Annotated in this window: 62 protein-coding genes (2 of these 62 cut by a window edge); 35 read left to right on the top strand and 27 right to left on the bottom strand. The window is 65.0% G+C overall.

What is annotated here, in order from left to right:
• The 15 genes from rplP to map form a co-directional block, all read left to right on the top strand.
• Positions 1–230 carry the 3' portion of a 50S ribosomal protein L16 gene (gene rplP / locus ABIC21_RS00815; protein ID WP_123257072.1) on the top strand. The gene continues 187 nt to the left of window position 1, outside the view, so 230 of the gene's 417 nt are visible here — the last part of the coding sequence; its start codon lies off the left edge, out of view; its stop codon occupies positions 228–230.
• Between the two features lie 2 nt (positions 231–232).
• Entirely contained in the window at positions 233–562 is a 330-nt protein-coding gene (gene rpmC, locus ABIC21_RS00810) for a 50S ribosomal protein L29 (RefSeq protein ID WP_307465567.1), read from the top strand.
• Positions 559–867, top strand: a complete 309-nt coding sequence (gene rpsQ, locus ABIC21_RS00805) for a 30S ribosomal protein S17 (RefSeq protein ID WP_035739337.1) — start codon at positions 559–561, stop codon at positions 865–867. The genes rpmC and rpsQ overlap by 4 nt, the downstream gene beginning before the upstream one ends.
• Before the next feature lie 413 nt (positions 868–1,280).
• Positions 1,281–1,649, top strand: coding sequence for a 50S ribosomal protein L14 (gene rplN, locus ABIC21_RS00800; protein WP_003803789.1), 369 nt, complete (start codon positions 1,281–1,283; stop codon positions 1,647–1,649).
• Positions 1,650–1,652: 3 nt separating this feature from the next.
• Positions 1,653–2,012, top strand: coding sequence for a 50S ribosomal protein L24 (gene rplX, locus ABIC21_RS00795; protein WP_056425237.1), 360 nt, complete (start codon positions 1,653–1,655; stop codon positions 2,010–2,012).
• On the top strand, positions 2,012–2,593 hold the full coding sequence (rplE, locus tag ABIC21_RS00790) for a 50S ribosomal protein L5 (RefSeq protein ID WP_056425240.1): 582 nt from the start codon (positions 2,012–2,014) through the stop codon (positions 2,591–2,593). The genes rplX and rplE overlap by 1 nt, the downstream gene beginning before the upstream one ends.
• Positions 2,594–2,683: 90 nt before the next feature.
• Positions 2,684–3,082 carry a 30S ribosomal protein S8 gene (rpsH, locus tag ABIC21_RS00785; protein ID WP_056425243.1) on the top strand — a complete coding sequence of 133 codons (399 nt, stop codon included), beginning with the start codon at positions 2,684–2,686 and terminating at the stop codon, positions 3,080–3,082.
• 18 nt (positions 3,083–3,100) lie between these two features.
• On the top strand, positions 3,101–3,637 hold the full coding sequence (gene rplF / locus ABIC21_RS00780) for a 50S ribosomal protein L6 (RefSeq protein ID WP_301226749.1): 537 nt from the start codon (positions 3,101–3,103) through the stop codon (positions 3,635–3,637).
• A gap of 2 nt (positions 3,638–3,639) precedes the next feature.
• The gene (gene rplR, locus ABIC21_RS00775; RefSeq protein ID WP_354348541.1) at positions 3,640–4,023 is read left to right on the top strand and encodes a 50S ribosomal protein L18; all 384 of its coding nucleotides are present in this window, start codon (positions 3,640–3,642) and stop codon (positions 4,021–4,023) included.
• 26 nt (positions 4,024–4,049) lie between these two features.
• Positions 4,050–4,730 (top strand): 30S ribosomal protein S5, encoded by a 681-nt coding sequence (gene rpsE / locus ABIC21_RS00770; RefSeq protein ID WP_307460639.1) that lies wholly within the window; start codon positions 4,050–4,052, stop codon positions 4,728–4,730.
• 1 nt (position 4,731) lies between these two features.
• Positions 4,732–4,938, top strand: coding sequence for a 50S ribosomal protein L30 (gene rpmD, locus ABIC21_RS00765; protein ID WP_224047265.1), 207 nt, complete (start codon positions 4,732–4,734; stop codon positions 4,936–4,938).
• Positions 4,939–5,433, top strand: a complete 495-nt coding sequence (gene rplO, locus ABIC21_RS00760; protein WP_011692793.1) for a 50S ribosomal protein L15 — start codon at positions 4,939–4,941, stop codon at positions 5,431–5,433.
• A gap of 186 nt (positions 5,434–5,619) precedes the next feature.
• Positions 5,620–6,930: a preprotein translocase subunit SecY gene (gene secY, locus ABIC21_RS00755; RefSeq protein WP_354348540.1), complete on the top strand. Its 1,311-nt coding sequence runs from the start codon at positions 5,620–5,622 to the stop codon at positions 6,928–6,930.
• A 5-nt stretch (positions 6,931–6,935) separates the two neighbouring features.
• Positions 6,936–7,505: an adenylate kinase gene (locus ABIC21_RS00750; RefSeq protein ID WP_354348746.1), complete on the top strand. Its 570-nt coding sequence runs from the start codon at positions 6,936–6,938 to the stop codon at positions 7,503–7,505.
• A gap of 105 nt (positions 7,506–7,610) precedes the next feature.
• A complete protein-coding gene (map, locus tag ABIC21_RS00745; RefSeq protein WP_354348539.1) occupies positions 7,611–8,438 on the top strand; it encodes a type I methionyl aminopeptidase in 828 nt (275 codons plus the stop codon).
• A gap of 164 nt (positions 8,439–8,602) precedes the next feature.
• On the opposite strand, the gene ABIC21_RS00740 is transcribed toward map, so the two are convergent.
• The 3 genes from ABIC21_RS00740 to ABIC21_RS00730 form a co-directional block, all read right to left on the bottom strand.
• Positions 8,603–9,949 (bottom strand): ABC transporter substrate-binding protein, encoded by a 1,347-nt coding sequence (locus ABIC21_RS00740; RefSeq protein ID WP_354348538.1) that lies wholly within the window; start codon positions 9,947–9,949, stop codon positions 8,603–8,605.
• A gap of 86 nt (positions 9,950–10,035) precedes the next feature.
• Complete coding sequence (locus tag ABIC21_RS00735; protein WP_502935937.1) at positions 10,036–10,968, bottom strand: carbohydrate ABC transporter permease; 933 nt, start codon at positions 10,966–10,968, stop codon at positions 10,036–10,038.
• Positions 10,965–11,915, bottom strand: a complete 951-nt coding sequence (locus tag ABIC21_RS00730; RefSeq protein WP_354348537.1) for a carbohydrate ABC transporter permease — start codon at positions 11,913–11,915, stop codon at positions 10,965–10,967. The genes ABIC21_RS00735 and ABIC21_RS00730 overlap by 4 nt, the downstream gene beginning before the upstream one ends.
• A 267-nt stretch (positions 11,916–12,182) precedes the next feature.
• On the opposite strand from ABIC21_RS00730, the gene ABIC21_RS00725 reads away from it, so the two are divergent.
• From ABIC21_RS00725 to ABIC21_RS00690, 8 genes are all read left to right on the top strand, one after another.
• The gene (locus ABIC21_RS00725) at positions 12,183–13,217 is read left to right on the top strand and encodes a P1 family peptidase (protein WP_354348536.1); all 1,035 of its coding nucleotides are present in this window, start codon (positions 12,183–12,185) and stop codon (positions 13,215–13,217) included.
• Positions 13,218–13,394: 177 nt separating this feature from the next.
• Complete coding sequence (gene infA / locus ABIC21_RS00720) at positions 13,395–13,616, top strand: translation initiation factor IF-1 (protein ID WP_009358723.1); 222 nt, start codon at positions 13,395–13,397, stop codon at positions 13,614–13,616.
• A gap of 68 nt (positions 13,617–13,684) precedes the next feature.
• Positions 13,685–13,798 (top strand): 50S ribosomal protein L36, encoded by a 114-nt coding sequence (rpmJ, locus tag ABIC21_RS00715; RefSeq protein WP_009358722.1) that lies wholly within the window; start codon positions 13,685–13,687, stop codon positions 13,796–13,798.
• A 175-nt stretch (positions 13,799–13,973) separates the two neighbouring features.
• Positions 13,974–14,348, top strand: coding sequence for a 30S ribosomal protein S13 (rpsM, locus tag ABIC21_RS00710; RefSeq protein ID WP_024366110.1), 375 nt, complete (start codon positions 13,974–13,976; stop codon positions 14,346–14,348).
• Positions 14,349–14,389: 41 nt separating this feature from the next.
• On the top strand, positions 14,390–14,791 hold the full coding sequence (gene rpsK / locus ABIC21_RS00705; RefSeq protein ID WP_018773682.1) for a 30S ribosomal protein S11: 402 nt from the start codon (positions 14,390–14,392) through the stop codon (positions 14,789–14,791).
• A 132-nt stretch (positions 14,792–14,923) separates the two neighbouring features.
• Positions 14,924–15,934, top strand: coding sequence for a DNA-directed RNA polymerase subunit alpha (locus tag ABIC21_RS00700; protein WP_024366109.1), 1,011 nt, complete (start codon positions 14,924–14,926; stop codon positions 15,932–15,934).
• A 77-nt stretch (positions 15,935–16,011) separates the two neighbouring features.
• Positions 16,012–16,587 carry a 50S ribosomal protein L17 gene (gene rplQ, locus ABIC21_RS00695; protein ID WP_354348535.1) on the top strand — a complete coding sequence of 192 codons (576 nt, stop codon included), beginning with the start codon at positions 16,012–16,014 and terminating at the stop codon, positions 16,585–16,587.
• Positions 16,588–16,618: 31 nt separating this feature from the next.
• Positions 16,619–17,509 (top strand): tRNA pseudouridine synthase A, encoded by an 891-nt coding sequence (locus ABIC21_RS00690; RefSeq protein ID WP_354348534.1) that lies wholly within the window; start codon positions 16,619–16,621, stop codon positions 17,507–17,509.
• 36 nt (positions 17,510–17,545) lie between these two features.
• Here the strand turns inward: ABIC21_RS00690 and ABIC21_RS00685 are convergent, their stop codons facing one another.
• Entirely contained in the window at positions 17,546–18,394 is an 849-nt protein-coding gene (locus ABIC21_RS00685; protein ID WP_354348533.1) for a sensor histidine kinase, read from the bottom strand.
• Positions 18,395–18,625: 231 nt separating this feature from the next.
• Here ABIC21_RS00685 and ABIC21_RS00680 point away from each other — a divergent pair, with 231 nt between their 5' ends.
• Positions 18,626–19,396: a response regulator transcription factor gene (locus ABIC21_RS00680; RefSeq protein ID WP_354348532.1), complete on the top strand. Its 771-nt coding sequence runs from the start codon at positions 18,626–18,628 to the stop codon at positions 19,394–19,396.
• Here the strand turns inward: ABIC21_RS00680 and ABIC21_RS00675 are convergent.
• The 18 genes from ABIC21_RS00675 to ABIC21_RS00590 all read right to left on the bottom strand — a co-directional run bounded on the left by ABIC21_RS00675 (position 19,393) and on the right by ABIC21_RS00590 (position 35,188).
• The gene (locus ABIC21_RS00675) at positions 19,393–19,854 is read right to left on the bottom strand and encodes an Hpt domain-containing protein (protein WP_354348531.1); all 462 of its coding nucleotides are present in this window, start codon (positions 19,852–19,854) and stop codon (positions 19,393–19,395) included. The two genes, ABIC21_RS00680 and ABIC21_RS00675, sit on opposite strands and share 4 nt — an antisense overlap.
• 128 nt (positions 19,855–19,982) lie before the next feature.
• Positions 19,983–20,870, bottom strand: a complete 888-nt coding sequence (locus tag ABIC21_RS00670) for a type II secretion system F family protein (RefSeq protein WP_354348530.1) — start codon at positions 20,868–20,870, stop codon at positions 19,983–19,985.
• Between the two features lie 7 nt (positions 20,871–20,877).
• Positions 20,878–21,810, bottom strand: coding sequence for a type II secretion system F family protein (locus ABIC21_RS00665; protein ID WP_354348529.1), 933 nt, complete (start codon positions 21,808–21,810; stop codon positions 20,878–20,880).
• A 5-nt stretch (positions 21,811–21,815) separates the two neighbouring features.
• Positions 21,816–23,339, bottom strand: a complete 1,524-nt coding sequence (locus ABIC21_RS00660; RefSeq protein WP_354348528.1) for an ATPase, T2SS/T4P/T4SS family — start codon at positions 23,337–23,339, stop codon at positions 21,816–21,818.
• Positions 23,340–24,533 (bottom strand): CpaE/TadZ family protein, encoded by a 1,194-nt coding sequence (locus tag ABIC21_RS00655; protein WP_354348527.1) that lies wholly within the window; start codon positions 24,531–24,533, stop codon positions 23,340–23,342.
• On the bottom strand, positions 24,530–25,303 hold the full coding sequence (gene cpaB, locus ABIC21_RS00650; RefSeq protein WP_354348526.1) for a Flp pilus assembly protein CpaB: 774 nt from the start codon (positions 25,301–25,303) through the stop codon (positions 24,530–24,532). The genes ABIC21_RS00655 and cpaB (ABIC21_RS00650) overlap by 4 nt, the downstream gene beginning before the upstream one ends.
• On the bottom strand, positions 25,300–26,268 hold the full coding sequence (locus ABIC21_RS00645; RefSeq protein WP_354348525.1) for a TadE/TadG family type IV pilus assembly protein: 969 nt from the start codon (positions 26,266–26,268) through the stop codon (positions 25,300–25,302). The genes cpaB (ABIC21_RS00650) and ABIC21_RS00645 overlap by 4 nt, the downstream gene beginning before the upstream one ends.
• Positions 26,256–26,648 carry a TadE/TadG family type IV pilus assembly protein gene (locus tag ABIC21_RS00640; protein WP_354348524.1) on the bottom strand — a complete coding sequence of 131 codons (393 nt, stop codon included), beginning with the start codon at positions 26,646–26,648 and terminating at the stop codon, positions 26,256–26,258. Before ABIC21_RS00640 ends, ABIC21_RS00645 begins: the two co-directional genes overlap by 13 nt.
• Before the next feature lie 95 nt (positions 26,649–26,743).
• Positions 26,744–26,959: a Flp family type IVb pilin gene (locus tag ABIC21_RS00635; RefSeq protein ID WP_354348523.1), complete on the bottom strand. Its 216-nt coding sequence runs from the start codon at positions 26,957–26,959 to the stop codon at positions 26,744–26,746.
• A 281-nt stretch (positions 26,960–27,240) separates the two neighbouring features.
• A complete protein-coding gene (locus ABIC21_RS00630; protein ID WP_354348522.1) occupies positions 27,241–28,119 on the bottom strand; it encodes a type II secretion system F family protein in 879 nt (292 codons plus the stop codon).
• Between the two features lie 10 nt (positions 28,120–28,129).
• Positions 28,130–29,083, bottom strand: coding sequence for a type II secretion system F family protein (locus ABIC21_RS00625; RefSeq protein ID WP_354348521.1), 954 nt, complete (start codon positions 29,081–29,083; stop codon positions 28,130–28,132).
• Positions 29,080–30,369 carry a TadA family conjugal transfer-associated ATPase gene (locus ABIC21_RS00620; RefSeq protein WP_354348744.1) on the bottom strand — a complete coding sequence of 430 codons (1,290 nt, stop codon included), beginning with the start codon at positions 30,367–30,369 and terminating at the stop codon, positions 29,080–29,082. The genes ABIC21_RS00625 and ABIC21_RS00620 overlap by 4 nt, the downstream gene beginning before the upstream one ends.
• A gap of 179 nt (positions 30,370–30,548) precedes the next feature.
• Entirely contained in the window at positions 30,549–31,754 is a 1,206-nt protein-coding gene (locus ABIC21_RS00615) for a CpaE/TadZ family protein (protein ID WP_354348520.1), read from the bottom strand.
• Complete coding sequence (gene cpaB, locus ABIC21_RS00610; protein WP_354348519.1) at positions 31,751–32,530, bottom strand: Flp pilus assembly protein CpaB; 780 nt, start codon at positions 32,528–32,530, stop codon at positions 31,751–31,753. Before cpaB (ABIC21_RS00610) ends, ABIC21_RS00615 begins: the two co-directional genes overlap by 4 nt.
• Before the next feature lie 18 nt (positions 32,531–32,548).
• Positions 32,549–33,568 (bottom strand): pilus assembly protein TadG-related protein, encoded by a 1,020-nt coding sequence (locus tag ABIC21_RS00605; RefSeq protein ID WP_354348518.1) that lies wholly within the window; start codon positions 33,566–33,568, stop codon positions 32,549–32,551.
• Positions 33,565–33,948, bottom strand: a complete 384-nt coding sequence (locus ABIC21_RS00600; RefSeq protein WP_354348517.1) for a TadE family protein — start codon at positions 33,946–33,948, stop codon at positions 33,565–33,567. The genes ABIC21_RS00605 and ABIC21_RS00600 overlap by 4 nt, the downstream gene beginning before the upstream one ends.
• 102 nt (positions 33,949–34,050) lie before the next feature.
• Positions 34,051–34,251 carry a Flp family type IVb pilin gene (locus ABIC21_RS00595; protein WP_354348516.1) on the bottom strand — a complete coding sequence of 67 codons (201 nt, stop codon included), beginning with the start codon at positions 34,249–34,251 and terminating at the stop codon, positions 34,051–34,053.
• Positions 34,252–34,522: 271 nt separating this feature from the next.
• On the bottom strand, positions 34,523–35,188 hold the full coding sequence (locus ABIC21_RS00590; RefSeq protein ID WP_354348515.1) for a prepilin peptidase: 666 nt from the start codon (positions 35,186–35,188) through the stop codon (positions 34,523–34,525).
• 292 nt (positions 35,189–35,480) lie between these two features.
• Between ABIC21_RS00590 and rplM the strand changes: the two genes are divergently transcribed.
• The 3 genes from rplM to glmM all read left to right on the top strand — a co-directional run bounded on the left by rplM (position 35,481) and on the right by glmM (position 38,002).
• Positions 35,481–35,924 carry a 50S ribosomal protein L13 gene (gene rplM / locus ABIC21_RS00585; protein WP_024367145.1) on the top strand — a complete coding sequence of 148 codons (444 nt, stop codon included), beginning with the start codon at positions 35,481–35,483 and terminating at the stop codon, positions 35,922–35,924.
• Positions 35,925–35,960: 36 nt separating this feature from the next.
• Entirely contained in the window at positions 35,961–36,470 is a 510-nt protein-coding gene (gene rpsI / locus ABIC21_RS00580) for a 30S ribosomal protein S9 (protein WP_354348514.1), read from the top strand.
• A 170-nt stretch (positions 36,471–36,640) separates the two neighbouring features.
• Positions 36,641–38,002, top strand: a complete 1,362-nt coding sequence (glmM, locus tag ABIC21_RS00575; RefSeq protein ID WP_354348513.1) for a phosphoglucosamine mutase — start codon at positions 36,641–36,643, stop codon at positions 38,000–38,002.
• Positions 38,003–38,089: 87 nt separating this feature from the next.
• On the opposite strand, the gene mscL is transcribed toward glmM, so the two are convergent.
• The 3 genes from mscL to coaA all read right to left on the bottom strand — a co-directional run bounded on the left by mscL (position 38,090) and on the right by coaA (position 40,467).
• Positions 38,090–38,497 carry a large conductance mechanosensitive channel protein MscL gene (gene mscL / locus ABIC21_RS00570; RefSeq protein WP_354348512.1) on the bottom strand — a complete coding sequence of 136 codons (408 nt, stop codon included), beginning with the start codon at positions 38,495–38,497 and terminating at the stop codon, positions 38,090–38,092.
• 66 nt (positions 38,498–38,563) lie between these two features.
• A complete protein-coding gene (locus ABIC21_RS00565) occupies positions 38,564–39,496 on the bottom strand; it encodes a M15 family metallopeptidase (protein WP_354348511.1) in 933 nt (310 codons plus the stop codon).
• 5 nt (positions 39,497–39,501) lie between these two features.
• Positions 39,502–40,467 carry a type I pantothenate kinase gene (gene coaA, locus ABIC21_RS00560; protein WP_354348510.1) on the bottom strand — a complete coding sequence of 322 codons (966 nt, stop codon included), beginning with the start codon at positions 40,465–40,467 and terminating at the stop codon, positions 39,502–39,504.
• A 145-nt stretch (positions 40,468–40,612) separates the two neighbouring features.
• Between coaA and glmS the strand changes: the two genes are divergently transcribed.
• From glmS to ABIC21_RS00520, 8 genes are all read left to right on the top strand, one after another.
• The gene (gene glmS, locus ABIC21_RS00555) at positions 40,613–42,502 is read left to right on the top strand and encodes a glutamine--fructose-6-phosphate transaminase (isomerizing) (protein ID WP_354348509.1); all 1,890 of its coding nucleotides are present in this window, start codon (positions 40,613–40,615) and stop codon (positions 42,500–42,502) included.
• A 4-nt stretch (positions 42,503–42,506) separates the two neighbouring features.
• Positions 42,507–42,854, top strand: coding sequence for a holo-ACP synthase (locus tag ABIC21_RS00550; protein ID WP_024366340.1), 348 nt, complete (start codon positions 42,507–42,509; stop codon positions 42,852–42,854).
• 63 nt (positions 42,855–42,917) lie between these two features.
• Positions 42,918–44,432 carry an NAD(P)H-hydrate epimerase gene (locus ABIC21_RS00545; RefSeq protein ID WP_354348508.1) on the top strand — a complete coding sequence of 505 codons (1,515 nt, stop codon included), beginning with the start codon at positions 42,918–42,920 and terminating at the stop codon, positions 44,430–44,432.
• Between the two features lie 91 nt (positions 44,433–44,523).
• Positions 44,524–46,863 (top strand): glycogen debranching protein GlgX, encoded by a 2,340-nt coding sequence (glgX, locus tag ABIC21_RS00540; RefSeq protein ID WP_354348507.1) that lies wholly within the window; start codon positions 44,524–44,526, stop codon positions 46,861–46,863.
• Entirely contained in the window at positions 46,860–49,202 is a 2,343-nt protein-coding gene (treY, locus tag ABIC21_RS00535; RefSeq protein WP_354348506.1) for a malto-oligosyltrehalose synthase, read from the top strand. Before glgX ends, treY begins: the two co-directional genes overlap by 4 nt.
• A gap of 28 nt (positions 49,203–49,230) precedes the next feature.
• Positions 49,231–51,015, top strand: a complete 1,785-nt coding sequence (gene treZ, locus ABIC21_RS00530; protein ID WP_354348743.1) for a malto-oligosyltrehalose trehalohydrolase — start codon at positions 49,231–49,233, stop codon at positions 51,013–51,015.
• Positions 51,016–51,030: 15 nt separating this feature from the next.
• A complete protein-coding gene (gene mgrA / locus ABIC21_RS00525) occupies positions 51,031–52,068 on the top strand; it encodes an L-glyceraldehyde 3-phosphate reductase (protein ID WP_354348505.1) in 1,038 nt (345 codons plus the stop codon).
• Positions 52,069–52,238: 170 nt separating this feature from the next.
• Positions 52,239–53,324 carry an inositol-3-phosphate synthase gene (locus ABIC21_RS00520; RefSeq protein WP_354348504.1) on the top strand — a complete coding sequence of 362 codons (1,086 nt, stop codon included), beginning with the start codon at positions 52,239–52,241 and terminating at the stop codon, positions 53,322–53,324.
• Between the two features lie 236 nt (positions 53,325–53,560).
• On the opposite strand, the gene ABIC21_RS00515 is transcribed toward ABIC21_RS00520, so the two are convergent.
• Together ABIC21_RS00515 and ABIC21_RS00510 are read right to left on the bottom strand one after the other, a co-directional pair.
• On the bottom strand, positions 53,561–54,277 hold the full coding sequence (locus ABIC21_RS00515; protein WP_354348503.1) for an endonuclease domain-containing protein: 717 nt from the start codon (positions 54,275–54,277) through the stop codon (positions 53,561–53,563).
• Positions 54,278–54,710: 433 nt separating this feature from the next.
• A protein-coding gene (locus tag ABIC21_RS00510) for a formate--tetrahydrofolate ligase (RefSeq protein ID WP_354348502.1) crosses the window boundary here: on the bottom strand, positions 54,711–55,995 show its 3' portion. Its footprint extends 512 nt past the window's final position; only the last 1,285 of its 1,797 coding nucleotides appear in the window; its start codon lies off the right edge, out of view — the gene reads right to left on this strand; its stop codon occupies positions 54,711–54,713.

The following is a 55,995-nucleotide window of genomic DNA, read 5'->3' as shown; positions in this document are numbered from 1 at the left end:
AGGTCTGGATCAACATCTACCCGGACCGTCCGCTGACGAAGAAGCCTGCCGAAACCCGCATGGGTTCCGGTAAGGGTTCTCCGGAATGGTGGGTCTCAAACGTCAAGCCGGGCCGGGTTCTCTTCGAGATCTCCGGCGTCGAGGAATCGGTTGCCCGCGAGGCACTGCGCCTGGCGATCCACAAGCTCCCGTTGAAGGCACGCATTCTGCGTCGCGAAGGTGGTGAATAGAAATGTCAGTAGGATCCAAGGAACTTGCATCCGCACAGCTGGACGGTTTCGACAACGAGCGACTCGTTGAGGAACTCCGTAAGGCCAAGGAAGAGCTGTTCAACCTGCGTTTCCAGTCCGCCACCGGCCAGCTGGAGAACCACGGTCGACTGCGCGCGGTAAAGAAGGACATCGCCCGCATCTACACCGTTCTCCGTGAGCGCGAGCTGGGCATTCGTGCCGAGGTTGCCGCACCGGTTGTGGAAGCCAAGGAAGAAAAGAAGTCCAAAAAGGCTGCAACCAAGAAGGCTGACAAGGCTGAAACGGTTGAGACCGAGGAGGACTCCAAGTGAGTGAAAAGGACGAGAACGTGACGGAAACTGTTTCCGGCGCAGCTACGGCTGACGAGCGCGGTTACCGTAAGACGAAGCGCGGCTATGTGGTCTCGGACAAGATGGAAAAGACCATCGTTGTCCAGGTCGAGGACCGTGTGAAGCACGCCCTCTATGGCAAGGTCCTTCGCCGCAACACGAAGATCAAGGCTCACGACGAAGAGAACAGCGCCGGCATCGGCGACCTCGTTCTCCTCGCCGAGACCCGCCCGCTCTCCGCTACCAAGCGGTGGCGTCTGGTGGAGATCCTCGAGAAGGCCAAGTAACACCTGCAGCCTGGCTGTCAGGGAAACCCCCGTTCCCTTCTGGGAGCGGGGGTTTCTCCGTTGCCCGGGGGAGTGCGGCGGCCGGCGGGCCGAACGCCTGCCGTGCGTGACGGCGTCGTCTGTGGTATTGGCTGATTCTGACTGGGGCCCGAAACGTGCTAAGATTTTGAGTTTGTATGGCGCCCTCTGTGCGCCATCGTCAACCTCGTAAACAATCGTGCCACGGCATAGTGCCCCCTAGCGCCCCGATTCGTCGGAATCCGCGTGGGAAGCAAATGTTTTTGGCACGGGAGTTTAGGCCTGGTCTGGCAAAATCCAGGCAGGTCAAGAGACACCCCGATCAACCGTTCCGCAAGGCTCATTCCGTAGGAAGATTTTCGGTCTGAGAACCAGCGCGACGCAAGGAGTAAATAGTGATTCAGCAGGAGTCGCGACTCAAGGTCGCCGACAACACGGGTGCTAAGGAAATCCTTACCATTCGCGTTCTCGGTGGATCTGGCCGTCGCTACGCAGGCATTGGCGACGTAATCGTCGCTACCGTCAAGGACGCAATTCCGGGCGGCAACGTAAAGAAGGGCGACGTCGTCAAGGCTGTCATCGTCCGTACCAAGAAGGAACGCCGCCGTGCGGATGGTTCCTACATCAAGTTTGACGAGAACGCAGCTGTGATCCTGAAGAACGACGGTGACCCCCGCGGTACCCGTATCTTCGGACCGGTTGGTCGTGAACTTCGCGATAAGAAGTTCATGAAGATCGTTTCTCTGGCTCCGGAGGTGCTTTAGTCCATGGCTAAGATCAAAAAGGGTGACCTCGTTCAGGTCATCACTGGCGCCAAGGCTGAGCGCGGCGGCGACAAAGGCAAGCAGGGCAAGGTTCTGCGCGTTTTCCCCGAGACCAACCGCGTGCTGGTCGAAGGCATTAACCGCGTAACCAAGCACACCAAGGTCGGTCAGTCGCAGCGCGGCACCAAGACCGGTGGCATCGAAGTCGTCGAGGCTACGATCCACATCTCCAACGTGGCTCTGGTTGATCCGTCCACCAAGAAGCCCACCCGCGTCGGTTTCCGCACCGAGACCGTTGAGCGCGATGGCGTGAAGCGCGAAGTGCGCGTCCGCGTGGCCAAGAGCTCAGGGAAGGACATCTAATGACTGAGACTCTCGAGACTCCGGCAAGCAAGATCGTTCCTCGTCTGAAGACCAAGTACGCGGATTCCATCAAGAGCTCGCTCGTTGAGGAATTCAAGTACGAGAACGTCAACCAGGTTCCCCGTCTGGTCAAGGTTGTTGTGAACATGGGTGTTGGAGATGCCGCCAAGGACTCCAAGCTGATCGACGGCGCTGTCCGCGATCTGACCCTGATCACCGGCCAGAAGCCGCAGGTAACCAAAGCCCGCAAGTCGATCGCACAGTTCAAGCTGCGCGAAGGCATGCCGATCGGTGCACACGCAACTCTGCGTGGGGACCGCATGTGGGAATTCCTGGACCGTCTGGTCACGCTGGCTCTGCCGCGTATCCGCGACTTCCGGGGCCTCAGCGGCAAGCAGTTCGACGGCAACGGCAACTACACCTTCGGTCTGACCGAGCAGGTTATGTTCCACGAGATCGACCAGGATTCCATCGACCGCGTTCGCGGCATGGACATCACCGTCGTGACCACTGCCAAGACCGACGACGAAGGCCGCGCGCTGCTCAAGGCGCTTGGCTTCCCGTTCAAGACCGAAGATTAATCTAGCTACGTAAAAGGTCCGTTACGTGCTGGTTCCCCCAGGGGATCACCGCACGGCGGAAACCGTTATGAGGAAGGGCAAGAGCCCACCATGACAATGACAGATCCCGTCGCAGACATGCTTACGCGTCTGCGCAACGCAAACTCGGCATACCACGATTCCGTGTCTATGCCGTACAGCAAGCTCAAGGCACGCGTTGCCGACATCCTGAAGGCCGAAGGTTACATCGCCTCCTGGAAAGAAGAAGACGCGGAGGTTGGCAAGAAGCTGACCCTCGAGCTCAAGTTCGGTCCGAACCGCGAGCGTTCAATCGCTGGCGTTCGTCGTATTTCCAAGCCGGGACTGCGCGTTTACGCAAAGTCCACCAACCTGCCGCACGTGCTCGGTGGCCTGGGTGTCGCAATCCTGTCCACCTCTTCCGGCCTCTTGACTGACAAGCAGGCCGGCAAGAAGGGCGTGGGCGGCGAAGTCCTCGCTTACGTCTGGTAACGGGAAAGGAAGAGAATAATGTCACGTATTGGACGTCTCCCCATCACCGTTCCTGCCGGCGTTGAGGTCAAGGTTGACGGCTCTGTCGTCAATGTCAAGGGTTCCAAAGGCGAGCTGAGCCACACTGTGCCCAGCCCGATCGAGGTTTCCCTGGAAGATGGCACCCTGACCGTCGCCCGCCCGAACGACGAGCGCGCCTCACGTTCGCTGCACGGCCTGACCCGCACCCTGATCGCCAACATGATCCAGGGTGTCACCGCAGGCTACGAGAAGAAGCTTGAAATCGTCGGTACCGGTTACCGCGTTCAGGCCAAGGGTTCTGACCTGGAGTTCGCTCTGGGCTACAGCCACCCGGTTAGCGTCTCGGCACCGAACGGCATCACCTTTGCAGTAGAGACCCCGACCAAGCTCTCTGTTTCAGGCATCTCCAAGCAGCAGGTCGGCGAGGTTGCTGCCAACATTCGCAAGCTGCGGAAGCCGGACCCCTACAAGGGCAAGGGCATCCGTTACGCAGGCGAAGTCATCCGCCGCAAGGTCGGAAAGGCTGGTAAGTAACCATGGCGATCGCAATTAACAAGAAGCGTACGAACAAGAGCAAGTCTGCCCAGCGCAGCCGCCGCCAGCTTCGTATCCGCAAGCGCATCTCCGGAACGGCTGTACGTCCGCGTCTGGTCGTCAACCGTTCCGCACGCCACGTATTCGTCCAGGTTGTCGATGACACCCAGGGCCTGACCGTAGCGAGCGCCTCCACTTTGGAAGGCGACCTTCGTGCATTCGACGGTGACAAGACTGCCAAGGCCAAGCGCGTTGGCGAGCTCGTCGCCGAGCGTGCCAAGGCTGCCGGTATCGAAGCTGTTGTCTTCGACCGCGGTGGTAACAAGTACCACGGCCGGATCGCCGCCGTCGCTGACGGCGCACGTGAAGGTGGGCTGTCACTGTGACCGAAAATAACGAAAAGGACATTCAGGTGACTGAAGCTGTAGCTGCTCCGGCAACTGAGACCGCTGCGCCTGCTACCACTGACGCCGCCCGTGGTGGCGCCCGTCGTGGCGAGCGTGGCGACCGCGGCCAGGGCCGTGGCGACCGTGGTGGCCGTGGTGGCCGCGATGGTGGCCGCGAAGCCGAAAAGAGCCAGTTCGTAGAGCGCGTCGTAACCATCAACCGTGTTTCCAAGGTCGTCAAGGGTGGTCGTCGCTTCAGCTTCACCGCCCTCGTCGTCGTCGGTGACGGCAACGGTATGGTCGGCGTTGGCTACGGCAAGGCTAAGGAAGTTCCTGCCGCCATCGCGAAGGGCGTTGAAGAAGCCAAGAAGTCCTTCTTCCGCGTTCCCCGCATCGGCAGCACCATCCCGCACCGCGTTCAGGGTGAAGCCGCCGCAGGCGTCGTTATGCTGCGTCCGGCTTCCGCCGGTACCGGTGTTATCGCCGGCGGTCCGGTCCGTGCAGTACTGGAGTGCGTGGGCATCCACGACATCCTCTCCAAGTCGCTCGGTTCCTCCAACGCCATCAACATCGTGCACGCGACCGTTGACGCGCTGAAGCGCCTCGAAGAGCCGGCAGCAGTGGCAGCACGCCGCGGCCTCCCGCTCGACGAGATCGCTCCGCCGGCAATGGTGAAGGCGCTCCTGAACCAGAAGGCAGGTGTCTGAGTTGGCTAAGAACGTGCTTGTCTCCGACGCAAAGTTGGAGATCACTCAGATCAAGTCCGCCATTGGCGGCAAGCAGAACCAGCGCGACACGCTGCGGTCCCTCGGCCTCAAGCGGATCGGACACACCGTTGTCCGCACCGCCGACGCCGTGACCGTCGGAATGGTCAACACGGTTCCGCACCTGATTACGGTAGAGGAGGCGAAGTAAATGGCAGAGAAGAACACCGCCGAAAAGGCACAGGGCGCCGCTGCTGAGAAGCAGAACGCACTGAAGGTGCACCACCTGCGTCCCGCCCCGGGTGCCAAGACCGCCAAGACCCGTGTTGGTCGCGGTGAAGGTTCCAAGGGTAAGACCGCCGGCCGCGGTACCAAGGGTACGAAGGCCCGCTACCAGATCAAGGCTGGCTTTGCCGGCGGCCAGCTGCCGCTGCACATGCGCCTGCCGAAGCTGCGCGGCTTCAAGAACCCGTTCCGGGTTGAGTACCAGGTTGTAAACCTGGACAAGCTCAACGAGCTGTTCCCGGAAGGTGGCGCAGTCACCGTGGAGAACCTGGTCGAAAAGGGTGCCGTTCGCAAGAACCAGCCCGTCAAGGTGCTTGGCACCGGCGACATCACCGTCAAGGTTGACGTCACCGTCCACGCATTCTCGGCCAGCGCCGCAGAAAAGATTGCTGCAGCAGGCGGAAGCACCACCGCCCTCTAACGAGGCGGCGGGGCAGATGCCCGTTGTGGAAACTCCCGGTACCAGGGGCTCAGGCCCTGAGGTGCCGGGAGTTTTTCTTTTTTCCCGGCCCTGCGATTGTTCGCAAGCCGCGTCCACCCGTTAGACTCGGTTGTTGGGTTTATTTGACCTATCTCACACGACTTTACTTATTACTCAGGAGGACGCTTGCTTAGCGCATTTGGCCGGGCCTTTCGCACGCCTGATCTGCGACGCAAGTTGTTGTTCACGCTGGGAATCATCACAATCTTCCGCTTGGGTGCCTTCATCCCCTCGCCTGGTGTGAGCTACCAGAATGTCCAGCAATGCTTGCAGACCGGTGAGACCACGGGCGGTATCTACCAGCTCGTCAACCTGTTCAGCGGCGGTGCTTTGCTGCAGGTGTCCGTCTTCGCCCTGGGCATCATGCCGTACATCACGGCCAGCATCATCGTGCAGCTACTCCGGGTGGTCATTCCCCGGTTCCAGCAGCTGTATGAGGAAGGCGCCTCGGGCCAGTCGAAGCTGACGCAGTACACGCGTTACCTGACGATCGCCCTCGGCCTGCTCAACGCCACGACGCTGGTGTCGCTGGCGCGCTCCGGCCAGCTGCTGCCGAACTGCCAGCTGCCGATCATCCCGGATGACAGCATCGTCACCACGATCCTCATCATCATCACGCTGACGGCCGGCACCGGCCTCATCATGTGGATGGGTGAGCTCGTGACCGAAAAAGGTGTCGGCAACGGCATGTCGCTGCTCATCTTCACATCCATCGTTTCCAGCTTCCCCGGCTCGCTTGGCGCCATCTGGACCTCGCAGGGCCCGGGCACCTTCTTTATGGTCCTGGTCATCGGCCTGCTGACTGTGGCCGCGGTGGTCTTCGTTGAGCAGTCCCAGCGCCGCATTCCCGTGCAGTACGCCAAGCGCATGATCGGCCGCCGCACCGTGGGCGGTACCAGCACGTACATCCCGATCAAGGTGAACATGGCCGGCGTCGTGCCCGTCATCTTTGCGTCCTCGATGCTGTACCTGCCGGGCCTGATCTCCCAGTTCAACCAGCCCGCTCCCGGCGAGCCGATTGCCCCCTGGGTGGAGTGGATCAACAACAACCTGGTCCGCGGCGACCAGCCGATCTACATGGTGCTCTACTTCGCCATGATTGTGTTCTTCACTTACTTCTATGTTGCGATCACTTTCAACCCTGAAGAAGTTTCTGACAACATGAAGAAGTACGGCGGCTTCATTCCGGGTATCCGTGCCGGCAAGCCGACCGCAGACTACCTGCAGTATGTGCTTTCCAGGATCACGCTTCCCGGTGCCATTTACCTGGCATTTGTGGCACTTATCCCGCTGGTCGCACTGGTCCTGATCAACGCCAACCAGAACTTCCCGTTCGGTGGCACCTCGATCCTGATCATGGTCGGCGTCGGTTTGGAGACCGTCAAGCAGATTGATGCGCAGCTACAGCAGCGTCACTACGAAGGGCTTTTGCGATGACGAGAATGTTGATTATCGGACCTCCCGGCTCCGGCAAGGGAACGCAGGCGGAGCGCATTTCGGAGCGCCTCGGCGTGATTGCGATCTCCACGGGGGACATCTTCCGCGCCAACGTCAAGGGTGAGACGCCGCTGGGCATCGAAGCCAAGAAGTACATGGACGCGGGCGACTTTGTCCCGGACAGCGTGACCAACAAGATGGTCCGCGACCGGCTTGGCGAGGACGACGTGGAAAACGGCTTCCTCCTGGACGGCTACCCGCGCACCACCGCGCAGGTCGACTACCTCGACGGGATCCTGGCCGACGGCGACCAGAAGCTCGACGTCGTCCTGCAGCTCACAGCCGACGACGAGGAACTCGTCACCCGCCTGCTGGGCCGCGCCAAGGAAACCGGACGCACTGACGACAACGAAGCCGTCATCCGGCACCGCCTCGATCTCTACCACGGCCAGACGGAGGCTGTTGTCGCCAAGTATGCCGACCGCGGCATCCTGACCCGTGTCGATGGCATCGGCGGCATCGACGAGGTCACCGACCGCGTTATGCAGGCCATCAAAGAGGCCCAGACGGCCTGACCGGCCCGCGACCCTCGAGGCCCCTCCCGGATGATCGGGAGGGGCCTCAGCCATTTGGCCGGCGCCCTTCCCGCGCCGGCACAGCCCATTGAAAGGAAGTTGCGGATGGCATTCGGCCAGCCACGCATCGAATACAAGACCAACGCCCAGATGCGCTCCATGCATGAGGCCGGGCTCGTCCTCAGCCGCGCCCTCGACGCGGCCGTCGCAGCCGCCGCGCCGGGCAGGACCACCAAAGACCTCGACGCCGTGTTCGCCGCGGTGCTCAAGGACGCCGGCGCCACCTCCAACTTCCTGGGCTACCACGGCTTCCCCGCCACGATCTGCACCTCGGTCAATGAGGAGGTTGTGCACGGCATCCCCGGCGGTCGCGTCCTGCAGGACGGGGACATCCTCTCGATCGACGGCGGCGCGATCCTCAACGGCTGGCACTCCGACTCCGCCCGCACCGTGATCGTGGGCACCGTTGACCCGGAGGACCAGCGGCTCTCCGACGTCACCGAGGCCGCCATGTGGCACGGGATAGCCGCGCTGGCCACCGGCAAGTTCATCGGCGACATCGGCAACGCCGTGGACGATTACGTCACTTCCGTGCCCGGCAAGGCCCTGGGCATCCTCGAGGACTACGTGGGCCACGGGATCGGCTCCGAAATGCACATGGCACCGGACGTCCCGAACTACCGCACCAACCACCGCGGTCCCAAGATCCGCCCGGGGCTGTGCCTGGCCATCGAACCGATGCTGGTGCGCGGCGGCATCGAAACCGCCGTGCTGGAGGACGACTGGACCGTGGTGACCACCGACGGCAAGCGCTCCTGCCAGTGGGAGCATTCCGTGGCGGTCCACGACAAGGGAATCTGGGTTCTCTCCGCGCCCGACGGGGGAGCCGCGAAGCTGGCCCCGCTCGGCGTCGTGCCCGTCCCGATCCCCTAGGCGGCGCAAGCGGCGCGCATTGGCGCCGTCGCGGCGTTCCAACTCCGGCGAGCCCCGTTAGTGGCGGCGACGCGCCACAGTGCCTGTGACACGACGAATCCCTGGCGACGCCGGAATACGGCAGCGCCAGGGATTTGTCGTAGCGTCAGAAAACGTGGGCGTCGTCAGCTCTTGAGCTTGGGCTTGACGTCCTTGGTGTAGATGCCCTCCAGGGTGGCCTTGAGCGCCGTCATGGTGGCTTTGACGTCGCCCTGCTGGGTGAGGATCGCGGCGGCGGACTTGGCCATCTCCTGGTCGGCGCCCGGCAGGAACACACGGGCGTTGTCCTGCACGCGGGTCACGGCGAGCTGGTCCATCGCCGTCTTGATCTGCGGGGTGGCGGCGAGCACCGCGGTCATGTCGGCCGAGGTGCGGGTGGGCATGTAGCCGGTGGCCGCGGAGAACTGCGCCGTGTTCTCCGGTTCCGTCATGAATTTCAGGAAGGTCGCGGCTGCGAGCTGCACCTCCTTGCTGACCCCGCTGGGGATGCCCAGGCCTGCGCCGCCGGTGGGGCACACGGGGCTTTCGTTCTTCGGACCGCCCGGCAGGTAGCCGACGCCCACGTTGAACTTCGCGGACTTGAGGACCCCCAGCAGGGAACCCGTCGAGGAAATCGTTGACGAGGTGATCCCCGCCGCGAAGTCATCGGCAGCCTCCTTAGAGGAAACGCCGGCCCACTTGTCCTTGAAGATGGAGTCCTGCGCCCACTGCAGCGCGGCGACCGACTCGGCGGAATCGCAGTTGAAGGTCCACTCGTTGGACCAGCTGCCGCCCCAGCCCCACAGGTTGTTCTGCAGGGTCCAGCCCGCGTAGCCGGCCAGTGCCGGGTAGATGTACGCGTACTGGGCGCCGGAAGTGGCCTTCAGCTTGGGCGCCCACTCGGCAAACTCCTGCCACGTCTTCGGGGCGCGGTCCGGCAGCCCGGCGGCCTTGAAGTGGTCCTTGTTGTAGTAAAACAGCGGGGTGGACCGGCCGTAGGGGAGTGCCCACTGCTTGTCCTCGTACTGGTAATCCGCGATGAGGGACTTCTGGAAGTCGTCGACCTTGACGTCCAGCTGCTTGATCAGGCTGTCCAGGGCGATGATGTTGCCGTTGGAGTAGTACCGGAACCACCAGACATCCGAGAGGACCACGAGGCCCGGAAGGCCGGACTTCGCGGCCTGCGAGGTCTGGAACTTCTGGGCGATTTCCTCGTAGTTCGCCCCCGCGGTGACCAGGTTGACCTTGATCTCGGGGTACTTGGCGTGGAACTTCTCGATGATGGCCTTCTCCACGTCCTGGGACTTGCCCGGGTGGTTGGACCAGAAATCGATGGAGGCTGCGGGCTTGACCCCGCTGAAGTCGATGTCGGCGGCCGCGGTCGCGGCTGCGGGACCTGCGGTGGACGGGCCTCCGCAGGCCGACAGCGCGGCGGCGCTGGCGCCGGCACCTGCCAGTCCCAGGAAGTTCCTGCGGTCAAGATTCAATGCCATGGTGGATCCTCTCGATGATGCTGACTCGTTGAATGGCTGTGTTGAGTGGAATTGCGGGGTTCGATGGGGAGCTTTCGACGGCGGCGTCACCCGGTGACGCTGCCCTGGGTGAGGCCGGCCACGATGTAGCGCTGCAGCGCCGCGAACACCAGCAGGATGGGCACGATCACCAGCACGGCACCGGCCATCAGGATGCCCCAGCCGGAGCCGTTGCCCTCGGAGTTCTGCAGCAGCGTGAGGCCGACCGGCAGCGTCATTGTCTCGGGACGGTCCGTGATGATGAGCGGCCAGATGTAGTCGTTCCATTCGCTGACGACGACGACGAGGGCCACCGTGGCGATCGACGGGCCGGAAACCGGCGCCACGATCTGCCAGAGGCGGCGCCAGTGGCCGGCGCCGTCGATCTCCGCGGATTCCAGGATGGACGCGGGCAGCGTCATGAAGTGCTGGCGCAGCAGGAACGTGCCGAACGCCGTGCCAAGGCCCGGGAGGATGATGCCCCACAGTGTGTTCTTGCCGCCCATCCCTGCGATCAGGATGTAGTTGGGCAGGATGGACACCTGCGGGGGGACCATCAGGGCCACCAGGATCAGCACGAAAATGACGTTCTTGTACGGGAAACGGACAAACACGAGCGCGTACGCGGTCAGGATGGCCAGGAGGACCTTGATGGTGGCGCCCACGCCCGTGACGATCAGGCTGTTCAGAAAGAACTGGGCGAACGGCACGGTGGTCATGGCGATGTTGTAGTTCTCGAGGTTCAGGCCTTCCGGCAGGATCTTCAAGTCCATGGTGATGATCTCGCCGGGCTGTTTGAAGGAGCTCAGCACCATCCACAGCAGCGGCAGGAACACCACCAGGGTGCTGAGGATCAGCGGAAGATAGCCGCCGGCAATGGTCTGGGTCAGGTTTGCCCGCGAGAACGGGCGGTGGCGCTGCAGGGGGATCTCGGGGTCCGCGCCGGTGGCGGGGCCGGCGTTGGCAGCGGGGTCGGGACTGACGGGGGAGAGCAGGCTCACGAGTAGTGCACCTTCCGTTCGACGAACCGCAGCTGCAGCACGGTAATGATGAGCAGGATGGCGAACAGGATCACCGAGATGGCCGCGGAGTAGCCGGCCCGGTTGAACGCACCGAAGGCCTGGAGGTAGGCCTCGTAGATCAGCGTGCTGGTGCCGTTGCCCAGCGGGGTCATGATCCGGATCAGGTCGAAAGCCTGCAGCGAGCTGAGCATGGTGGTGATGAGCAGGAAGAACGTGGTGGGGGAGAGCAGCGGCAGGGCCATGCTCACGAAGCGCTTGAAGCCGTTGGCGCCGTCGAGCGAGGCGGCCTCCATGACATCCTGCGGGAGCGACTGCAGCCCGGCGAGATAGACGACGGCGCAGTAGCCCAGGTTTTTCCAGACGTAGACGATCATGACCATGACCAGGGACAACTGGGGATCATTGATCCACTGCGGGCTCTGCTGGCCGATGCCGCGCAGCAGCCAGGCGAGCACACCGTAGCCGGGATCGAAAATGAACAGCCAGACCAGGCCGACGCCGACGCCGCTGAGCACGTACGGGGCGAAGACGGCTGAGCGCGCGAACGTCGTGCCGCGGATCTTTGAGTTCAGGGCCAGGGCCACGAACAGGCCCAGGACCATGGACCCGCCCACCGTGACGAGGGTGAAAATGGCGGTGGTGCCCAGGACCTTTGTGGCGTCCGAACTCGTGAAGAACGTGACGTAGTTGTCGAGGCCCACCACGGTGGCCGAGGCCGAGCCCAGCGTCCAGTCCAGGGTGGAGTAATAGATGTTGTTGAAGAGCGGGAGGTAGGTGAACACCGCAATCAGGATCAGGTTGGGAAGGGCCAGGGCCAGGAAGACGAAGAAGTCCCGGCGGGTTCTGGCGGACCAGCGGGCACGCGGTGCCGCGGCGGGTTTGGCCTCGACGGCGGCGCGGGGCCGGTCGGTCAATTGTCGCGTCATTCAGGTCTCTAACGGGTCCGTGCCGGCCGGAGGCAGGCGGGTGGGCGGGGATACCTTGCTATCACTTCACCACACGGTTGGTGGGCAGAACCCCGCACGAGACACCAGTAGAGCTTTGTTGTCCTAGGCTTCGTTGCCCGTTCACGCTGTGTTGCATGCAGTATTACATAACGATCGTTTGGACCACAGACCTCCGGGCGCGATTCTTCCAGACGATGGACAGACGGGTGCGGGCGGTAGCGGTGCGCCGGGGAGCACAATAGAGCCATGACTGCGATTACTGATGTGCCGGGCCTGAGAGTGGGGCATGCCGGCAGGGCGGGCGAGGGCTGGCTGAGCGGGGTGACGGTGGTGCTGCCTCCGGAGGGGACGGTCGGCTCCGTCGATGTCCGCGGCGGCGGCCCGGGGACCCATGAGACCGACGCCCTGGACCCCACCACGCTGACCCGGACCGTCGACGCCGTGGTGCTTACCGGGGGGAGCGCCTTCGGACTCGCCGCCGCCCACGGGGCGCAGCGCTGGTGCGAGGAGAACGGCCGGGGGTTCGCCGTGACCGGCGGGGTGGTGCCGATCGTCCCGGCCGCCGCCATTTTCGACCTCGGCCGCGGCGGGGACTTCGCGGCCCGCCCGGACGCGGCCATGGGCTACGCGGCCACCGCGGACGCCGCCGCCCGCAGGATCGAGCACGACGTCGAACGAGGCAACGTCGGCGCCGGCACCGGAGCCCTCATCGGCAGAGGACAGTACAAGGGAGGAGTGGGCACCGCCTCCATCACCCTCGACAGCGGCGTCGTCGTAGGGGCCCTAGCGGTAGTCAACGCGCTCGGCTTACCCTTTGGCACATCGCCGCCACGGGGGGAACCCGGCAGCGTGCGTCTAAGCGACGAAGGAGCGAGCACGCCGAGGGTTGCGCCCGTGGCGGCGAAAGCCGCCACGGGCACCTCGCCAGGCGAGGCGCTGCAGCCAGGGCAGCCCCCGCCCGCGCTCAACACGACGCTCGTCGTCGTCGCCACGAACGCGGCCCTGGACAAGGCCGAATGCAAACGCACCGCGTCGGCCGCCCACGCCGGGCTGGCCCGGGCGCTGAACCCCAGCCACACCCTCGCGGACGGGGACACCGTCTTTTGCTTAGCCACCGGAGCGCTCGCGCTGGACCGCAGCAGCGAGGCCGCCCGGCAGGCGAGCCTCATCACGCTGCAGAGCGCGGCAGCCGACGTCGTGCGCCTGGCCATCCTGGACGGGATCGACTGCGCGGAGGCCGTGAGCACGCCGGCGGGCGAATTTGGTGCATACGGACGCTGAGTACGCTACGATTGCTGGATTTAACATTCGGGCCATAATGGCGTAGTGTTGTCTGTTGGTTGTCTGCCCTGTTGTGCCCTTTTGGGGCCGGGAGGCATCAGCCAATCAATCAAAAACGTCCGCGGTGATTTCCGGTGCAAGCCGAGGGGCTGCGGCAAACAACAGTTAGCGGAGGGTATGGCCAAGAAGGACGGGGTCATTGAGATCGAGGGCGTTGTGACTGAGGCGCTGCCTAACGCGATGTTTCGCGTTGAGCTCACCAACAAGCACATCGTTCTGGCACACATCTCTGGAAAGATGCGCCAGCACTACATCAGGATTCTCCCTGAGGACCGGGTAGTGGTGGAGCTGAGCCCGTACGACCTGACACGTGGTCGTATCGTCTACCGCTACAAGTAAACACTGGGCGGCCAGGGCAACAGCCGAGGGCCGGTCCAGCGACCAACTGCAACACGCAAAGGAACGCCATGAAGGTCAAGCCGAGCGTCAAGCAGATCTGCGAAAAGTGCAAAGTGATCCGCCGTAATGGCCGGGTCATGGTGATCTGCGAGAACCCGCGCCACAAGCAGCGCCAGGGCTAATTTCCCTCCTCGGGAAATCCTGGGTTGCTAACCCACGCAAGTAAATAGAAGGCAGCACAAGCTGATTTGGGACGTATGGGCCCGTACAGCTAACCCCTGGTCGGAGGCTGGGGCCGCACAGAACGTGCGGGTGTACTGCCTACGACCTCCGGTTTATTCAAGGAGCACTGCCTCTATGGCTCGTCTCGCTGGCGTAGACATTCCCCGCGAAAAGCGGTTGGAAATTGCGCTTACTTACATCTACGGCGTGGGCAAGACCCGTGCACACGAAACCCTGGCTGCCACCGGCATCAGCGCGGACGTTCGGGTCAAGGACCTGTCCGACGCCGAGCTCGTCCAGCTGCGTGATTACATTGAAGGCAACTACAAGGTTGAGGGTGACCTTCGCCGCGAAGTAGCAGCAGATATCCGCCGCAAGGTTGAAATCGGCAGCTACGAAGGTATTCGCCACCGCAAGGGCCTGCCAGTGCGCGGACAGCGCACGAAGACGAACGCACGTACCCGCAAGGGTCCGAAGCGCACCGTCGCAGGCAAGAAGAAGACCCGCTAAACCGCTCGTCTTCCCCCCGATAACTTTCTGTAGGAGAAATAATGCCCCCGAAGACTCGTGGCGCGGTTCGCAAGCCGCGTAAGAAGGACAAGAAGAATATCGCGCTGGGCCAGGCGCACATCAAGAGCACCTTTAACAACACCATCGTGTCCATCACGGACCCGAACGGTGCTGTCATCTCCTGGGCTTCGTCCGGTGAGGTTGGCTTCAAGGGCTCACGTAAGTCCACCCCGTTCGCAGCCCAGATGGCCGCCGAAGCCGCCGCAAAGCGTGCACAGGAGCACGGTATGCGCAAGGTTGACGTATTCGTCAAGGGCCCGGGTTCGGGTCGTGAAACGGCTATCCGTTCGCTGCAGGCCGCTGGCCTCGAGGTTGGATCCATCCAGGATGTAACCCCCAGCGCCCACAACGGCTGCCGTCCGCCGAAGCGCCGCCGCGTCTAAGGCTTTCCAACGCACCGGTGCTTGCCCGGACCTTCGCGGGTCCGGGCAAGCCCAGCCGCGTTAAGTCTCAGACCGATCTTTCCACCACCTGTGTTGCGTCATATAGCGGATGCTCGCCGAAAGGAAACCTAAGTGCTCATTGCACAGCGCCCCACCCTCTCCGAAGAGGTCGTCTCCGACAACCGCTCCCGTTTCATCATTGAACCGCTGGAGCCCGGTTTCGGTTACACCCTCGGAAACTCCCTCCGCCGTACCCTGCTCTCCTCCATCCCCGGTGCCTCTGTCACGAGCATCCGGATCGATGGCGTGCTGCACGAGTTCACCACGGTTCCGGGTGTCAAGGAAGATGTCACCGAGATCATCCTGAACATCAAGAACCTGTCGGTTTCCTCCGAGCACGACGAGCCGGTTGTTGCTTACCTGCGCAAGCAGGGCCCGGGAGTCGTCACCGCCGCGGACATCGCTCCGCCGGCCGGCGTCGAATTCCACAACCCGGATCTGCACATTGCCACGCTGAACTCGAAGGGCAAGTTCGAGCTCGAACTGACCATCGAGCGCGGCCGCGGCTACGTTTCGGCAGCTCAGAACAAGTCCGGCGACTCCGAGATCGGCCGCATCCCGGTCGACTCGATCTACTCGCCGGTCCTGAAGGTTACTTTCCGCGTGGAAGCTACCCGTGTTGAGCAGCGCACTGACTTCGACAAGCTCATTGTCGACGTCGAGACCAAGCAGGCCATCGCCCCGCGCGATGCCGTTGCTTCGGCAGGTACCACCCTGGTGGAACTGTTCGGTCTGGCCCGCGAGCTGAACACCGCAGCTGAAGGTATCGAGATTGGCCCGTCGCCGACGGATGCTGCCCTGGCAGCAGACATGGCCCTGCCGATCGAGGATCTGGACCTCACCGTCCGTTCCTACAACTGCCTCAAGCGTGAGGGCATCCACACCGTGGGTGAACTCGTGGCCCGCTCCGAGGCCGACCTCATGGACATCCGTAACTTCGGTGCGAAGTCCATCGATGAGGTCAAGGCAAAGCTGGTTGAACTGGGCCTGTCCCTCAAGGACTCGCCTCCCGGATTTGACCTCGCAGCACGCGCCGCAGCAATTGAAGAGGACGACGCCGCTTTCAGCGACGACGAGCTCTAACAAACAGATCTTGGCCGGCCGGCTGGATGCACCACGGTGTGCGCAGCCCAACGGCTTCCATATGAGGAGAAACTATTATGCCTACCCCCGCTAAGGGTCCGCGCCTCGGAGGCGGAGCGGCTCACGAGCGTCTTATGCTCGCGAACCTGTCCGCCGCACTGTTCGAGCACAAGCGGATCACCACCACGGTGACCAAGGCCAAGCGACTGAAGCCGTACGCCGAGCGCCTGGTGACTTTCGCCAAGCGTGGCGACCTGGCTTCCCGCCGTCGTGTACTCGGCTTGATCAGCGACAAGGGCATCGTCCACGAGCTGTTCACCGACATTGCACAGGCAGTGGAGAACCGCAACGGTGGCTACACCCGCATCACCAAGATCGGCAACCGCAAGGGCGACAACGCTCCCATGGCTGTCATCGAACTGGTTCTCGAGCCGGTTTCCGCCAAGCAGGCAGTTGTAGCCGAGGCTACCTCCGCCGCCAAGCGCGATGCTGACAAGAAGGACGCCGACAAGGCAGAAGCTGCTCCGGTTGCTGAGACCGAAGCCGCTGAAACCGAAGAGGCTCCTGAGGCCGAGGTCGTTGAGACCGAAGCAGCAGCTACCGAAGAGGCTCCGGCCGCTGAGGAAGCAGACGCCAAGAAGGACGCGAAGTAGTTCGCTGATTTCTTCGCATAGACTTAAGTCTATGAACGACCAGAAACCCGCTGCCCCCGCTAGAGGGGGCGGCGGGTTTTTGCGTATCCGGCTTGATCTTGCGTACGACGGCGGGCCCTTCAGCGGGTGGGCCGTCCAGCCCGGGCGGCGCACCGTCCAGGGCACGCTGGAAGAGGCCCTGGCGATGCTCATCCGCCGCCCGGTCCGCGTGACCGTGGCCGGACGGACCGACGCCGGCGTGCACGCCCGCGGCCAGGTGGTCCACGTCGACCTCAGCGAGACGGAGTGGATGGGCCTGAACCGCGGCGTGGAGCTGGACCCGGCCGTGGCGCTGCTCCGCCGCCTCCGCGGTTCCCTCAGCCGCGGGCTCGGGGACCTCACCGGGTCCATTGAGGTCCACAAGGTCTCCATCGCCCCCGAGGGTTTCGACGCGCGGTTCTCCGCGCTGTGGCGCCGCTACAGCTACCGGATCGCGGATGGCCCGCTCCTCTGGGACCCGCTGGGCCGCACCTCCACGCTGTGGCACCGGGAACCGCTCGACGTCGGGCTGCTCAACGAAGGCGCCTCCCAGCTGCTGGGACTCCAGGATTTCCGGTCCTACTGCAAGCCGCGCGAAGGTGCCACGACCATCCGGGAACTGCAGCGTTTCGAGTTTGCCCGCGGCGCCGACGGGGTCCTGGTGGCCACGGTCCAGGCCGATGCGTTCTGCCACAACATGGTGCGCTCGCTCGTGGGATCGGCGCTTTTTGTGGGGGCGGGCATCGAGGAGCCCGGCTGGCTGCACGAACGGCTGGTCGCCCGGCAGCGGGATGCCAAGTCCGTGCTGGCCGCCCCGCATCCGCTGGTGCTCGAAGAGGTGGCCTATCCCTCGGCCAGCGGACTGCTGGCCAGGGCCGAACTGACGCGCGCCTTGCGCCAGTAGCTCCGCCCGCAGCCGCCGGACCTGGGGGCCCGTCGCCTACGAAGCCGGCGCCGCCTCGGCGGGAAGCTCCACAGTGAACGTGCTCCCGCAGCCCGGCTTCGTGCTGCAGGAAATGGAGCCGCCGTGCCGTTCGATGATCGCCTTGGTGATGGACAGGCCCAGCCCGACACCTGGAATCGGGCCCTCACGGACTGCGGGGCTGCGGAAGAAGCGGGTGAAGACCATATCGGCGTCGGCGGCCGTCATGCCCATGCCGTCGTCTTTCACGTGCAGCAGGACCCGGCCTGCCTCGATGCTGCCGGAGACGTGGACGCTGCCGCCGTCGGGCGAATATTTGATGGCGTTGGAGACGAGGTTGTCGAGGGCCTGGCCGATCCGCTGCGGATCCACCTCGGCCCAGAGCGGCGCAGGGATGTTCATGGAGAGCGAGACCCGGGCTGCCTGGGCGTGGGCCTGGGCCGAGCCGAGGCTGGCATCGACCAGTCTGGCCAGGTCGGTCCGGCGGGGGTGGACGTGCACCGCGGCATCGGCGGACATCATCAGGTCCGAGACCAGTGCCAGCAAACGCTCAGCATTCCGCTGTGCGACTTCGATCCGGCGCCCGGCGGCAGGGGAGAGCTCTGCAGCTTCGCCGAGTACCAGGTCCAGGTTGCCGATGATCGAGGTCAAGGGCGTCCGGAACTCGTGCGAGACGGTGGAGACCAGACTCTCCTTGGCCAGCAGGGCATCGGCCAGCCCGGCGACCTCATCGCTGAGCAGCCGTTCGCGTTCGGAGCTGTCCGCGAGCAGGGCGTGGAGCTCGGCTTCCCGGGACCCGGCCAGCCGGACGAGCGCCTGCTGCGCACGCCGAGGGAGACCCGTGAAGAATCCTTCCGCGTCCCGCACCAGTTGCTGTCTACCCAATGAAGCCGCGCCCCTTCCTCGCTGCCTCCATTTAACAGCATGCGTCACGCTAGCTTGACACCAGGTGAATATTTGTGGCCCCGGCTGTGCCTAACCAGTGATTAGCGCCATAGCATGGGTATTCTGACATTACTGGCGCACCATGAGTGCACTGCAGTAACGACGCGGCCTCTATGGGGGTGGATGCCGCAGCATCAGACATAGAGGGGGACCATGACTGACTTGGGAGTCGCAGTCGTCGTTGAGGACGACGAGGACGTACGCAACCTCGTCGAGGCCGTGCTGAGCCAAGCGGGATTTGACGTCCACGGAGCGGCCAGCGGGCGGGAGGGGGTCGAGGTGGTGCGGAGCCAGAAAGCCAGCGTCGTCACCCTGGACGTCGGCCTGAACGATATCGACGGCTTCGAAGTCCTGCGCCGGATCCGGCAGTTCAGCGACGCTTATGTGGTCATGCTGACCGGACGGTCGGATGAGCTGGACACGCTCACCGCGCTGCACACCGGCGCCGACGATTTTATGACCAAACCGTTCCGCCCGCGCGAGCTTCGGGCCCGGGTCGCCGCGATGATGCGCCGGCCGCGGCAGGAATTCGCCGAGGGCACGCTGCCCGAGCCGGGGGGCGCGCCGCCGGCGGGGCTGGTCCTGCCCCAGGATTCGGTGTTCCGGCACAACGGCCTGGTGCTGAACCCGCACACCCGTTCGGTCACCCTTGACGGTGTGTCGACCAGCCTGACCCGGAGTGAGTTCGACCTGCTGCACGCCCTGCTGAAGGCGGCCGGTGCCGTCCGGACCAAGGTCGACCTGGTGCGGGTGGTACGGGGCGAGTACTACGGCGCGGATGCATACATCAGTGAATCCGACGAGCGTGCCGTCGAGGTCCATATCGGCAACCTGCGGCGCAAACTGCGGGAGGACCCGCTGCAGCCCCGCTGGCTCCAGACGGTCCGTGGCGTGGGGTACCGGCTCGCGCCGGCCGTGGACTAGTTCTCCTTGAGATAGCTGAACTGCAGCTCGTCCACTGTTTCGTTACCGCTGTCGGCGACTTCACGCAGGAGCAGCCGCGCGAGGTCGGCGTCGCGGACGCGGATGGCGTCCTCCAGCTCCCTGGCGAGCTGGGCCAGGCGGACCCCGCCAACCATCGCCGAGGACGTCTTCAGGCTGAGCACGGCGTCCAGCGCCGCGGCGTGGTCCCCGCTGTCGAGGGACGTGGCGAGGGAGTGGTAGCGCCGGTCCCACATGTTGGTGTAGTCCCGCGCGAATCCCTGGGCCACGGCAGGGCTGGCCAGCTGGGAGCCGAGTTCCTGCAGGGCGGAGGGGTCGACGAGCGGCGGCTGCGCGTCGTCTTTGGCCTCTGCAGCGGCCAGTCCTGCGCCGCAGGGGCAGGGGTCGGCGGAAAGACCGTTGTATACGTCGCCGTCGTCTGGAGCACCGAGAAAGGACATGTGTCCACGCTACTGCCTGCTCCCGCCCTTGCCCTGTACTCCGGGCGATCCTGCGCAAACCCTTGCGCTATCCCGATCGCTTCCTGAGGGTTTCCCGGGAAGGCTTGCACTCCCGCGTGGCCGGAACGCTACTGGCCGCTGAAAGTCTCGATCGTGTTGATGACCGCAGGACCCAGAATGGCAATGAACAGGACCGGGAAGATGAAGAAGAGGAGCGGAAATAGGATCATCACCGGAAGCTTCATGGCCTTCTCTTCGGCCCGCTGCCGGCGCTTGACGCGCATCACCTTGGCCTGGACGCGAAGGACCCGGCTGATGGCAATACCGTAGGTGTCCGCCTGCACCACGGCCTGGACGAAGCTCCGGAGTTCGGGGAGGTTGGTGCGTTCGGCGAGGGCGAGGTAGGACTCGCGGCGGCTCCTGCCCACCTGCATGTCCTGCAGTGTCCTGACCAGCTCCTCGGCCAGAGGGCCTTTGCCGTTCTCGCCGGCGCGGGCCATGGCCCCCTCGAAGCCGAGGCCGGCTTCCACGGAGATCAGCATCTGGTCCAGGGTGTTGGCGAGCTGCAGCTGCATGGCCTTCTGCCGCTCCTGCCCCTTGCTGTAGAGCATCAGGTCCGGGATGAAGTAACCCAGGACCACCACGAAGATCCCGACCAGTTTGATGAGCGGTGTTGAGCCGATGGAACTCAGAAAGAGTCCGAGCAATCCGCCCAGCAGGCCCAGCGCAGGTTTGGCGGCAAGCAGCCGACCCAGGGGCAGGTTCGCGGGGCGGCCAGCCAAGGACAGCAGGTGATCGAGTTTGAGGACGTACGCGGCCGGCGTGACGCGGTAGCCGATCTTCTCGATGAAGCCCGTGCCAGCCTTCTTGTCATCTTCCTCCGCGCGGTGGCTTCCCCGGGCCAGGATTGCCTGGGCCGCTGTTTGGCCCTTCTTATCGGCGGACAGCAAGGTCCACGCCAGGTAGCCCAGCGGCAGGCAGATCAGGAGGAGCGCGAGGATAATCAACGGATCCATGGCCGGCTCAGAACTTCAGGTCGATGATCTTGCGCATCCAGAGACCGCCGATGGTCATCAGGATGACGGATGCTACGGACATGATTCCGCCGAGCAGGGTGGTGAACATTTTGTCCATGTATCCGGGGCTGACCACCATGAGCATGCCCATAATGCCGATCGGCAGGGCCATCAGGATGTAGGCGGAGAACTTGCCTTCCGCGGCCAGGGACTTGATGTGGCCCTTGATCTCGCTGCGTTCGCGGATGGTTTCGTTGACCTGGTCCATCACCTCGGCCAGATTGCCGCCTACTTCGCGGTTGATCTGGATGGCTTGGGAGATCCACACGAAGTCCTCGTTTTTCATCCGTTCTGCCGTGTCATTGAGCGAGGCCAGCAGGTCGCGCCCCAGGCTCGTTTCGGAGATGACCCGCCGCATCTCCTCGGACGTCGGGGCCTGGGATTCGTTGGCTGCGGCGTCGATGGCCCGCAGAATACTGTGCCCGGCGCGGAGGCTGCCGGAGAGCAGCTGCAAGGTATCGCCTAACTGCTGATCGAACTTGGCGCGCCTCTTGCCTGAGAGGAAACCAAGGACCATGTGTCCCACGAACGGCGCGGCAAGCACCAGCAGTAGTCCCAACAGAGGGCCAGCCACCACGACGCCAACCAGTCCGCCGACGAAGGCGCCGATGATGACCAGGAGCAGGAAATCGGCCTGGCTCAGTCGCAAGCCGGCGTTCTCGAGGGCTTCCCGGTTGAAAAAGCGGACGTTCCGCTTTGCCAGGAAGCCGTCAATCGCGTCGACGGCGGACCCCGCAAAGCGCGTCAATTGCGAGTCTGATTCGGTCCGGAAGGGCCGACGGCGGTCCAGGGGCACCGTGGGGGTACGGGGGATGAGTACTGTCACTCCGGCCAGGGCGGCCGCCGCGACCACCAGGGTGACTGCAAGTGTCAGGATCATGGACGTCAGTGCTTTCCGGTTGAGTCGACGGGCGCGCCGAAGACTCCGGGCGAAACGTGGATGCCCAGATCTTCAAAGCGGTCGATGAACCGCGGACGGATCCCGGTGGGCACGGGCGTCCCCAGGAAGCGTCCGTGCTGGTCGACACCGGCGGAATAGTCGAAGACGAAGGCATCCTGGAGGGTGACAATGTCACCTTCCATGCCCTGGACTTCGGTGACGTGCGTGATGCGCCGGGTGCCGTCCCGGAGTCGGGAAATCTGGATGATCAGGTTGACGGCGGAGGCGATCTGTTCGCGGATGGCCCGCAGCGGAAGGTCCATCCCAGCCATGAGCACCAGCGTTTCCAGACGGGCGACGGCGTCGCGCGGCGAGTTCGAGTGCACCGTGGACAGCGAACCGTCGTGGCCGGTGTTCATGGCCTGGAGCATGTCCAGCGATTCGCCGCCTCGGACCTCACCGACCACGATGCGGTCCGGACGCATACGGAGGGAGTTGCGCAGCAGTTCGCGGATGGTGACTTCGCCCTTGCCCTCGGTGTTCGGCGGCCGGCTTTCCAGCCGCACCACGTGGGCCTGCTGGATCTGGAGCTCGACGGCGTCCTCGATGGTCACGATGCGCTCGTTGGCGGGAAGGAATGAGGACAGCACATTGAGCAATGTCGTCTTGCCGGTGCCCGTACCGCCGGAGACGATGATGTTCAGTTTGGCCTTCACACACGCGTTGAGCAGCTCGGCCATCTCCGGGGTGAGCGTGCCGTAGTCGATGAGGTTCCGGACAGTGAGCGGGACCTTGCTGAACTTACGGATGGTCAGCGAGGAGCCGCCGACGGCGAGCGGGGGAATTACGGCGTTGACGCGGGAGCCATCTTCCAGGCGCGCGTCCACCAGGGGCGAGGACTCATCGATGCGCCGGCCCACCTTGGACACGATGCGCTCAATGACCTTGCGGAGGTGGTCCTCGGAGCTGAACCTGGATTCGGTGAGCGTCAGCTGGCCCTTGCGTTCGACATAGATCTGGTCCATCCGGTTCACCATGATTTCGGTGACGTCCGGGTCGTCCAGGAGCCGCTGCAGCGGGCCGTACCCGAGCACGTCGTCGGCCACGTCGCGGACCAGGCGGGAGCGCTCGTCCGCTGTCAGCGGGACCTGCTCCGCATCGATGATGCGGATGAGCTCCTCCCGCGCCGTGCTGCGCAACTCGCCCTCCGTAATGGCTGAGTCGTTGAAGCGCGCTCCCATCTTTTCGAACAGTGCTGTCGCGGCGCGCTGCTTGATCGCGGCGAAAGCGTCCACGGGCTGGTGGGTTTTGGGCTGGAAGCCTTCCGGCTGCGCAGAAGCCCCAGGCGATGGCGCTGGCCTGGCGGGTGAGGCGGGCTGTTCGCGGCGCGTCGACGGCGCAGCTGTTGGGACCGGCAGACGCGGAACCGGGGCAGTTGCGGTGGCGGCAACGGAAGCCGTGGCCATGGCAGGCGTGGCGGCGGGCTGAGTCTTCTCCTGCGCCGCCTGGATGCGTTCCGAAAGTTTCATCTAGACCACAACCCGCCGGTGGGTCTTGCGTGGGGATTTGGCGCGCCCGTTAGGGCTGAAGCGCTCCACGAGCCGGTTGAGGCCCTTGACCGCCGGGTCCTTTCGGGCCTCCTGCAGGACGGGAACGCCACGGTTGGTGGAGAACGCGATGGCGCGGGAGCGCGGGACGCTGACATCCACGGGGGCGCCAAGGGTGGATTCGACATCCTGGACCGAGAGTCCGCACTTGGGGTCGGCCATGTTGAGCACCACGTGCCGGCCTTCCGGCATGATGTCCAGCTGGCGGAGGATATCGAGGCCGGAGCGGAGGCCGCGGACGCTAGGGATGTCCATGGCGCTCACCCAGACCACATCGGTGCAGGCCTCCATGGCGGCCAGCCCGATTTCCGGCAGTCCGGGAGCGGTATCCACCACCACGTATTGGAACTCGTCTGCCAGCTGCTCCAACAGGCGGGTGACCTGTTCGGGAGTGATGAAATCGGCCTCCACCGGGCTGACCGGGGCACATAGAGCGTAGATGCTGGACGGGTGGACGGTGAGAAATGCCTTCAAGACCAAAGTGTCCTGGCTGGCGGCAGGAGACACGGCATCCGTGACCGTGTGCGCCGGATTGAGGTAGAGCCCGGAGGCGACATCGCCGAACTGCAGGTCCAGGTCCACGATCACCACGCTCATGGGCGCGATCTTGCCCAGCCCCACGGCCAGGTTAGTGGCAATGGTGGTTTTGCCGACGCCGCCTTTGGGGGAGAAGACCCCGATCACCGTGCCCTTGCCGCTATCCGACTGCTGGAAGGGCTCCGTCCGGTGACGGTTGGCGAAGGACTGGCAGGCATGCTCCAACAGAACCCGCATCTGGTCCGAATCGGCCGAGGGGCTGAGGATGTCCCGGACGCCGGCCCTCATGGCCTGCAGGATGAACGCGGGATCGGGCTCACTGACCAGAAGAACCGTCAGGTCCGGGGCCTGGACGTCAAGCACAGTGGCGAGGCGCAGAGCCTCATCCATTGGCACGTCGGGACCAAGCACGAGAACCTCAGGCCGCTCCTGGTTCAGCTGGGCGAACAGGTCGAAAGGTCCGGCGGGGAGGACGTTGGTCAGGAAGGTCTGCACGCCGCCCTGGAGCCCGCCTGCCACCGCCTGCCGCAGGCGGTTTTCAAAGTCCGCGTTCGGCGTGATCAGGACGAATCGGCTCACTTGTATACCTCTGGCCTCGTCATGATTCCGGGCTTGCCGCTTTCCGTCGCGTCGAGTGGTTCCTTGCTCAACCAGATGCTGGCGACGTCCGTGAACGCCGAGGCATAGACGATCTTCGTGGCGTCGACATCATTGACGGCAACAGTCAGAATCAGTACGCCCGTGGGGAGTGATGTGTCTTCCGCTGGAGCCGAGCCGTTCTCCGATGGCGCGGGAGACGGCGTAGCAACTGGAGCGCGCTGGACGGCCGTGACCAGGACTTTGTGGATGGATAGCTGCGTTGTTTGCTTTTCCGGCTTGGCTTCGATGCCGCCGTCCTTCAGATTTATGAAGACTCCGACGTGGTCACCTGCAGCGACGCGTCCGCCGACGACGCGTTGGGGCTCCAATTGGAATGACACTTCCTGCAGGCCGGCTGGGATTTCCACCGACCCTTGGACCTGGAGGGCCTCGGGTTCGACCAAACGATCCTTTAGGAGTTGTTCGCCGGGAAGAAGGTCGACAGCGGCAACCTTGCCGTGGGACTCATCCAGCGACTTGAGGGAAGAGGACGTGACGGCCGCTGCGGGCAGCTGTTCGGTAGCCAGGGACGCGCTCATGGCTTCCACCGGTGTCCCGGCGGGAATCGCCGCCTTTACGACCAAGACACTGACAGGTTCAAGATTCTTGACAGCCCGCTGGTCCGCCCCTTGGGCGTAGGACATCACGAGCATGGCCCCCACAATGGCGAGGACGACCGCTGCTATTCCGGCCAGAAGACGTGACTTCACAGTGAGGGGGCTCCCATGGTGAGACGAACGATGGCGGTTCCGTAATCCGGGGTGCTGCCGAGTTCGAGGGCTTGAGAAAGGGACACGAACTTTACGAAGTACCCGCGGATGGACTTGTTGGGAATACTTCCGCTGGTGGCCCAGCTCTCGCTGGCAAAGTGGTAGCCGGTGACGTGAAAGGCTGCAAACCCCTTGACGTAATACTTGCCGCCCGAGCCCGTTCCGGTGGCTACAGCATAGAGCGGGAGAAGTACGGTTTGGTTTTTCAGCGCGCTTAGGTCCGCGGAACTGCAAACGGACGGCGCGCTGGCGCCAGTGTCGCTACTGAACCAGATTCCTGGATCGTTTGCTGCGCCGGCGCTAATTTTCACGCTGCACTTGGCATCGGCTCCATCGTTGATCCAGCCAAATCCGCCAGGAATTCCGGCACATCCCCCGGCATTCATATCGAGGATCTGCACAAAAGTCGGGTCAGAAGAGAATTTGCATTCGGCGATAGCGAGCGGAACTACCACGGTGCCCTTGGATGGTGTTCCCCATTGAACGCTGGAGGTGGCGGTGACCTCAGAAGTCGGAATGCCCAATGCGCGTGCAAAGAAGTTCGACACCGAGTTTGGTGTGCCACCAGTCTCCTTGGCCCCAGTGGTTACCGTTGCCGTGCGGTTCGTCTTGTCCAGGACAATGGACTTCACGTTGCTTTGTCCGTCCACGGCATTCTTATTTGCGAGATCCGAGGCCAGGAGCGATGTTGCTGAACAGTCCGGATCGTTTGCATTCTTGGCACACTTCTGGGCCAACATCAGGGCCACCGAGTCCGAGCCGTTTTGCAACTGGGCCCGTTCGGAGTACATCCGAGCGACGTCGATCGAGATGGCGGCGAAGCCGAGTAAAACCACCATGAGAAGGGCGACGATGACAGCGATTCCGCCACGTTCCCTGTCGGCCGGTGCTGTTATCCGCCGCATTGCATTGTCCCCACGCCTTTCATGGCAAACGGCCCGGCAATCCCCGTCATGGTGGAGAGCGAGTATTCAATCGTCACCGTGACCTGGCGCCCCGCCGTGCAAGTTGCAGGCGTGCTTGCGGGTAGTGTTTGGAACTTTACATTTTCGCCTTTGAGGCTTGGTTTGAGCACAGAGGCGGCGCCAATAGCGGCAGCCTTGGCAGTAGATTCATTGTTGTTGATCGCCATGACTCGTGCGCCCTCGCGTGCAACATTTGAGAGCGTGATTTGCACATTGTAGGCACGGCCGAACTCCATAATCCCGAGTAGCAGCATGATCAGGATAGGAGCCAGAATGGCAAACTCAACGGCCACGGCACCCCGCTCTGTCGTCTTGAACATGGGGGCCGCCTTCCCGGTGTAGTTTCGGAGACACCTGTGAGGTGGCAGCTAACGGCTGCCACCTCACAGGTGAGATAGGGTTCTGGCGGAGTCAGCTACCCGGCGGCCGGTGCGGCGCAGTCGCCCGTCGTGCTGCCCGAAACCTTGCAGCCAACGTCGGTGAAGACGGCCGATAGCGATTCGCTGAGGAAGGTCACAGCAAGAATGATTGCAACGGCGATGAGGGCGACCATGATGCCATATTCAACGGCGGTGGCGCCTTTCTCATCGCGACGGAGACGAAGGGAGAGGTTGGTGTAAAGAGCAAGCATTGTGGACTCCTGAGCGAGCGAAGGGAAGCTGGCCAGATACCAGCTCTGCCAGAAAGCTAGCAACGCGATTCGCCCGAAGTTACGCTGCTTGCCACATCCTGCGCCAAGACTTCCCAAACTGTACGTTTCCTGAGCATTTCTTGCGCGGACCCTGTGCTTGTGCTGTGTATCACACGGCGAACGGTGCGCACGGAAGGACCCCCTCAGCTCTGGGGTCCAAGGGGGTCCGGTCCATTTGGGTGGGGGCGTCAGCCCGCACCGTGCTTCTTGCCTGCGGTGTCCTAGGAGAACGCAGCCATGATGCCCATGACGGCGGGCCCCATGAGGATGATGAAGAGCGTTGGGAAGATGCAAAAGATCAGCGGGAAGAGGATCTTGACGGGGATCTTCATGGCATGCTCTTCAGCAATCTGGCGACGCTTGGTCCGCAATTCCTGAGCTTGTGCTTTGAGGACCTTTGCGATGGCGATACCGTAGGTATCGGCCTGGACGACGGCCCGGATGAAGCTCCGGAGGTCAGGCGAATCGACCCGCCCGGCGAATGCCAGGTAGGCATCCTTGCGGCTGCGACCCACCTGCATGTCCTGCAGGGTCCGGGTGAATTCGTAGGCCAGCGGGCCGATGCCGTTCTCGGCGCTCCGTGCCATAGCCGCTTCAAAGCCGAGGCCAGCCTGAACGGAGATCAACATCTGGTCCAAGGCATTCGGCAACTCAAGGCGGATCGCCTCGCGGCGCTTCTCCGCTTTTGTCCGGATCAGAAGATCCGGAACGAAGTAGAGGAAAACCACGAAAGCCAGAGACACAAGAATGCGCTGCGGGGAAGGCTCAACCAGGAAACCAGCAAGGCCGAGCCCGGCGCCGCCGAGCGCCAATAGGGGCTTGACCATGAGGAGCCGTCCCAGCGGCCAGTCCTTGGGACGGCCCGCGCCGGCCAGTTGTTTGTCCAGCCACGCCAAGTAGTCAACGGGAGCCAGCTTCTTGCTCAGCGCGGCAAGCTGCTCACCGGTCATGGACCGTCCGACGGAGGCTCCCGCAGATTTTTTGCCGAGGTTGGTGCGGATGTTCCGCAGCCCGGTGCGGTCTACCGTGAAAGCCAGCCAGACCATCCCGGAGATGGGTGCAATGATGGCCAAAACCGCGGCCATTGCGATGGGTTGCATGTCTTCCTCCTCAGAACTTCGGCTTGATGAGACGGCTCAGCCAGAAAGCGCCGAGGCTCAGCATGACGGCGGCAACCGCAATCATGATGTAGCCGGGAACCGTTGATGAGAACGTCTTGGCATAGACCGGATTGATGAACTGCAGGGCGATGAACAACACGATCGGCAATGCGATTAGAACCAAAGCGGACACTCGTCCTTCGGCGCTGAGGGCCTTCACCTGGCGCCTGACCTGGTTCCGGTCCCGGATCGTTTCACCGACGTGATCAAGAACTTCGGCCAGATCTCCGCCAACTTCACGGTGGATTTCTATGGCCTGGGCGATCCAACCGAAGTCCTCGTTATTGGTCCGGTCCGCGACATCGAGGAGGGATTCCCCGAGGTCGCGGCCAATACGGGTCTCGTTGACGATGCGGTTCAGTTCGTCCGCCATCGGGGCGTCGCTTTCCTGGCCCGCAGCGTCAAGGGAACGCAGCAGGCTATGGCCGGCACGCATGCCGCCCGAGAGCATCCGGAGCGTGTCCGGAACCTGATCGTCGAACTTCGCCTGCCGGCGGGAGACGAGCAAGTTCAAAAACAAGGCGAGCCCGATCGGTGCGGCAAGGACCAATAGGATTGCCGGGAACAGGCCACCCATTAGGAATCCGGCCACTCCGGCCAGCAACGTGATGATGCCGGCCAGGAGCAGGTAATCCGCGGGTTGCTTCTTGAGCCCGGCGCTGTCCAACCGGCGCCGGGACAGAATGCCTGAAGGCTGCGGCTTGAGCCTGGCATCGATCACTCCCAGCATCGCGTCCGTCAGCTTCGTCAGGGCAGTAGGAGGGGCGACGCCGCCGGGCCGGCGCCGGTCCGCTGAAATGACGTTCCGCGACGTCCAAAAGACCCAGAAAGCAATCAGGAGAGCCAGATAGACCAGCGCCAGGCCCAGCACCATGACCGCAGGGGAGGCAACGTCGGGAATCACCGGACACCCCCAAAATGTGCCCCGAACACGGCGGGCGAGATCGGGATGCCAAGTTCCACGAACCTGTCGGTGAACCGCGGACGGACACCGGTGGGCACCGGCTTGCCGAGGAACCGGCCATTGGCGTCCACGCCGGCGGAGTAGTCGAAGACGAAGGCATCCTGGAGCGTGACGATGTCCCCTTCCATGCCCTGCACCTCGGTGATGTGCGTGACCCGGCGGCTGCCATCACGGAGCCTCGTGATGTGGACGATGAGGTTCACGGCGGAGGCAACCTGTTCGCGGATGGCCCGGAGGGGCAAGTCCATGCCGGCCATCAGCACCAGCGTCTCCAGCCTGGCCACCGCATCCCGGGGCGAGTTGGCGTGAACCGTGGAAATGGACCCGTCATGGCCGGTGTTCATGGCCTGGAGCATGTCCAGTGATTCACCGCCGCGGACCTCACCGACGACGATCCGATCAGGCCGCATGCGGAGTGAGTTGCGGACGAGTTCCCGGATGGACACCTCGCCGCGGCCCTCAATATTCGCCGGCCTGCTCTCGAGCCGCACCACATGCTCCTGCTGCAGCTGAAGCTCGACGGCGTCCTCAATGGTCACAATGCGGTCCGACTCCGGGATAAAAGACGACAGGACATTGAGCAAGGTGGTCTTGCCCGTGCCGGTACCGCCCGAGACAATGATGTTCATCCGCGCCAGGACACAGGCCCGCAGGAGTTCAGCCATTTCCGGGGAGAGACTGCCGAACTCGATGAGCTTGTTCACGGTGAGGGCCTCGCGGGCAAACTTCCGGATGGTCAGCGACGGCCCGTTGACGGCCAGGGGCGGGATGATGGCGTTGACACGCGAGCCATCAGCAAGCCGCGCATCTACCAGCGGTGAGGACTCGTCGATCCGTCGACCCACCCTGGAGACGATCCGCTCAATGACCCGTCGAAGTGATTCATCGGAACTGAACTTCGCATCCGTTTTGTGCAGGTGGCCGTACTTTTCCACGTAGATGCTGTCATGGCGGTTGACCATGACTTCCGTGACCTCGGGATCGTCGAGGAATCGCTGTATCGGACCGTGGCCCAGTACGTCGTCAATGATTTCGCGGGTGAGTCGCTGCCGTTCGGCGGTGGTGAGCGGAACCTGCTCCCCGTCGACAACTTCCTTGAGTTCATCCTTGACGTGCTGGTGCAGCTCGGATTCATCCATCGAAGTGTCCGAAATCCTGGAGCCGAGGCGCTCGTAGAGGGCCTGGCTTGCCCGCTCCTTCAGTCCGCGGAGGGCCTCGCTGGCCATGCCGGCGTTGGGGCCGACGTCCTCGACCACGAGGGCCGCGCTGGCGGCATCGGCGGCCTTGGCCTCCTGGATTCGGCCAAGGGTCGAAGGGACGCCCGGCTGCAGCTGGGGTTCCGGCGGTGTAGTCGGCTCGCCCTCCTGGCTACCGTGCCGCAATTGCTCAAATCTTTTGGTGAGACTCACTGGACTACCGCCCTTCGGTGGAGCTTGCGATGTGTTCGGTCCTGCCAATTCGGCTGGAAACGGTCTACGAGTTGACGAAGGCCTTTCGCTGCCACGTCACGGCGGCCGTCCTGAAGGATGGGAACTCCCTTGTTGGTCGAAAATGGCAGGGTTCGCGAGCGTGGAATTGCGACGTCAACCGGTACACCGATTGTTGCCTCCACATCGGGAACGGAAAGACCGCTCCTGCCGTCCGCCATGTTCAGCACAACATGCCGGCTTTCCGGCATGAGGCCCAGCTCGTTGAGGATGTGGAAACCGGTGCGGAGCCCGCGGATGCTCGGCACGTCCATGCCGCACACCCAAACGGCGTCCGTCGCCTGCTCCAGGGCTGCGAGCACATGTTCGCCGAGTCCTGGCGCGGTGTCGATGACCACGTACTGGAACTCACGCCGCAACTGCTTCAGGAGGTTGGTGACGTGCGCCGCGGTAATCCCCTCCATTTCCACCGGATTCCTCGGCCCACACAAGGCGTAGATGTTCGCCGAGTGCAGCGTGAGATACGTCTTGAGCACCATGGAGTCCTGGCTGGCCGCACCGGAAACCGCGTCCGTAATCGTGTGTTCCGGCTCCAGCAAAAGACCGCTGGCGACGTCACCGAACTGCAGGTCCAGGTCTACGATAACGACCCCCATCGGCGCCACTTTTCCCAGTCCGACCGCGATGTTTGTCGCGATGGTGGTTTTGCCGACGCCACCTTTCGGAGACATGACGGCGATGACCCGACCGCCGGACCCTCCACCTGGAGACTCGGAGGCGCTGGGATTCAGGCCCCTCCGACGGCCGGCTGCGGCAAGGCTTGAACGTTCGACCATTGCCCGGATGCCGTTGGTGTCCGCCGCGGGAGAAAGGATATCGCGCACGCCCGAGCGCATTGCGGAAAGGATGAGCTCCGGAGTCTGCTCTGCAGCCAGGAGGACGCTGATCTCCGGATATTGCAAGTCCAAGACCGCAGCGTGCTTCAACGTTTCGTCCAGATCCAGGCCAGGGCCCAGGATCAGGACTTCCGGCGGCTCTCCCAGCAGTTTGCTGAGAAATTCGTCCGGGCCGTCCGGCAGGTGGTCTGCCTGGAACCACTGCAGGCTGCCGCTCATGCCTGCCGTTGCGGATCGAACCTTTCGCTCGAAGTCGATGCTGGGCGTGATCAGTACGAAGCGGCTCATTGGAAGACCCTGATGCGTTCCATGACGCCGGTGTTGTCCGTCGTCGAGCTTTCCGATTCCTTGCTCAAATACACCTTGCCGAATTCTATGGCGTGGACGATCTTTTCCACGTCAATTGAGGGCCGGGCCAGGGTGACCAAATATCCGCCGGTCGCCTGCGCAGCGCTTGACTTGGAGCTCATGGCCCCGTCGGAGGAGCTTTCCGTGTTCGTGGTCGCCGGCTGCTCCTGCGCTACGGCGCCCGTGGAGTTCTGGACCGCCGTCACCAGCACCTTGTGAAACACCAGCTGGGATTGGTCGGGGAGATTCAGCTTGTCGTTCTCTGGATAGGACAGGATCACTCCCACGGTATCGCCGGCCTTCAAGCTGCCGCCGACGATTCTGTCGATACTGAGTTTCACAGTGACTTCCTGCAGTCCGCTGGGGACTGGAGCCCGGCCCGGGCTGAGCAACTGCGCCGGCTCCACCATACGGGTGGCCAGGAGCTGTTCGCCGGGAACCAGCCCGACGGCGGAGACCTTCTGGCCGAGCTCAGCCAAGGTGGTGACGCTGTCGCTTGCCACAGCTGACTTAGGTACGGTTTTCTTGACCACCGAATCGCCAAAGTTGGCAGCGGAGGTACCTGCTGCGATTTCCTTTTGGACCACATAGACCTCAGAGGTCTCAGTGTTTGCCAGGGCGCGCCGATCGGCGCCCTGGACATAGGACACGAGTAGAACTGTCCCGATGACGGCCACAATTAATGCGGCAATGCCCCCCAGCAGGCGTGTTTTCATTTTGTTCCCCTTGGTACTCTATTGGATGAGTCTGACGACGGAATTCTGGAAATAGGGGCCAGGGTCCAAAAACCTGTCGGCCCATGGAATGAATCGTTGGAGTTGACCACAGATTCCCCGGTCGGTCCCCTTTTTGAAAAATGCCTCACATGCCGGATCCGCTTGGGGTGAAGAAAGCCCGTCTTCGTCTTTTACGAAGGACCACCCATGCAGCTCTATTTCGGCAAATCCGATGAGATGGAAACGGCCGTGGCTTCCCCCTTTGTCTCCGTCATCGAAGATCGGCAGATAGGCAGTTGCATACTGCTTTTTGGAGTGGTCAATGGCAGACCGCCAAGCATCAAGGGTCGGCGCGCAGGCTGCCGGGGTCTTGCTGCTGCCAGTATTGGAGCCGACCCAGCCGCTGGGGTCCGCGGCGGCATCGCAAGAACCTGTCTCATCGAGCCAACCAAACCCGCCTGGGATGTGGTGGCCAGACGGACTGCCAACACAAGGGCTCTTGCCGTGCTGCTTGAAAAGCACGGTGGTATCCGCAGGAGCGTAGGCCGTTCCGATCTGGCATTGATCAAACACGAGGGGGAAGGCCCCGGCGGCCCCTGTGTTTTCCCAGACTGCGGTGGCCGTTGCCCCAACGCTGACCGCCGGTGTGTTCAATGCGTTGGCGAACAACTTGCTCAAGAAGCCGGAGCCATCTGAGCCGTTGACCGTCGATGTACTAACTGTCACTTGGCCGGGGACGCTTAGGTCAACGAAGCGGACGTTTGACAGGCCGTCCTTGGAGTTCTGGTTAGCCAGCGAGATCGCAAGGGCATCGGCGTCGGCCTGGGTGCAGCCTGCCGTTTCTGAGCAGATCCGAGCGCCGGCCAGCGCTCCGGCGTCGGCAGCGTTTTGCAGTTCCGCGCGCTCGGCGTAGATCTGGCCGACGTCAACAGCGATTGCGCCGACGCCGATCAAGACGAGCATCATCACGGCGGCGAGTACGCCGGCGGCGCCCCGTTCGGTGTCCGGACCGTGGCCGCGCAGTCGGATCCTTGTCAAGGCTCGCATCTCATGGCCCCCTGTCCGGTGACGGTGATCGTCGGAGTGAAGAACCCAGTGAGGGCCGGCCGTGAGAAAGTCACGGTGGCCGTGACGGTGTCGCCTGGTGCGCACGCTCCGGAGAAGACGAAGTTTCCGGGGGCTATGGCGACACCCGGAGCCCCGGCCACGCCAGCGGCAGCAGCCAGGCCGGCATCGTTGGTGACAGCCATTTCACGAGCCGCTTCACGGGCCGCCTGGGTCACCGAGATCTGGAGATTGTAGAAGTGCGAGAACTCCAGGATCGAGACCACGATCATCAGGAGCACCGGCGCGATGAGGGCGAACTCGACGGCTACCGCGCCGCGCTCCCGCCCCGGCAGAACTTTGTTGCGTTTCACAGGTTCCCCCCGAGGAATGTGACGCTGGATCTAGTGGAAAGTGCCGCGTCCGCGGTTGGCGGACGCGGCACTTCTGAAGCTGAGGCCTTGAGTTGTGTGCGTCTACCAGAGGTCGACGACGCCGCCGAGGTCCTCGAAGAAGCCGTTCAGAGCAGTGCCGAAGATGCCGACCCCGCCGACCAAGATGATGGCGATGAGGCCAACGAGCAGACCATACTCGGTGGCGGTGGCGCCCTTTTCGGATTCGAACTTGTCCTTGACGCCGGCGATGAAAGAAAGCATTGAGACCATGAGACCAGTCATTTTATTTTCCTTTTCCAGAGATTTGTATGTGCCAACGGAATTCCGGCAAGTTCCCTTTTTGCTTCCTTGCTGGAGCTTCGTTGGGACAACATTTGCACGGCAATTGAGGGCACAGCAATGAATGGGAATACCCGACTTTTTTTGGAGGGGAAAGGGGGAGATACCTGCGGCGATTCGGGGTGTACTCAGTTCGTCCCGGCATGCGGGAGCTCACTACTTGGATTGATACGCCCGCTTACTAATGGGGGCAGAGATGCGGCAGTGACAGGAGTTACGGAAGAAGCAGAACGACGAGCAGTCCAGCTGCCAACATCGAGGGGCCGTAGGCAATCTCTTTTGGCTTGTTTCCGCGGTTTATCAGCACCAAGACGACAGAGGCGAGGCCGCCCGCAACGAAGGCCAGGGCTCCGCCATAGAAGAGGTGCGACCAGCCTAGGTAGCCTAAGTACAGTCCAAGTGGTGCTGCGAGCTTCACGTCGCCCATTCCGAGACCGTTTCCGCTGGTCAACGCCAAAATTAGGTACAAAATGAATAAGATTACGGACCCGGCGGCTCCGCGAATCAGGTCCCCCGCGGCCCCATGGGCCAGTGCGGCGAACGTCAGGAGCGCCAGGCCGGCCCCCAGTAGGGGCCCCACGAGCCGATTCGGCAGCAAATGGTGCACGATATCGATCCGTGCCAGCGGAACAGCAAGAATGCCCAGTGCTACGTAGGCCGGAAGTTCTGCGGTGCCCCCGAAGCGCCAGGCCAACAGGGCCGAGAGGACAAAGGTGACCGCCGCCGTCGTGATCTTCAGCCGGATGGTGGCTACGCCGGCCAGCTGGGGGAGGGCACGCCGGATGAGGGCGTCAGCCAGAAGCCCCAGACACAGGCCAGCGAAGCCGACCCCCGCAATGAAAAGCGGCGATGCGGAGCCAGCGGCGGCGGTGTCGAGCACGGTTCCTCCAGGGATGCGGGGGCCGGGGGCGGGCAGAATGCATCCGGACACCCCATTTTGACCCAGCGACACGTCATCCGCTATTCTTGGTAGTCGTTGTGCGTGTCCTTCTCGATGATGCGTGCCCGCTTGGGAATCCGGTTGCAGGATGACTACTCAACGTGCACATTCGAGACTCAGGACGACTGGTTACATAGAGCCCTCACCTCTGTTCCGGTAGCGCATAGATAGTAGGTGCATCTTCGCGTGACGCCTAAAACAAGAACGCCAGAACAAGAACGAGGCAAACACCGTGCGTACGTACACCCCGAAGCCCGGCGATATCAACCGCCAGTGGCACGTCATTGACGCCACCGACGTTGTCCTTGGTCGTCTTGCCAGCCAGACCGCAATCCTGCTGCGCGGCAAGCACAAGGCCACCTTTGCGTCCCACATGGACATGGGCGACTTCGTCATCATCATCAACGCCGAGAAGGTTGCCCTCACCGGCGCCAAGCTGGAGCAGAAGCGCGCTTACCGCCACTCCGGTTACCCGGGCGGCCTGACCTCCGTCACCTACGCGGAGCTGCTTGAGTCCAACCCGGTCCGCGCCGTGGAGAAGGCCATCAAGGGCATGCTCCCGAAGAACTCCCTCGCTGCACAGCAGCTGGGCAAGCTGAAGGTCTACAAGGGTGCCGAGCACCCCCACGCCGCCCAGCAGCCCAAGACTTACGAAATCACCCAGGTCGCCCAGTAGTCCTGGCCACCAACCAACTTTTTATCAAGGAGAATCGTGGCTCAGAACGAAGAACTGACCACCGAGGCCGTTGTGGCTGAGGAAAACCTGACCAGCTACACCTCGGAAAGCGGTCCTGCGGAAGCAGAAGCGCCCAAGAAGGAACGCCCGGCCCTCACGGTTGCCGGCGCAGCAGTTGGCCGTCGCAAGGAAGCCGTCGCACGCGTTCGCATCGTGCCCGGCACCGGCAAGTGGATCATCAACGGCCGCGAGCTGGCCAACTACTTCCCGAACAAGCTGCACCAGCAGGACGTCAACGAACCCTTCAAGATCCTCGATCTTGACGGTGCCTACGACGTTATCGCCCGCATCCACGGTGGCGGCATTTCCGGCCAGGCCGGTGCCCTGCGCCTCGGCATCGCCCGTTCACTGAACGAGATCGACACCGAGAACAACCGCGCCACCCTGAAGAAGGCCGGTTACCTGCGTCGTGACGCCCGCGTCATCGAGCGCAAGAAGGCCGGTCTCAAGAAGGCCCGTAAGGCTCAGCAGTACTCGAAGCGTTAATCCCGCTTCCAGGCGCCCTTGGCGCTTGCACGAAAGCCCGTTCCGCCCTTTGTGGCGGGGCGGGCTTTCGCCGTTTAACCAGCGAAGGCGCGGGGATATGGGCTGCGCCGTGGGTCCGCCAAGGGGCCCCGGGACCGGAAACGCCCGCCGCGTCGTCTAAACTTGACCCGATGTCTAGATTATTTGGAACAGATGGTGTCCGGGGTTTGGCGAACGGCCTGCTGACGGCCGAGCTGGCGTTGCAGCTGGCCCAGGCCGCCGCCGTCGTGCTTGGCCATGACCGCAATACCCGCGGAACCAGGCCGCGCGCCGTGGTCGCCCGGGACCCCCGCGCCAGCGGTGAGTTCATAGCGGCTGCCGTGGAAGCGGGTCTTTCCAGCTCCGGGATCGACGTCTATGACGCCGGCGTGCTTCCCACCCCGGCCGCGGCCTACCTGGTGGCAGACCTGGACGCGGACTTCGGCGTGATGATCTCCGCCTCGCACAACCCTGCCCCGGACAACGGCATCAAGTTCTTTGCCCGCGGCGGCCAGAAGCTCCCCGACGACGTCGAGAACGCCATCGAGGCCCAGCTCGGCCAGGAGCCGCGCCGCCCGGTCGGCGGCGAGGTCGGCCGGATCCAGCGCTTCTCCGACGCCGAGGACCGTTACATCGTCCATCTCCTCGGCACCCTCCCGCACCGCCTGGACGGCATCAAGGTGGTGCTGGACTGCGCCCACGGCGCGGCGAGTGGTTGTTCCCCGCGGGTCTTCAAGGACGCCGGCGCGGAGGTAATCGTCATCGGCGCCGAACCGGACGGCCTCAACATCAACGACGGCGTCGGGTCCACCCATCTGGGGCCGCTGAAGCAGGCGGTCCTGGCGCACGGCGCCGACCTCGGAATCGCACACGACGGCGACGCGGACCGCTGCCTGGCCGTTGACCACGAGGGCAGCGAAGTGGACGGCGACGAGATCATGGCCATCCTCGCCGTGGCGCTGAAAGCCTCGGGCAAGCTCAAGGACGACGTCCTCGTGGCGACCGTGATGAGTAACCTCGGTCTCAAGATCGCACTGCGCGAGGCCGGCATCAGCCTGCGCGAAACCGGCGTGGGCGACCGCTACGTCCTGGAGGGCATGCGCGAAGGCGGCTTTAACCTCGGCGGCGAGCAGTCCGGCCACGTGATCTTCGCCGACCACGCCACCACCGGCGACGGCGTCCTCACCGGGCTACAGATTGCCGCGCAGGTGGCACTCACGGGCCGTCCGCTGAAGGACCTGGCCAAGGTGATGACCAAGCTTCCCCAGGTCCTCATCAACGTTAGGGGCGTGGACCGCACCCGGGTCAAGGGCGATGACGCCGTGGCGGCGGCCGTGGCCGTCGCCGAAGCCGAGCTTGGAGCTACCGGCCGGGTGCTCCTGCGCCCCTCCGGCACGGAACCGGTGGTGCGCGTCATGGTGGAGGCCGCATCCCAGGAGACTGCCCAGGCCGTCGCGGAGCGTCTTGCGCAGGTGGTACGGACCGAGCTGGCACTGGAGCTCGTCGCGGACTGAGCTGGCCCGCACACCGGTACATCAATTAGCCGACACAAGAATGGCGCGTCCCCCGGTGGGGACGCGCCATTGCTGTGTCAGGGGCTGCTAGAGGGTGCGGTCCGCGCGGAGGACGTCACGGATTTCGGTCAGGAGCGCGATCTGCGGATCCTCCGCCGCTTCTTCCTTGACGTCCGGGCTGATGCCGAGGCGGCGGTTGCGCCGTTCGATCATGTGATTCATCGGCACAACCACCACGAAGTAGATGGCGGCCGCGACCAACAGAAAATTGACGATTGCCGTCAGCAGCACGCCGAACTTGATGTCATTGCCGTTCAGGGTGACTACGGCGAAGCTGTCGAAGTTGGGCGAACCGACCAGTCCCGCGATGAACGGCATCAGCACGCTCTGGACCAGTGCCGTTACCACGGCGCCAAAAGCGGCGCCGATAACGACTGCGACGGCAAGGTCCACGACGTTGCCCTTGAGAATGAAGTTCTTGAATCCGTTCAACATGTCCCCAAGCTAGCCCAGCCGCGTGAACACGCTGTGTCGCGGAGGTAAGCGTTGCGGCCCGTGTCGCTACCGGTAACCCGGTGCCGCTTCGAGTCCGAAGTACTCCTCGAGGGTCGCTATGCCCCGGGTGTGCATGTCGCCTGACGTCTCCACTCCCACGTAGCGCAGGTGCCACGGCTCGTAGTAGTAGCCGGTGATCTCATGGAACATCCACGGGTAGCGCACCACGAAGCCGAACAGGTGGGCGTTGGCCTTCACCCAGACCGCCGCCGGCTGGTTGGCGAACGCGGGGGTGAAGCTGTCCCGCCCGCTGCCGTCGCCGATGTCGAAGGACCAGCCGGTCTGGTGTTCCGAAAAGCCGGGCCGCGCGGACGCGGTGTCCGCCGCGGCCTGTCCTTCCGCGTTCACCCATCGGTTGTAGGTGGCGATCTGGGTGTTGAAGGAGCGGTAGCCGCTCGCGAGGGTGATGACGACGCCTGCCGCCGCAGCCGCCGCGAACATCTTCTCCGCCGCGCCCGCCGCCGTGCTGTTGAGCAGTGCCGCTTCCCCGGAGGTGGCCAGGCGCACGCGGGGCTGGACCAGGCCGGCCGGCACGTAGGCGGCGGGGGAGAGCGGCCGGTGCTTGTTCACGACCACCCACGGACTCGCCGGGTCGGTGAGCGAGTGCCGGGGTACGGGCGCGGCCGCGGAGGGCTCCGGCGGTGCGGTGGCGGGCACAGCGGCGGCGGGACTGCCCGGCAGGGGCTCAGTGGAGGAGTGCGTGACGCCGGCAGTGCCAGAGGCCGCCGCGGGGGTACCCGCCGTCGTCGCGGACGGGGCGAACGGCGCTGTCGGGGAGGACGGCCCGAACGGCGTCGGACGGGCTTCCCCCGGGGCGCAGGCGCTAAGGGCCGCCAGCCCCGAGCCGGCCAGCAGCAGCCGGCCAAACGACCGCCGGCTGGGCGGTCCGGCGACGGGCTCCGGCGCGGCAGGACGCTCAGCGGACCCTTTGAAGCACACCTGTGCTAGACCTTGCGGAGCAGCATGCGGCGGATGGAGTGGTCGGCGTCCTTGGTGAGGACCAGCTGCGCGCGGCCGCGGGTGGGGAGGACGTTTTCCTCCAGGTTCGGTTCGTTGATGCGCTTCCAGATCTCGCGGGCAGTCTGCTCCGCCTCGGAGTCCGAGAGTGTGGCGTAGCGGTGGAAGTAGGACTCAGGCTGCGCGAACGCGGTGGTCCGGAGTTTGCGGAAGCGGTCCACGTACCACTCCTCAATGTAGGACGTTTTGGCATCAACATAGATGGAAAAATCGAAGAAGTCACTCAGTGCCAGGCCCTGCCGCCCGTCGTGCCGCGGCCGGGCCGGTGCCAGGACGTTCAGCCCCTCGACGATCAGCACGTCGGGCCGGCGCACCACCACTTCCTTGCCCGGGACGATGTCGTACGTCACGTGGGAGTACCAGGGCGCCCGGACTTCCTCGGCGCCGCCCTTGATCTCGCTCACAAAGCGGAGCAGCGCGCGGCGGTCGTAGGACTCGGGGAATCCCTTGCGCTCCAGCAGCTGGCGGCGTTTGAGCTCCGCCAGCGGGTACAGGAAGCCGTCGGTGGTGATGAGCTCCACGTTGGGGGTGCCGGGCCAGCGGCGGAGCATCTCGCGGAGCACGCGGGCGATGGTCGACTTGCCCACGGCCACCGAACCCGCGACGCCGATCACGAACGGTGTGCGCTGGGTCTGCTCGCCCAGGAAGGTGGTGGTTGCCGCATGGAGCTGGCCTGCCGCCTCGACGTACAGGTGCAGCAGCCGGGACAGCGGGAGGTAGACCTCGCGGACTTCCTTAATGTCCAGGGGGTCGCCGAGGCCGCGGAGACGGAGTACGTCCTCCTCGTTGAGGGGCTGCTCCATCTGGGCAGCGAGCCGGGACCAGGTCTGCCGGTCCAGCTCCACGAACGGGGAGACGCCGTCGCCGTTCGCTTCATTGCGTTGCAAAGTCACCCTAGAGATTCTGCCCTCCGCCGGGCCGAGAGCGAAATGGGCGGACCAGTCCGTGCAGCAGGCGCGCCCCGCCAAGTCGGCGGACGTCGTGCTGGAAGCAATGATCCTACGTCCTCTGTCCGGGAAACCCGCTAGGCTTGGGTCCATGTGTGGAATCGTTGGATATGTGGGCCACTCCGCTGGCCGGGTAAATACTGGACACAATGCCCTGGACGTTGTCCTTGAGGGACTGCGGCGCCTGGAGTACCGGGGCTACGACTCTGCAGGCATTGCCGTTGTGGCTGACGGAACCATTTCGTCCCGCAAGAAGTCGGGCAAGCTGAGCAACCTGATCGCCGAACTCGAGGCCAGACCGCTGCCGGAATCGCTGACCGGCATCGGTCACACGCGCTGGGCGACCCACGGCGGCCCGACCGACCAGAACGCCCACCCGCACCTCTCCGATGAGGGCAGGCTGGCCGTGATCCACAACGGCATCATCGAAAACTTTGCCGAGCTCAAGCTGGAGCTCGTGCGCAAGGGTGTGGTCTTCAAGTCCGAGACCGACACCGAGGTCGCCGCCGCACTGCTCGGCGACATCTACCACAACCAGGTCCACGGCTCGTCCAAGGGCGACCTGACCAAGGCCATGCAGCTGGCCTGCCAGCGCCTCGAAGGCGCCTTCACCCTCCTCGCCATCCACGCGGACCAGCCCGACGTCGTCGTGGCGGCCCGCCGCAACTCCCCGCTCGTCGTCGGCCTCGGCGACGGCGAGAACTTCCTCGGCTCCGACGTTTCCGGCTTCATCGACTACACGCGCCGCGCCGTCGAGCTCGGCCAGGACCAGATCGTCACCATCACCGCCGACACCGTGGAAATCACGGACTTCTACGGCGCCCCGGCCGAGGGCAAGGAATACCACGTCAACTGGGATCCGGCCTCGGCGGAAAAGGGCGGCTTCCCGTCCTTCATGGAAAAGGAAATCCACGACCAGCCGGACGCCGTGCTGCAGACCCTGCTGGGCCGCTCGGACATCAACGGCCGCCTGACCCTCGACGAGCTCCGCGTCGATCCGGAACTGCTCAAGAACGTCGACAAGATCATCGTCCTCGCCTGCGGGACCTCCGCCTACGCCGGACAGGTCGCCAAGTACGCGATCGAACACTGGTGCCGGATCCCCACCGAGGTGGAACTCTCCCACGAATTCCGCTACCGCGACCCGATCGTGGACGAGAACACCCTGATCGTCTCGATCTCCCAGTCCGGCGAGACCATGGACACCCTGATGGCCGTCCGCTACGCCAAGGAACAGGGCGCCAAGACGGTCTCGATCTGCAACACCAACGGGTCCACGATTCCGCGCGAATCCGACGCCGTGCTGTACACCCACGCGGGCCCGGAAATCGCCGTCGCCTCCACCAAGGCCTTCCTGGCGCAGATCACCGCCGCTTACCTCCTGGGCCTCTACCTGGCCCAGCTGCGCGGCAACAAGTTCCAGGGCGAGATCAAGGACATCCTCGCGGACCTCAACAAGATCCCGGCCAAGATCCAGCAGATCCTCGACAACGAGGCACAGATCAAGGAACTCGGCGAGTCCATGGCTGACGCCAAGTCCGTGCTGTTCCTGGGCCGCCACGTCGGCTTCCCGGTGGCGATGGAGGGCGCGCTCAAGCTCAAGGAGCTTGCCTACATCCACGCCGAGGGCTTCGCCGCAGGTGAGCTCAAGCACGGCCCGATCGCGCTGATCGAGGAGGGCCAGCCCGTCTTCGTGGTGGTCCCCTCGCCCCGCGGCCGCGACTCGCTGCACGCCAAGGTGGTTTCCAACATCCAGGAAGTCCGGGCGCGCGGCGCCAAGACGATCGTCATCGCGGAGGAGGGCGACGAGGCGGTCAAGGCCTACGCCGAGCACGTCTTCTACATTCCGGAGACGCCCACGCTGCTGGCCCCGCTGCTCAGCACGGTCCCGCTGCAGATTTTCGCCCTCGCCCTGGCGTCCGCCAAGGGCTACGACGTGGACCAGCCTCGCAACCTGGCCAAGAGCGTGACCGTAGAATAACGCCATGATTGTTGGCATTGGCGTAGACGTCGTAGACATTGAACGGTTCGGCCGGCAGCTGGAGCGCACCCCCGGGCTGCGCGACAGGCTGTTCGTCCCCGCGGAGCGTGAACTGAACACCCGCTCCCTGGCGGCCCGGTTCGCCGCGAAGGAGGCCGTGGCCAAGGTGCTCGGCGCCCCGGCCGGCATGAACTGGCAGGACTGCTGGATCGGGCTGGACCAGAACGGCCCCACGGTCCAGGTCAAGGGCACCGTGCTGGCCGTGGCCGAGTCGAAAGGCGTCAAGCGCTGGCACCTGTCCATGAGCCACGACGGCGGCATCGCCACAGCGACGGTCATCGCCGAAGGCTGAGCATGACCAGTCTGAACCACGCCGCACCTTCCACAGCGACTGCACCGCGAACGGACTGAAACCATGATCAGCGCCTACACCGGAACCCAGATACGAGAGCCTGAAAGGCCTTTCCTGGGAAACGGTGTGGGCGCTGTTCTGATGCAACGGGCCGCCTACGGGCTGGCCAACGCGGTGGTCCGCGAACTCCGCGCCCGGGGGGAGCGCCTCTACGGCGCCAGCGTCACGGTGCTCGCCGGCAAGGGCAACAACGGCGGGGACGGGCTGTTCGCGGCCGCCCTGCTGGCTGGCCGCGGCATGCGGACGACGGCGGTACTCACCGCGGGGGAGGCCCACCCCGCAGGGCTTGAAGCTTTGGAAAAAGCCGGCGGCCGGGTGATCCGCCTGGCGCAGGGGAACGTCGCCGGCGCGGCCGCGGCCGCCGCGGCGTCCGGCGTCGTCATCGACGCGGTCCTCGGCACGGGCGCGCAGGGCGGGCTCCGCGGTCCCGCCGCGGAGCTGATCGAGGTGCTGGGCCGCTCCCGGCCCGGACTCGTGGTGGCCTGCGACATCCCCAGCGGCGTGGACGCCGACACCGGAGAATCCCATCCCCCCGTGCTCCGCGCGGAGCTCACCGTGACCTTCGGGGCGGCCAAGGCCGGACTGCTGGTCGACCCCGGGGCGGACTTCGCCGGCCGAGTGCAGGTGATCCCGATCGGGATCGAGGCTGCCCTGCCGGAGCCGGCCCTGCGCCGCCTGGAGTCCGGGGACCTCGCCGCGCTCCTGCCCCACCCCGAGCGGCGCTCGCACAAGTACTCCCGCGGCGTCCTGGGCGTCGTCGCCGGCTCACACCAGTACCCCGGCGCCGCGGTGCTCGCCTGCCGCGGCGCGCTGGCAGCCGGCGTGGGCATGGTGCGCTACCTTGGGCCGCCGGACGTCGCCGACCTGGTCCGCCGGTCCTGCCCGGAGGTCGTGTGCGGCTCCGGCTCCGCCGCGGACGCCCACGTCCAGGCCTGGCTCGTGGGACCGGGAATCGACGAACACGCCCATGAGCAGCTGGACCGCGTCCGCGACGCCGCGGCCACCGGGCTTCCCGTCGTGGCCGATGCCGGGGCACTGCCGGCCCTGCCCCGGGACCTCGCCCCCCGGTTCGTGCTGACACCGCACGCCGGCGAGCTGGAAACCCTCCTGGCGCGCTACGGCGCCGGACCCGGCCGCTCCGGAGTGGAGGGCGCCACCCTCGCGGCCGCCCGGCGGGCCAGCGGGCTGACCGGGGCCACGGTCCTGCTCAAGGGCGCCACGACCCTTGTTGCCGCCCCCTCGGGTACGGTCTTCAGCCAGGCCGACGCGACCCCCTGGCTGGCCACTGCCGGCAGCGGGGACGTCCTGGCCGGCATCCTGGGGGCCCTGCTCTCGCAGCTGGCCGGGAGCCAGGGGACGTTCGCCTCCCGCGGAATCCGCGGCGACGACCGCTGGGCCGGCATCGCAGCGCTGGGCGCCAGCGTCCACGGCCGGGCCGGAACCCTCGCCTCGGACGGCGGGCCCGTGACGGCGTCGGACGTCGCGCAATCCGTGCGGAGGGCCATGACGAAGCTGTAACAAAAGCGCACGCGCAGTGCGCCGAGTCAATTGGTAACCCTACTTACAAGTAGTCTGTCTAGAGAATTTTCGCCACGCACGAGGAGTACACATGGAAGTCTGGCCCGGAACGGCATACCCGCTGGGAGCCACCTTTGACGGCACCGGCACCAACTTTGCCCTGTTCAGCGAACGCGCGGAACGGGTGGAGCTGTGCATCCTTGCTGATGATCTGTCCGAGACGCGCATCGAGCTGACCGAGGTGGACGGCTACGTGTGGCACTGCTACCTGCCGCACATCCAGCCCGGCCAGAAGTACGGCTACCGGGTCCACGGCCCGTACGAGCCCGAGAACGGCAACCGCTTCAACCCGAACAAGCTGCTGATGGACCCCTACGCCAAGGCCATCCAGGGCCAGATCGACTGGGATCCGGCGCTGTTCACCTACGAATTCGGCGACCCCGATTCCCGCAACGACAGCGACTCGGCGCCGCACACCATGCACGGCGTGGTCATCAACCCGTTCTTCGAGTGGGACGGCGACCGCCAGCCGCGGATCCCCTACCACCAGTCGGTCATCTACGAGGCCCACGTCAAGGGCCTGACCGAGCTGCACCCGGAAGTCCCCGAAGAGCAGCGCGGCACCTACGCCGGCGTCGCGCACCCGGCCGTGATCGAGCACCTGAAGAAGCTCGGCGTCACCGCGATCGAACTCATGCCCGTGCACCAGTTCGTCAACGACGGCACGCTCGAGGAGAAGGGCCTCAACAACTACTGGGGCTACAACACCATCGGCTTCTTCGCCCCGCAGAACACCTACAGCTCCTCCGGCGACGTCGGGCACCAGGTCCAGGAATTCAAGGCCATGGTCCGCGAGCTGCACAAGGCCGGCATGGAAGTGATCCTGGACGTGGTCTACAACCACACCGCCGAAGGCAACCACCTCGGCCCCACCCTGTCCTTCAAGGGCATCGACAACCAGGCCTACTACCGGCTGGTCGACGACGACCTGAAGCACTACATGGATTACACCGGCACCGGAAACTCCCTCAACGTCCGGCACCCGCACTCCCTCCAGCTGCTCATGGACTCCCTGCGCTACTGGGTGACGGAAATGCACGTCGACGGCTTCCGCTTCGACCTCGCCTCCACGCTCGCCCGTGAGTTCTATGACGTCGACAAGCTCTCCACATTCTTCGAACTCATCCAGCAGGACCCGATCGTTTCCCAGGTCAAGCTGATCGCCGAGCCCTGGGACATCGGCCCGGGCGGCTACCAGGTGGGCAACTTCCCGCCGCAGTGGACCGAGTGGAACGGCAAGTACCGCGACACGGTCCGCGACTTCTGGCGCGGCGAGCCCTCCACCCTGGGCGAATTCGCCTCCCGCCTGACCGGCTCCGCGGACCTGTACGAAAGTTCGGCGCGGCGCCCGGTGGCCTCGATCAACTTCGTCACGGCCCACGACGGCTTCACCATGCGCGACCTCGTCTCCTACAACGAGAAGCACAACGACGCCAACGGCGAAGGCAACAACGACGGCGAATCCCACAACCGGTCCTGGAACTGCGGCGAGGAAGGGGACACGGACAACGACCACGTCCTGACCCTCCGCGCCCGCCAGCAGCGCAACTTCATCGCCACCCTGCTGCTCTCGCAGGGCGTCCCGATGCTCCTGCACGGTGACGAACTCGGCCGCACGCAGCAGGGCAACAACAACACCTACTGCCAGGACTCCGAGCTGAGCTGGATCCACTGGGACGCCATGGACCAGCCGCTGGTGGAGTTCACCGCCGTCGTCAACAAGATCCGCCACGACCACCCGACGTTCCGGCGCAGCCGCTTCTTCGACGGCCGCCCTGTCGTTCGGGGTGAGGGCGAGAAGCTGCCGGACATCGTCTGGCTGAAGACGGACGGTACGGGAATGCTGCCGGAAGACTGGGACAGCGGCTTCGGCCGGACCATCGGCGTGTTCTACAACGGGCACGGCATCCAGGAGCAGGACTCCCGCGGCCGCCGGATCACCGACGACAGCTTCCTGCTCGGTTTCAACGCCCACGACGACGACGTGGACTTTGCGCTGCCGGCCGAGGAGTACTCCAAGTTCTGGGACGTCCTGGTGGACACCGCGGACCAGGCCAACACCGAGGAACCGCTCAAGGCTGGCTCGGTGATCAAGCTGGCAGCCAAGTCGATGGTGGTGCTCCGCGCACACTCCGGTCCCGAGGTGGAAGTGGACTACTCCGCCGCAGCATCCCTGGCCGCGATGGCCGAGCACGAGGAAGAAGGCTCGGCAGCGGCTGCCGCCGAAGCCGCCGCCGCCGAGGAGGAGGCCGCCGCCGCCAAGGCCGCGGAGGAAGCCGCTGCCGCTAAGGCCAAGGGCTCGTCCGTCAAGGGGGCCAGCCGGAAGAAGCCGGCCGCGAAGCCGAGGGATTCGAAAGGGCCCGCCAAATGAGGACTCCCGTCTCCACCTACCGGCTTCAGATCCGGCCCGGCTTCACCCTCCAGGATGCTGCCGAGACCGTGCCCTACCTGAAGTCGCTCGGCGTGGACTGGATCTACCTCTCGCCGATCCTGACCGCGGAGAAGGGCTCGGACCACGGCTATGACGTCACCGACCCCTCCGCGATCGACCCGGGCCGGGGCGGCCCGGAGGGCCTGGCCGCCGCGTCGCAGGCGGCGCGGGACGCCGGGATGGGCGTGCTCGTCGACATTGTGCCCAACCATGTCGGCGTCGCCACCCCCGTGCAGAACCCGTGGTGGTGGTCCCTGCTCAAGGAGGGGCAGCAGTCCCGCTACGCCCCGGCGTTCGACGTCGACTGGGACTTCGGCGGCGGCCGGATCCGGATCCCCGTGCTGGGATCGGACTCCGACGTGGATGCGCTGGAAATCAAGGACGGGGAGCTGCGGTACTACGACCACCGCTTCCCGCTGGCCGAGGGCACCTATACCGCAGGTGACCCCACTGCGGATGACCCCCGCGAGGTCCACGGCCGGCAGCACTACGAGCTGGTCGGCTGGCGCCGGGCCGACAACGAGCTGAACTACCGCCGGTTCTTCGCCGTCAACAGCCTGGCCGGCATCCGGGTCGAGCTCCCGGAGGTCTTCGATGAGGCCCATGAGGAGATTGTCCGCTGGTTCCGCGACGGGCTGGTCGACGGACTCCGGATCGACCACCCGGACGGACTCGCCGATCCGGAGGGCTACCTGCGCCGGCTCCGCGAGGTCACGGGCGGCAGCTACCTGCTGATCGAGAAGATCCTCGAACCGGGGGAAGTCCTTCCGGAGGGTTTCGACTGCGAGGGAACCACCGGCTACGACGCCCTCGCCGACGTGGACCGGCTCTTCGTCGACCCCGCCGGGCAGGAAGCCCTGGACGCCCTCGACACTGAGCTGCGCGGCGGCCAGGCGGCGGACTACGAGGAGATGATCCGGGGCACCAAGCGCCGGATCACCGACGGGATCCTCCATTCCGAGATGCTCCGGCTGGCACGGCTGGTGCCGTCCCACACGGGCCTCACGGTTGAGGCGGCCGCCGATGCCCTGTCCGAGATCATCGCCGCCTTCCCGGTGTACCGCAGCTACCTGCCCGAGGGCGCGGACGTCCTCAAGGAGGCCTGCGAACTTGCCGTCCGCCGCCGTCCGGAGGTGGCCGACGCCGTCGGGCAGCTGCTTCCGCTGCTCCTCGAGGCCGGCCCGGAGCCGGACGCCGAACTGGGCCGCCGCTTCCAGCAGACCTCCGGCATGGTCATGGCCAAGGGTGTGGAGGACACCGCGTTCTTCCGCTACACCCGGCTGGGCACCCTGACGGAGGTCGGGGCCGATCCCACCGAGTTTGCGATCGATCCGGACGAGTTCCACCACCGGATGGCCCGGCGGCAGGCCGAGCTTCCGCTGTCCATGACCACGCTGAGCACGCACGACACCAAGCGCAGCGAGGACACCCGGGCCCGGATCTCCGTGCTCGCGGAGCTGGCCCCGGAATGGCGGGCCGCCCTGGCCCGGCTGCAGGAGCTGGCGCCGCTGCCCGACGGTCCGCTGGCCAACCTGCTGTGGCAGGCCATCGCCGGCGCCTGGCCCGCGGACCGGGACCGGCTGCAGTCCTACGCGCAGAAGGCGGCCCGGGAGGCCGGCAACTCAACCGACTGGCTCGACCCGGATGCCGGCTTCGAGGAGAAGCTGGCCGCTGCCGTCGACGCGGCCTTCGACCACCCCGGCGTCCGGGCGGAACTGGAATCCCTCGTGGAGCTCCTGGCGCCGTACGGGGCCGTCAATTCACTGGGCGCCAAGCTGGTGCAGCTGACCATGCCCGGGGTCCCGGACGTGTACCAGGGCACCGAGTTCTGGGACCGCTCGCTGACGGATCCGGACAACCGGCGGCCGTTCGACTACGGTGCGCGGCGCACGGCCCTGGCCGCGCTCGACGCCGGCGAACACCCGGCGTCGTACACCGATGACGCGGCGAAACTCCTGGTCACCTCGCGGGCGCTGCGCCTGCGCCGCGACAGCCCGGAGCTGTTCACCGGCTACCGTCCCGTGGCGGCCGCCGGCGCGGCCGCCGGGCACCTGATCGGCTTCGACCGGGTCAGTGCGGCAGGGGCCGGGGCCGTCACCCTCGCGACCCGGCTACCCCGGGGACTGGAGCAGCAGGGCGGGTGGCGGGACACCGCCATCGACCTGGACGGCCCCATGACCGACGAACTAACGGGCGCCACCTTCGGCCCGGGCACCGTGGAGGTGGCCGCCATCCTGGCCCGCTACCCGGTGGCCCTGCTGGTACCCGCCAAGCACTGACCGAACCACCGATATACGGAAAGCTGTGATCACTTTGCCTGCTGACGGAAATGACCGCTTCGACCTTTGGGCGCCAGAAGCGGGCACCGTGACGCTGCTGGCCGACGGCCGGCACTACCCGATGACCCGGCGGCCCGGCGGCGGCCCCGGCGGTGACGCCGGCGGCGGCGGGTGGTGGACCGCGCCGGGGGCCCCGGCCGCCGGGGACGTCGACTACGGCTACCTGGTCGACGGGGACACCACTCCGCTGCCGGATCCCCGGTCCCGGCGGCAGCCCGAGGGTGTCCACTCGCTGTCTCGCACCTTCGATGCGGGCAGCCACGAGTGGGCGGACGGGCAGTGGCCGGGCCGCGGGCTGCAGGGATCGGTGATCTATGAGCTGCACGTGGGGACCTTCACCCCCGAGGGAACGCTGGACGCGGCGATCGGCAAGCTCGGCTACCTGGCGGAGCTCGGCGTCGACTTCGTGGAGCTGCTGCCGGTGAACGGCTTCAACGGCACCCACAACTGGGGCTACGACGGCGTCCTCTGGTACGCCGTGCACGAAGGCTACGGCGGACCCGCCGCGTACCAGCGCTTCGTGGATGCCGCCCATGCCGCCGGGCTGGGTGTCATCCAGGATGTCGTCTACAACCACCTTGGCCCCAGCGGAAACTACCTTTCGCGGTTCGGGCCGTACCTGAAGTCGGGGGAGGGCAACACCTGGGGCGACTCGGTCAACCTCGACGGCCCCGGCTCCGACGTCGTTCGCCGCTACATCCTCGAGAACGCCGCGATGTGGCTGCGGGACTACCACGTGGACGGGCTGCGGCTCGATGCAGTGCACGCCTTCAAGGACGAGCGGGCGGTCCACCTGCTCGAGGAGTTCGGGGCACTCGCGGACGAAATCTCCGCCGAGACCGGCCGTCCCGCCACGATGATCGCCGAGTCGGACCTCAACGACCCGCGGCTGCTCTACCCGCGGACCCTCAACGGCCACGGCCTGGCCGGACAGTGGAGCGACGATTTCCACCATGCCGTGCACGTCAACGTCAGCGGCGAGACCACCGGCTACTACTCCGACTTCGGGTCCCTCGAGGCCCTCGCCAAGGTCCTGGTCGACGGCTTCTTCCATGACGGCAGCTACTCCAGCTTCCGCGGCCGGCACCACGGCCGGCCCATCAACACCGGCCTGGTCCACCCGGCGGCGCTGGTGGTCTGCAGCCAGAACCACGACCAGATCGGCAACCGGGCCACCGGCGACCGGCTGTCCCAGACCCTCGGGTACGGGCAGCTGGCGCTCGCTGCCGTCGCGACCCTGACCTCGCCCTTCACGCCGATGCTGTTCATGGGTGAGGAATACGGGGCCACCACGCCGTGGCAGTTCTTCACCTCGCACCCGGAACCGGAACTCGGTAAGGCCACCGCGGAGGGCCGGATCCGGGAGTTCGAACGGATGGGCTGGGACCCCGCCGTCGTGCCCGACCCGCAGGACCCGGCGACCTTCACCCGCTCCCGGCTCAACTGGGCCGAAGCCGCCGAGGGCGACCACGCCCGGCTGCTGGACCTGTACCGGCAGCTGATCGCGCTGCGGCGCTCGACGCCCGAACTCGCCGGCCTCGGCTTCGAGGACACCGCGGTGGCCTTCAGCGAATCCGACGGCTGGCTCCGGCTGCGCCGCGGCAGCGTGGAGGTCGCGATGAACTTCTCCGCCGGACCGACCCGGCTCGCCGTTGCCGGCAGCACCATCTCGCTGGCCACCGACGGCGGCTCGCGCCTCGGCGACGGCCGGCTGGACCTCCCCGGCCACAGTGCCGCCATCATCTCGAAATAGAACAGGATAGTACGTATGACTTATGTTGCAGCAGAAACCCGGTACGACTCCATGCCCTACCGCCGCGTCGGACGCAGCGGCCTGAAGCTCCCCGCCATTTCCCTTGGCCTGTGGCACAACTTCGGCGACGACAAGCCCTTCGAAACCCAGCGCGCCATCCTGCGCCGGGCCTTCGACCTCGGCGTCAACCACTTCGACCTGGCCAACAACTACGGACCGCTGGCCGGTTCCGCCGAGACCAACTTCGGCCGCCACCTCAGGGACGACTTCGCCCCCTACCGGGACGAGCTCATCATCTCCACCAAGGCCGGCTACAACATGTGGCCGGGCCCGTTCGGTGAATGGGGCTCCCGCAAATACCTGCTCGCCAGCCTGGACCAGTCGCTGAACCGCATGGGCCTGGACTACGTCGACATCTTCTACAGCCACCGGCCGGACCCGGAAACGCCGATGGAAGAGACCATGGGCGCCCTGGACCAGGCCGTCCGCTCCGGGAAGGCCCTGTACGCCGGCATCTCCTCCTACACCCCGGAGCAGACCCTCGAGGCCGCCCGGATCCTGAAGGAGCTCGGCACCCCGCTGCTGATCCACCAGCCCAGCTACTCCATGCTGAACCGCTGGACCGAAAACGGCAGCCCCAACCTGTACGAGGCGCTGGAGCAGGTGGGGGCGGGCTCGATCGCGTTCTCGCCGCTGGCGCAGGGCATGCTGACCGGCCGCTACCTGAACGGGATTCCGGCCGATTCCCGCGCCGCCCAGGAGAAGTCCCTGGACGAGGACAGCATCACCGAGGACAAGCTGGACCGGGTGCGGGGACTGCACCGTATCGCTGAGGGCCGCGGGCAGACCCTCGCGCAGATGGCCATCGCCTGGATCCTGCGCGAGCAGGGCAAGGGCTCCTCCGTAACCTCCGCCCTGGTCGGCGCGTCCAGCGTCGGGCAGCTCGAGGACACCCTGTCCGCCATCAACAACCTCGGCTTCACCGCCGAGGAGCTGACGGCGATCGACGAGTTCGCCGTCGAGTCCGACATCAACCTGTGGGCGCAGAAATAGCTCGCCCCGCCCGCTTGTAATACTGAGGGCGCGGCGGGCCGGGAACAACCCGGCCCGCCGCGCCGTTGACTAGAATGCTAAGGGCGCCGTATGGCGCCGTGCCCGCTGCCGCCGTCGTGCATCAGAGTACTTCCGCGCCGGGCACATGAAGTTGTCCCCAAAGGAGTTCCGTGTCTTCACATCCGATTCGTGTTGCAATCGTCGGCGTTGGTAACTGTGCCACCTCGCTGGTCCAGGGCGTTGAGTACTACCGGGAGGCCGACCCCAAGGCCACGATTCCGGGGCTGATGCACGTGGAGTTCGGCAAGTACCACGTCAACGACGTCGAGTTCGTTGCTGCGTTCGACGTCGACGGCAAGAAGGTGGGCCTGGATCTGGCCGACGCCATCCTGGCCAGCGAAAACAACACCATCAAGATCGCCGACGTCCCGCCGACCGGTGTCACCGTCCAGCGCGGCCCGACCCTCGACGGCCTCGGCAAGTACTACCTCGAGACCATCGAGCAGTCAACGGAAGAGCCGGTCGACGTCGTCCAGGCCCTCAAGGACGCCAAGGTCGACGTGATGGTCTGCTACCTGCCGGTCGGCTCGCAGGAAGCCGCGGAGTACTACGCCCAGTGCGCGATCGACGCCGGGGTGGGCTTCGTCAACGCCCTGCCGGTCTTCATCGCCGGCACCAAGGCCTGGGCGGACAAGTTCACCGCCGCCGGTGTCCCGATCGTGGGCGATGACATCAAGAGCCAGATCGGTGCCACCATCACGCACCGCGTCATGGCCAAGCTGTTCGAGGACCGCGGCGTCACCCTGGACCGCACGTACCAGCTGAACGTCGGCGGCAACATGGACTTCAAGAACATGCTGGAGCGCGACCGCCTCGAGTCCAAGAAGATCTCCAAGACGCAGGCCGTCACCTCCAACGTGGAGGCCGAGCTGGCCGCCAAGGACGTCCACATCGGCCCGTCGGACTACGTCCAGTGGCTCGATGACCGCAAGTGGGCGTTCGTCCGCCTCGAGGGCCGTAACTTCGGCGACGCCCCGGTGTCGCTCGAATACAAGCTGGAGGTCTGGGACTCGCCCAACTCCGCCGGCGTGATCATCGACGCCATCCGCGCCGCCAAGATCGGACTTGACCGCGGCATCGGCGGCCCGATGCTCTCCGCCTCAAGCTACTTCATGAAGTCCCCGCCCGAGCAGTTCAACGACGACCTCGCCCGTGACAAGGTCGAGGCCTTCATCCGCGGCGACCTGGAGCGCTAACCCCGCCCGTCTCCCTCGACGCTCCCGCACCTTTGGTGTGTTTAGACACGACGCTCCCGCACCTTTGGTGTGTTTAGACACGACGCTCCCGCACCTTTGGTGTGTTTAGACACGACGCTCCCGCACCTTTGGTGTGGGAGCGTCGTGCGTCCGGTGCCCGGGCGACGATCCCTCACATGTGGTCGGTACCAGTCCGATCCCTCCTCACGTCGTGCAGGTATCGCCGGATCGCTCCCTCAGACGGGGTTGGAAAAGCCTGCAGCAGACGACGGGCTGAGGTACGCGGTGTGGAGGATCCGCTTAATCTTGGCGGTGGCGCCCTCGAAGCCGTCCGCCAGGTCGTTTTTTGTCAGGACGAGTACGATCCATCCCGCTGATTCGAAGGCCTTGTCACGTCGGCGGTCGCTGAATTTCTGGTCTGGCAGCAGGTGATGGCCGCCGTCGTACTGGACGGCCAGCCGACGGCGGCGATACCCAAGATCCGCAGTCGGGGAACCCGGACTACCCGGGCGGAGCGGGAGCTGCAGCTCCGGCTCCGGGAGACCGGCGTCGCACATCGCCAGGCGAAGCAGTGTTTCCGGAGCCGAGTCGGATCCCACTCGCATCAAGTCCAGGGCCGCCCGGGCGCGGACGATTCCCTGTAGATTCGGGTGGCGGCTCACCATCGACCGCAGCCCATCGATGGTCGCGAAAGGCTCGTTCCGTCCCTCCAGCCCGAACCGCGGAACCCGAACGAGCTCGTCGCCCATGCAGACCAACTCGGACAGGCTCAACCGCCGGGCGAGGTCGAGCCAGGTGCGGGGACGCGTGCTGATCCGGATGCCGTCCGCTGTTTCGACCTCGTCGTCCCAAGCCAGAACCGTATGCCCGACGATCCCTTTGCGCCGGACTTCGGGAAGCGCCCGCGGCTTGCTCAGGTGCAGCTCATCAGAGTCCGAGAGCCACGGTGGCAAGAGCTGACACCGAAGCCTGGCGGCTGTGACGTGCGAGATCCAGGCCCCTGGCGACGCAGCGGAAAGTAAGCGAGCAGCCGTCTCCAACTCAAAGCTCCATTCAACAGGCCGATAGAGACCGCGGCTGATATGACTAATGTCGGACTGTCTGAGCCTCGTTCTTGGCACTCCCAAGGCCCTGGCAGCAGCGAAAGTGAAGGGTGCTGCACCGAGTGGGCCGGGAAGCTCCGTTCGAGTTTTCATGCTGGAATTGTGAACCCATTTGGACAACCGTGCAGGAGTTATCCACAGATGTGCCGGATCGGCTAGTAGCGGCAAGTGCGGGCTCCAACGGTCTGGCCCTGACGCGGCGCCGGATGTGAGGGGGCGTTGGTTGGAGGGACGCCGGACGTGAGGGGGCGTTGGTTGGAGGGACGCCGGATGTGAGGGGGCGTTAGAAGAGGCCGGTGGGGTTGCCTTCGGCGTCGACGTCCATGCGCATCGCGGCCGGGACCTTCGGGAGCCCCGGCATGGTCATGACCGCGCCGGTGAGGGCCACGATGAAGCCGGCGCCGGTCTTGGGAATGAGGTCGCGGACGTGCACGGTGAAGCCCTTCGGTGCGCCGAGCTTGCTCGCGTCGTCACTGAAGGAGTACTGCGTCTTCGCCATGCAGACCGGGAAGCCGGACCAGCCGTTCTTCTCGATCTCCGCAAGCCGCTTGAGCGCCGGAACGGAGAAGTCCACGCCGTCGGCGCCGTAGATCTCCTGCACGATGGTCCGGATCTTGTCCTCCACCGACATCTCCAGCGGGTACAGGTGCCGGAAGGTGTGCGGCGCGTCGATGGCCGCGGCGACCTTGGCCGCGAGCTCGTCGCCGCCGTCGCCGCCGCCCCCGCGGCCCCAGACATCGGCCACGGCAGCCTGGACGCCCTCCGCGGCGCACCATTCCAGCAGCCAGTCCAGCTCCTCCCGGGTGTCGGTGGCGAATTTGTTGATCGCCACCACGGGCGTGATGCCGAACTTCTCCACGTTCCGCACATGGCGCTGGAGATTGACGACGCCGGCGGCCAGCGCGTCCAGGTTGGGCTCCTTGAGCTGGTCCTTGGGGACGCCGCCGTGCATCTTCAGGGCCCGGACGGTCACCACGACGACGACGGCGGACGGCGCCACGTCGGCGACGCGGGACTTGATGTCCATGTACTTTTCCGCGCCCAGGTCGGCGCCGAAGCCGGCCTCGGTGACGACGATGTCCGCGAGGCTGCGGGCGGTCTGGGTGGCGATCAGGGAATTGCAGCCGTGCGCGATGTTGGCGAACGGGCCACCGTGCACCAGGGCCGGGGTCCCGGCGATGGTCTGCACCAGGTTCGGCTTGAGGGCGTCCTTCAGCAGCATGGTCAGGGCGCCCTGGACGCCCAGCTGGGCCACCGTGACCGGCTGCCGGTCGTAGGTGTAGCCGAAGGTGATCCGGCCCAGCCGTTCCCGGAGGTCCGGGAGGTCCGTGGACAGGCAGAACACCGCCATGATCTCCGAGGCCACGGTGATGTCGAAGCCGTCCTGCCGTGGGATGCCCTGGGTCGGGCCGCCGAGGCCGATCACCACCTCGCGCAGCGACCGGTCGTTCATGTCCAGCACCCGCTTGAAGGTCATCCGGCGCGGGTCGATGTTCAGCTCGTTGCCCTGGTAGATGTGGTTGTCCACGAGGGCCATCAGGGCGTTGTTAGCCGAGGTGACGGCGTGG

The organism is Pseudarthrobacter sp. PvP090 (genome assembly GCF_040547365.1).
In the GTDB taxonomy this organism is placed as follows: domain Bacteria; phylum Actinomycetota; class Actinomycetes; order Actinomycetales; family Micrococcaceae; genus Arthrobacter.
Note: the sequence above shows the minus strand (reverse complement) of the source record. Positions and strands in the feature narration are given on the sequence as shown.

Coding starts and splice junctions, on each gene's coding strand:
- rpmC (WP_307465567.1), top strand. CDS start 233: ATGTCAGTAGGATCCAAGGAACTTGCATCCGCACAGCTGGACGGTTTC.
- rplX (WP_056425237.1), top strand. CDS start 1,653: ATGGCTAAGATCAAAAAGGGTGACCTCGTTCAGGTCATCACTGGCGCC.
- rplE (WP_056425240.1), top strand. CDS start 2,012: ATGACTGAGACTCTCGAGACTCCGGCAAGCAAGATCGTTCCTCGTCTG.
- rpsH (WP_056425243.1), top strand. CDS start 2,684: ATGACAATGACAGATCCCGTCGCAGACATGCTTACGCGTCTGCGCAAC.
- rplF (WP_301226749.1), top strand. CDS start 3,101: ATGTCACGTATTGGACGTCTCCCCATCACCGTTCCTGCCGGCGTTGAG.
- rplR (WP_354348541.1), top strand. CDS start 3,640: ATGGCGATCGCAATTAACAAGAAGCGTACGAACAAGAGCAAGTCTGCC.
- rplO (WP_011692793.1), top strand. CDS start 4,939: ATGGCAGAGAAGAACACCGCCGAAAAGGCACAGGGCGCCGCTGCTGAG.
- ABIC21_RS00750 (WP_354348746.1), top strand. CDS start 6,936: ATGTTGATTATCGGACCTCCCGGCTCCGGCAAGGGAACGCAGGCGGAG.
- map (WP_354348539.1), top strand. CDS start 7,611: ATGGCATTCGGCCAGCCACGCATCGAATACAAGACCAACGCCCAGATG.
- ABIC21_RS00740 (WP_354348538.1), bottom strand. CDS start 9,949: ATGGCATTGAATCTTGACCGCAGGAACTTCCTGGGACTGGCAGGTGCC.
- ABIC21_RS00730 (WP_354348537.1), bottom strand. CDS start 11,915: ATGACGCGACAATTGACCGACCGGCCCCGCGCCGCCGTCGAGGCCAAA.
- ABIC21_RS00725 (WP_354348536.1), top strand. CDS start 12,183: ATGACTGCGATTACTGATGTGCCGGGCCTGAGAGTGGGGCATGCCGGC.
- infA (WP_009358723.1), top strand. CDS start 13,395: ATGGCCAAGAAGGACGGGGTCATTGAGATCGAGGGCGTTGTGACTGAG.
- rpmJ (WP_009358722.1), top strand. CDS start 13,685: ATGAAGGTCAAGCCGAGCGTCAAGCAGATCTGCGAAAAGTGCAAAGTG.
- rpsM (WP_024366110.1), top strand. CDS start 13,974: ATGGCTCGTCTCGCTGGCGTAGACATTCCCCGCGAAAAGCGGTTGGAA.
- rpsK (WP_018773682.1), top strand. CDS start 14,390: ATGCCCCCGAAGACTCGTGGCGCGGTTCGCAAGCCGCGTAAGAAGGAC.
- rplQ (WP_354348535.1), top strand. CDS start 16,012: ATGCCTACCCCCGCTAAGGGTCCGCGCCTCGGAGGCGGAGCGGCTCAC.
- ABIC21_RS00690 (WP_354348534.1), top strand. CDS start 16,619: ATGAACGACCAGAAACCCGCTGCCCCCGCTAGAGGGGGCGGCGGGTTT.
- ABIC21_RS00680 (WP_354348532.1), top strand. CDS start 18,626: ATGACTGACTTGGGAGTCGCAGTCGTCGTTGAGGACGACGAGGACGTA.
- ABIC21_RS00675 (WP_354348531.1), bottom strand. CDS start 19,854: ATGTCCTTTCTCGGTGCTCCAGACGACGGCGACGTATACAACGGTCTT.
- ABIC21_RS00670 (WP_354348530.1), bottom strand. CDS start 20,870: ATGGATCCGTTGATTATCCTCGCGCTCCTCCTGATCTGCCTGCCGCTG.
- ABIC21_RS00665 (WP_354348529.1), bottom strand. CDS start 21,810: ATGATCCTGACACTTGCAGTCACCCTGGTGGTCGCGGCGGCCGCCCTG.
- ABIC21_RS00660 (WP_354348528.1), bottom strand. CDS start 23,339: ATGAAACTTTCGGAACGCATCCAGGCGGCGCAGGAGAAGACTCAGCCC.
- ABIC21_RS00645 (WP_354348525.1), bottom strand. CDS start 26,268: ATGCGGCGGATAACAGCACCGGCCGACAGGGAACGTGGCGGAATCGCT.
- ABIC21_RS00640 (WP_354348524.1), bottom strand. CDS start 26,648: ATGTTCAAGACGACAGAGCGGGGTGCCGTGGCCGTTGAGTTTGCCATT.
- ABIC21_RS00635 (WP_354348523.1), bottom strand. CDS start 26,959: ATGCTTGCTCTTTACACCAACCTCTCCCTTCGTCTCCGTCGCGATGAG.
- ABIC21_RS00630 (WP_354348522.1), bottom strand. CDS start 28,119: ATGCAACCCATCGCAATGGCCGCGGTTTTGGCCATCATTGCACCCATC.
- ABIC21_RS00620 (WP_354348744.1), bottom strand. CDS start 30,369: ATGGCCAGCGAGGCCCTCCGCGGACTGAAGGAGCGGGCAAGCCAGGCC.
- ABIC21_RS00615 (WP_354348520.1), bottom strand. CDS start 31,754: ATGAGCCGCTTCGTACTGATCACGCCCAGCATCGACTTCGAGCGAAAG.
- cpaB (WP_354348519.1), bottom strand. CDS start 32,530: ATGAAAACACGCCTGCTGGGGGGCATTGCCGCATTAATTGTGGCCGTC.
- ABIC21_RS00595 (WP_354348516.1), bottom strand. CDS start 34,251: ATGACTGGTCTCATGGTCTCAATGCTTTCTTTCATCGCCGGCGTCAAG.
- glmM (WP_354348513.1), top strand. CDS start 36,641: ATGTCTAGATTATTTGGAACAGATGGTGTCCGGGGTTTGGCGAACGGC.
- mscL (WP_354348512.1), bottom strand. CDS start 38,497: ATGTTGAACGGATTCAAGAACTTCATTCTCAAGGGCAACGTCGTGGAC.
- glmS (WP_354348509.1), top strand. CDS start 40,613: ATGTGTGGAATCGTTGGATATGTGGGCCACTCCGCTGGCCGGGTAAAT.
- ABIC21_RS00550 (WP_024366340.1), top strand. CDS start 42,507: ATGATTGTTGGCATTGGCGTAGACGTCGTAGACATTGAACGGTTCGGC.
- ABIC21_RS00545 (WP_354348508.1), top strand. CDS start 42,918: ATGATCAGCGCCTACACCGGAACCCAGATACGAGAGCCTGAAAGGCCT.
- glgX (WP_354348507.1), top strand. CDS start 44,524: ATGGAAGTCTGGCCCGGAACGGCATACCCGCTGGGAGCCACCTTTGAC.
- treY (WP_354348506.1), top strand. CDS start 46,860: ATGAGGACTCCCGTCTCCACCTACCGGCTTCAGATCCGGCCCGGCTTC.
- mgrA (WP_354348505.1), top strand. CDS start 51,031: ATGACTTATGTTGCAGCAGAAACCCGGTACGACTCCATGCCCTACCGC.